At 35.4% G+C, this 48,793-nt stretch carries 44 protein-coding genes; 2 read left to right on the top strand and 42 right to left on the bottom strand.

Translation table 11 applies throughout. The annotated features are described in order from the left end of the window. Nucleotides 1-109 precede the first annotated feature (109 nt). The 40 genes from FA727_RS25460 to FA727_RS20020 all read right to left on the bottom strand — a co-directional run bounded on the left by FA727_RS25460 (nt 110) and on the right by FA727_RS20020 (nt 40,004). Entirely contained in the window at nt 110-616 is a 507-nt protein-coding gene (locus FA727_RS25460; protein ID WP_434801666.1) for a JAB domain-containing protein, read from the bottom strand. Nucleotides 617-665: 49 nt separating this feature from the next. Beyond that, nucleotides 666-809 carry a hypothetical protein gene (locus tag FA727_RS24185; RefSeq protein WP_158318935.1) on the bottom strand — a complete coding sequence of 48 codons (144 nt, stop codon included), beginning with the start codon at nt 807-809 and terminating at the stop codon, nt 666-668. Between the two features lie 88 nt (nt 810-897). Further along, nucleotides 898-2,289: a DUF3854 domain-containing protein gene (locus FA727_RS20205; RefSeq protein WP_136833295.1), complete on the bottom strand. Its 1,392-nt coding sequence runs from the start codon at nt 2,287-2,289 to the stop codon at nt 898-900. 333 nt (nt 2,290-2,622) lie between these two features. Then, nucleotides 2,623-2,895 carry a hypothetical protein gene (locus FA727_RS20200; protein WP_136833293.1) on the bottom strand — a complete coding sequence of 91 codons (273 nt, stop codon included), beginning with the start codon at nt 2,893-2,895 and terminating at the stop codon, nt 2,623-2,625. A gap of 172 nt (nt 2,896-3,067) precedes the next feature. Then, the gene (locus FA727_RS20195) at nt 3,068-4,081 is read right to left on the bottom strand and encodes a hypothetical protein (protein WP_136833291.1); all 1,014 of its coding nucleotides are present in this window, start codon (nt 4,079-4,081) and stop codon (nt 3,068-3,070) included. A 505-nt stretch (nt 4,082-4,586) separates the two neighbouring features. Then, nucleotides 4,587-4,730, bottom strand: a complete 144-nt coding sequence (locus FA727_RS24180; RefSeq protein WP_158318934.1) for a hypothetical protein — start codon at nt 4,728-4,730, stop codon at nt 4,587-4,589. 132 nt (nt 4,731-4,862) lie between these two features. After that, nucleotides 4,863-5,063: a hypothetical protein gene (locus FA727_RS20190; RefSeq protein ID WP_136833289.1), complete on the bottom strand. Its 201-nt coding sequence runs from the start codon at nt 5,061-5,063 to the stop codon at nt 4,863-4,865. Continuing rightward, complete coding sequence (locus tag FA727_RS20185; RefSeq protein ID WP_136833287.1) at nt 5,053-6,219, bottom strand: BAR domain-containing protein; 1,167 nt, start codon at nt 6,217-6,219, stop codon at nt 5,053-5,055. Before FA727_RS20185 ends, FA727_RS20190 begins: the two co-directional genes overlap by 11 nt. A 192-nt stretch (nt 6,220-6,411) precedes the next feature. Further along, on the bottom strand, nt 6,412-6,684 hold the full coding sequence (locus tag FA727_RS20180; RefSeq protein WP_136833285.1) for a hypothetical protein: 273 nt from the start codon (nt 6,682-6,684) through the stop codon (nt 6,412-6,414). A 122-nt stretch (nt 6,685-6,806) separates the two neighbouring features. Next, nucleotides 6,807-7,916, bottom strand: coding sequence for a DNA polymerase III subunit beta (gene dnaN, locus FA727_RS20175; RefSeq protein WP_136833283.1), 1,110 nt, complete (start codon nt 7,914-7,916; stop codon nt 6,807-6,809). Nucleotides 7,917-8,895: 979 nt separating this feature from the next. Further along, nucleotides 8,896-10,260: a toprim domain-containing protein gene (locus FA727_RS20170; RefSeq protein ID WP_136833281.1), complete on the bottom strand. Its 1,365-nt coding sequence runs from the start codon at nt 10,258-10,260 to the stop codon at nt 8,896-8,898. Beyond that, complete coding sequence (locus FA727_RS20165; protein WP_126410087.1) at nt 10,236-10,565, bottom strand: helix-turn-helix domain-containing protein; 330 nt, start codon at nt 10,563-10,565, stop codon at nt 10,236-10,238. The genes FA727_RS20170 and FA727_RS20165 overlap by 25 nt, the downstream gene beginning before the upstream one ends. Nucleotides 10,566-10,759: 194 nt before the next feature. Continuing rightward, on the bottom strand, nt 10,760-11,236 hold the full coding sequence (locus tag FA727_RS20160) for a hypothetical protein (RefSeq protein WP_136833279.1): 477 nt from the start codon (nt 11,234-11,236) through the stop codon (nt 10,760-10,762). 495 nt (nt 11,237-11,731) lie between these two features. Beyond that, on the bottom strand, nt 11,732-12,256 hold the full coding sequence (locus tag FA727_RS20155) for a hypothetical protein (RefSeq protein WP_136833277.1): 525 nt from the start codon (nt 12,254-12,256) through the stop codon (nt 11,732-11,734). Between the two features lie 68 nt (nt 12,257-12,324). After that, nucleotides 12,325-12,543 (bottom strand): hypothetical protein, encoded by a 219-nt coding sequence (locus tag FA727_RS20150; protein WP_136833275.1) that lies wholly within the window; start codon nt 12,541-12,543, stop codon nt 12,325-12,327. Between the two features lie 137 nt (nt 12,544-12,680). After that, nucleotides 12,681-13,070, bottom strand: a complete 390-nt coding sequence (locus tag FA727_RS20145; protein ID WP_136833273.1) for a DUF4320 family protein — start codon at nt 13,068-13,070, stop codon at nt 12,681-12,683. Between the two features lie 80 nt (nt 13,071-13,150). Then, nucleotides 13,151-13,423: a hypothetical protein gene (locus FA727_RS20140; RefSeq protein ID WP_136833271.1), complete on the bottom strand. Its 273-nt coding sequence runs from the start codon at nt 13,421-13,423 to the stop codon at nt 13,151-13,153. 35 nt (nt 13,424-13,458) lie between these two features. Next, a complete protein-coding gene (locus FA727_RS20135) occupies nt 13,459-14,346 on the bottom strand; it encodes a type II secretion system F family protein (RefSeq protein WP_136833269.1) in 888 nt (295 codons plus the stop codon). Nucleotides 14,347-14,364: 18 nt separating this feature from the next. Beyond that, complete coding sequence (locus FA727_RS20130) at nt 14,365-15,327, bottom strand: type II secretion system F family protein (protein WP_136833268.1); 963 nt, start codon at nt 15,325-15,327, stop codon at nt 14,365-14,367. A 10-nt stretch (nt 15,328-15,337) separates the two neighbouring features. Then, complete coding sequence (locus tag FA727_RS20125) at nt 15,338-16,738, bottom strand: ATPase, T2SS/T4P/T4SS family (RefSeq protein ID WP_136833266.1); 1,401 nt, start codon at nt 16,736-16,738, stop codon at nt 15,338-15,340. A 5-nt stretch (nt 16,739-16,743) separates the two neighbouring features. Beyond that, nucleotides 16,744-17,595: a CpsD/CapB family tyrosine-protein kinase gene (locus FA727_RS20120; RefSeq protein ID WP_136833263.1), complete on the bottom strand. Its 852-nt coding sequence runs from the start codon at nt 17,593-17,595 to the stop codon at nt 16,744-16,746. Then, nucleotides 17,595-18,398 carry an SAF domain-containing protein gene (locus FA727_RS20115; RefSeq protein WP_136833262.1) on the bottom strand — a complete coding sequence of 268 codons (804 nt, stop codon included), beginning with the start codon at nt 18,396-18,398 and terminating at the stop codon, nt 17,595-17,597. Before FA727_RS20115 ends, FA727_RS20120 begins: the two co-directional genes overlap by 1 nt. Before the next feature lie 13 nt (nt 18,399-18,411). Beyond that, nucleotides 18,412-18,852, bottom strand: a complete 441-nt coding sequence (locus FA727_RS20110; protein ID WP_126410100.1) for a DUF5411 family protein — start codon at nt 18,850-18,852, stop codon at nt 18,412-18,414. 12 nt (nt 18,853-18,864) lie between these two features. After that, nucleotides 18,865-21,444 (bottom strand): hypothetical protein, encoded by a 2,580-nt coding sequence (locus FA727_RS20105; RefSeq protein ID WP_136833260.1) that lies wholly within the window; start codon nt 21,442-21,444, stop codon nt 18,865-18,867. Then, nucleotides 21,414-22,223: a hypothetical protein gene (locus FA727_RS24175; RefSeq protein WP_158318933.1), complete on the bottom strand. Its 810-nt coding sequence runs from the start codon at nt 22,221-22,223 to the stop codon at nt 21,414-21,416. The genes FA727_RS20105 and FA727_RS24175 overlap by 31 nt, the downstream gene beginning before the upstream one ends. Before the next feature lie 12 nt (nt 22,224-22,235). Further along, complete coding sequence (locus tag FA727_RS20095; RefSeq protein ID WP_126410103.1) at nt 22,236-22,724, bottom strand: hypothetical protein; 489 nt, start codon at nt 22,722-22,724, stop codon at nt 22,236-22,238. A gap of 168 nt (nt 22,725-22,892) precedes the next feature. Beyond that, on the bottom strand, nt 22,893-23,801 hold the full coding sequence (locus tag FA727_RS20090) for a hypothetical protein (protein ID WP_126410104.1): 909 nt from the start codon (nt 23,799-23,801) through the stop codon (nt 22,893-22,895). A gap of 6 nt (nt 23,802-23,807) precedes the next feature. After that, the gene (locus tag FA727_RS20085; RefSeq protein WP_136833256.1) at nt 23,808-24,674 is read right to left on the bottom strand and encodes a S1 RNA-binding domain-containing protein; all 867 of its coding nucleotides are present in this window, start codon (nt 24,672-24,674) and stop codon (nt 23,808-23,810) included. Between the two features lie 226 nt (nt 24,675-24,900). Then, nucleotides 24,901-25,299, bottom strand: a complete 399-nt coding sequence (locus FA727_RS20080) for a WxL domain-containing protein (RefSeq protein WP_158318932.1) — start codon at nt 25,297-25,299, stop codon at nt 24,901-24,903. Between the two features lie 55 nt (nt 25,300-25,354). Further along, nucleotides 25,355-26,677, bottom strand: coding sequence for an ISL3 family transposase (locus tag FA727_RS20075; RefSeq protein ID WP_041846675.1), 1,323 nt, complete (start codon nt 26,675-26,677; stop codon nt 25,355-25,357). A 277-nt stretch (nt 26,678-26,954) separates the two neighbouring features. Continuing rightward, nucleotides 26,955-27,299: an ArsR/SmtB family transcription factor gene (locus tag FA727_RS20065; protein ID WP_041846673.1), complete on the bottom strand. Its 345-nt coding sequence runs from the start codon at nt 27,297-27,299 to the stop codon at nt 26,955-26,957. 254 nt (nt 27,300-27,553) lie between these two features. Next, entirely contained in the window at nt 27,554-29,485 is a 1,932-nt protein-coding gene (locus tag FA727_RS20060) for a LamG domain-containing protein (RefSeq protein WP_136833253.1), read from the bottom strand. A 29-nt stretch (nt 29,486-29,514) separates the two neighbouring features. Next, nucleotides 29,515-31,122 carry a LamG-like jellyroll fold domain-containing protein gene (locus FA727_RS20055; protein WP_136833251.1) on the bottom strand — a complete coding sequence of 536 codons (1,608 nt, stop codon included), beginning with the start codon at nt 31,120-31,122 and terminating at the stop codon, nt 29,515-29,517. Nucleotides 31,123-31,292: 170 nt separating this feature from the next. Then, nucleotides 31,293-31,697 (bottom strand): hypothetical protein, encoded by a 405-nt coding sequence (locus tag FA727_RS20050; RefSeq protein ID WP_136833249.1) that lies wholly within the window; start codon nt 31,695-31,697, stop codon nt 31,293-31,295. Between the two features lie 17 nt (nt 31,698-31,714). After that, nucleotides 31,715-33,139, bottom strand: coding sequence for a LamG-like jellyroll fold domain-containing protein (locus FA727_RS20045; RefSeq protein WP_126410109.1), 1,425 nt, complete (start codon nt 33,137-33,139; stop codon nt 31,715-31,717). 18 nt (nt 33,140-33,157) lie between these two features. Continuing rightward, a complete protein-coding gene (locus FA727_RS20040) occupies nt 33,158-34,546 on the bottom strand; it encodes a LamG-like jellyroll fold domain-containing protein (protein ID WP_136833247.1) in 1,389 nt (462 codons plus the stop codon). A 30-nt stretch (nt 34,547-34,576) separates the two neighbouring features. After that, the gene (locus FA727_RS20035; protein ID WP_136833246.1) at nt 34,577-35,992 is read right to left on the bottom strand and encodes a LamG-like jellyroll fold domain-containing protein; all 1,416 of its coding nucleotides are present in this window, start codon (nt 35,990-35,992) and stop codon (nt 34,577-34,579) included. Then, a complete protein-coding gene (locus FA727_RS20030) occupies nt 35,992-37,005 on the bottom strand; it encodes a WxL protein peptidoglycan domain-containing protein (RefSeq protein ID WP_158318931.1) in 1,014 nt (337 codons plus the stop codon). Before FA727_RS20030 ends, FA727_RS20035 begins: the two co-directional genes overlap by 1 nt. 83 nt (nt 37,006-37,088) lie before the next feature. Beyond that, the gene (locus FA727_RS20025) at nt 37,089-37,727 is read right to left on the bottom strand and encodes a WxL domain-containing protein (protein WP_126410113.1); all 639 of its coding nucleotides are present in this window, start codon (nt 37,725-37,727) and stop codon (nt 37,089-37,091) included. Between the two features lie 1,110 nt (nt 37,728-38,837). Continuing rightward, a complete protein-coding gene (locus FA727_RS20020) occupies nt 38,838-40,004 on the bottom strand; it encodes a hypothetical protein (RefSeq protein WP_126410114.1) in 1,167 nt (388 codons plus the stop codon). A 1,047-nt stretch (nt 40,005-41,051) separates the two neighbouring features. Between FA727_RS20020 and FA727_RS20015 the strand changes: the two genes are divergently transcribed. Beyond that, a complete protein-coding gene (locus tag FA727_RS20015) occupies nt 41,052-42,449 on the top strand; it encodes a hypothetical protein (RefSeq protein WP_126410115.1) in 1,398 nt (465 codons plus the stop codon). 136 nt (nt 42,450-42,585) lie between these two features. Then, nucleotides 42,586-43,314 (top strand): hypothetical protein, encoded by a 729-nt coding sequence (locus FA727_RS20010; RefSeq protein ID WP_126410116.1) that lies wholly within the window; start codon nt 42,586-42,588, stop codon nt 43,312-43,314. 20 nt (nt 43,315-43,334) lie between these two features. Here FA727_RS20010 and FA727_RS20005 read toward each other — a convergent pair whose 3' ends face one another. Together FA727_RS20005 and FA727_RS20000 are read right to left on the bottom strand one after the other, a co-directional pair. Beyond that, nucleotides 43,335-46,220 (bottom strand): type IV secretory system conjugative DNA transfer family protein, encoded by a 2,886-nt coding sequence (locus FA727_RS20005; protein WP_158318930.1) that lies wholly within the window; start codon nt 46,218-46,220, stop codon nt 43,335-43,337. Beyond that, complete coding sequence (locus tag FA727_RS20000; RefSeq protein WP_158318929.1) at nt 46,220-47,671, bottom strand: replication-relaxation family protein; 1,452 nt, start codon at nt 47,669-47,671, stop codon at nt 46,220-46,222. Before FA727_RS20000 ends, FA727_RS20005 begins: the two co-directional genes overlap by 1 nt. Nucleotides 47,672-48,793 lie beyond the last annotated feature (1,122 nt).

Below are 48,793 nucleotides of genomic sequence, written 5' to 3'. Positions count from 1 at the left end.
ACATGCTACACTCCCCGCTCGGTTTCCCTTACGGATAAGTTGGCTGATGATAGGGTAAAGATTGTGATATCTCCCTACTGCTTTGCTAAAGCAGATTTCCTAAATGCCCTTATGGGCGCACAACTTCTCGAGGATGAACAATCGAAGCATTTAAACTTCCGATAAATATGCTTTTCCTAGCGATTACCTGATTTTTCGTGTTTAAATATAACGCCACAAAATGTTCTTGTGTATGAAATCTCATATCCATAAGAATGTTTGCTGCATCCTCTGGACTCCTTATTACTGACCTAACAGCTGTTTCTTGAGCATAAACTCGTTTCCCTAACTCTAAGCCCGCAATAAGAATTTCAGCTTTCCTCTGTGTCAAACCACTTATTTTAGATGTTAGAATTTCAACAGTTAATCCTTTTAAACCGAAGTTACTTTTAAGTTCCAAAATTTCATTCACTACTTCTTGTAATGGATGATTTTTCGCTCCAGCTCCTAAGATAAGTTGAAGTAGCTCTCCTTCATTCAGAGCATTAAGTCCCCCATCTAGCTCATATAACCTAGCTTGAGTTTCCCTAATCATTTCAGTGTCATTTCTTGTTAAAGTAGTTGTCATTTGTAACATAATAATTTCCTCCTAAGTGTGTATGTAATTGAATTAAATTAGATTTTTATTAGTAGTGCATTAAAACATGTCGGTTACCATTGATTACAACAACAAATTTCCAACAAGTTTCATACACTTCGCGAACTATCGTAGCCAGTTGGCCATAATAATTCACGTTTTCTCCTAATACAATCGTCTCTAATGGGTACATAATGTTTCCTCCTCGTATAGTAAAAAAGACAACAAAAAAACCGCCATATAAAAAGCAGCTTCCTTGTTGTCATATTAATTAAAACCTTTTAGGGAATATCAATGATTTTCGGTTTGTACGACAAATGGAAAAGATCATCTAGACCTTTTGCTACATTTGACGGCCACATCGCAATCGCCACTTGAATTCCTAAAGGTTGTAATTCGTTTTTAGCCTCTTTCACCGCATTCATCACATTTAGACCAACCGTATCTTCTTTATTTTGTGCATCAGCATCAAAAGCAAAGATAACTCGTTTGGGCTTTAAATGTTTCGTCGGTTCTAGTAAATATTTCCACTGACCTACTCCCGCTACTTGTAAATGTAGCTTTTTCGTAAAATCAGCAGCAATATCACCCTTTAATGGACCTTCTCCCCACCATACTTCCTCCACTTCCATGTGTTGATGAATGTCACCCTTGTGGAGCGTCCAGTTCAACAATACCTGGATTGGAACAGCTGTGTGATAAGGTACAGGGTTTCCTATTTCAGCACCATTGTAAATACCTTTTTCGGGATTAATAGGTGATGAAAACCAACCGTACTTCGGACCTAATTGAATTTCAATAGTTCCTAGTGGTGAGGTTAAAGGCAATTGCTCCCGATTCGCCTCTCCAAGTACTTCCCCGGTACTCTTTTGAATGATGGTGAAATTATTGTAATCTTTCATTTGGATACGTAAATCTCCATCCGCCTTAATCAGTTCTGGTCTTTCATCGTACATGACTTGAAAGCCTTCAATTTGATTATGGATATTTCGGAATGGGATCATCATACCCGCTCTCCCAACCATGCTCCAATAAAGACCATATTGCCCCTTCATTTCTGCGAATCCTGGAACACCTTCCAAACTTCCAACAGAACGTTTAATGGCCTTGGTTTTTTCATAACGTGTCTTTTTGTCCTGGACAAAAGTACGGTAAGACCTTATCTTTGCATACTGAGAAGATATTTTCCTAACCTCTTTTAAATGTAGAATGTGTTGCTCTTGAAGAGGCAACTCTTTTAACATTTTGCTGTAAACCTCATGTAAACGGTCTGTAGGTGCTTTTTCTGCAGCTCGAACAATAACCTCACGAGGTTTGTACTCAACATTGTTAAATTCACGCAATTTGCCATTATCATATTCAATGGTAATTCCGCAAAGTTCACAAATTTTCTCCACCGTTTCAATAAACTCTGCACCTTTCGGGTAAGTGTCTGATTGATTCACACGGTAATGGTAATAACTAATAGCGTCTCGTCCACCTGCAACACCAGCAAAGTCCTTCCAAATTCCTTTAGTTGGGTTAATGCCGACTGAAGGTGTATTTTCTCCCTCATTACGATAAGTAAAGTGAGTTTGCCCTACTTTTTGAAGTGAGTCTCCTATCTGCTCTGCAAGAAAGAGAAGATCTACTTCTTTTGCCTTTTGAATAGTAACATCCGAAATTCTTCCCATCTTATCCCTCCTAATGTGTGTGCTAAATAGTTTAAAAGAAAACAAAAAAGCCCCCGGGAGAAAAAGACACACGTATCGTGTAATCAATTCCACCCGTAGGGCTTGTAGCTTCAAGGTCAGGCTCAATAGAGCAAATAAAAAATAATATAATTTTATTCTACTAAAGAACCATTGATTTCGCAAGGATATTCAATTCATTTCATTATTAATCCAATCATTTAAACTAGTAATAATCACTTTATAAAATGGTTTGATGAAACTATTTTATAAATAGATCAGCTTTCCTTACCTGTTTCCGATTTTTTTCAGAAGACATGTTTTTAATTATAGAGTTCAATCTTCCAAAGTCTGAGGGTCTACACCAATATTTTTTAATAATTCTAATACACCAGCATGATTCTCAAGTAGACAGACGGAAAAGTCCTGAATTCCTAAAAATAGAATATCATCTTTATAAATATTGTAATGCCAGAGATCATTCACCCCTCCCTCAAATGAGGGAGAAGTGTATTTATATATCAATTTCCTAGCTTCAGAATCTAGACTGCCCGATATAATAATGCTGTTATCCATTCCGTCCCAAGGTTTGATTGTAACATTTCTCAAATTCTTAAATTCCTTTTTTCCTGTTATAAATCGATTATCTTCATCAAGTTATCCTCCGTAAAGATTATATCGAACTTGTTACAATGATTTATACAAACTTCAAATATGTTTTTCCATTCCGACTCCGATGTAATGTCATGAATAACTATAACATCCTTCATTTTTTATCTCCTTAACTAGAAAAATTTGTAATAGTTCGGTTGGTATTAATATAAAACTGTTGTGTTAATTCTGGAAATATCTCAGGAAAAATACTTTTAAACATATAAATTTTTATTCTATAATCACCTGCTGGTAGATCAGATGTACTAATGTTCACTGTATTTCTATATTCATATTCATATATGTTATTAACTGAAAGTCTTCTGATAAAGGTTCCCATAGTGCCTGTTTTTACAATGGTACCTACACTATTTTCAATAGTAAATCGAGGTACTTCATTCAAAATGTCCAAATCTAAATCACTATTGTTTCCACCTACATCTAATGTTACCTTAAGCGTATCGTTTGCAGGACTAACATATAGGGTGTTTATATTCTCTACATTGTCAATACTGGTTTCAGTTAAAGTTGGTAGGTCAGAAATCGGAACGTCTTCCTGAATTGAATCATACAGCCCATCAGCTGTCTCTTCAATATACCCAGTCAAATCATTACTAGGTTGAGCCTCCGTTATATAGTCAGCTTCGGTATATACTATTTCTCCATCTGGTATCGCATCACTTGGGTACACAGGTATAAAGCTAGTGATGAGCTTATAGATCATTACAGCAGCTGCAGAAAAAACAGCAATCAACGTAAAGTTATCATTAGGTGAGATTGCCTGAGCAAATGATTTCATAGCACTAGTTGCTTTAGAAACAAGGGTGTTCCATGAGGTGGCACATTGATCCATTACAGTCTTATTTTTCTTGCTCTCATAAATATAAATACATGATTTATTCTGTTTTTTATATTTTACAACATGATAATTTGCTATTTCTTTAGCAACTCGATTATTATATGAATTTAGTTTATCCACGTGCACATTTACATGGGGAGTATTATTACGTGGGAATTTTGGCCCTGCCCACCCTTTATGAACATTAGTTATGGAGACTACCAAATTATCTCCAAATCGCTTAGATTTCCAAAGTAGACCTGCATTTTCTGCTGAAGTAAGGTTTGGAGCTACTAGACTAAACATTAGTATTACATATATACTATGGGGTAAATTTAACTAATCAGTGTTGTCCTGAATAAAAACCCTGCATTTTGAAAAAAGATTGATTAAAACCACCTGATTTTTATCGCTCCTAATGTCACGGCATATCTAGTGGTATAAATTCTTTAATGCAATGTGACTTATTTCGATATAATTCAGGCCCGAGCTGCTAGAAAGCATTCAGATATTCATTCCATATCTATTATCGGTGCCGTCATTCGGGAATAGTACAACTGTTTAAAAAATGTAATAACTTTCTTCAAAACGGTAAGATTTTTTTTACAAATAGTACATTATTATTTCAAATATACAATACCAACACAAGTACCTCGACACTCTCTTACCCAAATCTTTATTCTAGTGATTCTTTTTCGTTACAATATTAAAAAAACCCTTTGGCTGAATAGTAACTAAAGGGATTAAGTATGTCGTTTTCAAAGCTTAAACGACTATATTATTTGTTAAATAATTTCTTTATTCATAGATATCATCTTTTTTTAAATAGCTGTTTTACTTCTTCAATTTTCGTTTTCCGTTTTTTTCTTCTTTCCGCAAATATTTCTTGCTGATCTCTCACTCGTACTGGCTGTGCTCGATTCTTTAACTCCACAATTTTGTTGTTCTGATTCATTTCGATCACCACTCCAACGTTTTGTTAGACATAGGTTTCCCATTTTTTGAGTAGAAAATACAAAAAAAGAGCATAATTAGTAGATATTACTAATCATGCTCTATATTTATTACGGTTTTATAGATTAATTGTTTAATTTTGTCTTGCGTTGTTTGATATGTGACCAGCTCTCGGTGGGTGAGTAGTGCCATAATAGGATCCGCTACCTTTTAAGATGGTTCTTACCTCTGCATGGACAGAATTTATTTGAGCTCTCCTTCGTTTACGACGGCTTTCAAATATCTCCGATTGTTCCCTAACTGGTACAGCTACAGCACCTCTGCTATTTGCCATGAGTTCCATCTCCCTTCCCTAGACGACTAGTATTATTATAAACTATTTGGCACAAGCCATGAAGCATACTATATATTACTCTTTGATCAATTATATCATCTGTTAACGCCAATAGATAACCTTTTTTATTAACAGAAGGTACAATTTGCAAAGAAATAATCCATGTTTCACTATTATTATACCCTACATTAATTCGGTATGAAACAATATGATATCCTTCTTTTGGCTCGATTTTAAATAGATTATTCTGCTTAGTAGCAGCAGCGACAGTCGATTGTACCCAAGGGTTGTGATGATTTCTGGTTAGGTCAATTGTCAGAGGGTTCTGCCCCGTAGTTCCTTCATCTGCAATACGAGTTAATACATTGCCATTTTTCTTATAGAGTGAGTACCCAGCAATTATTTTCAAATCTGAAAAATTGCATTTACCTCTACCTATACGATGTAAAATGATATGTAAGTCATGAAAGAGTTCAACTAAATATTGAATTCCATCCTCGTACCATTTTATTTCATCTTCCAGACCTTCAATAAGTTCGTTATACTTCTCGATCGCTAACTCCTCTTTAGATCGGAGCTCGTTAATTTCATCTCGAAGTCGTTCTTTCTCCTCTTTGTACTCTGTGGTAATAACATTAACAATTTCTAGTTCGTTTTCTTGCTTGGTCAATACTCCATTCACATATTCAGCTAACCCTTGATAAGAAATGTTTTTATCGTGAACTGAATGATTAAGCAAATCAAATTCATGTTTCCTTAAAGCTTTATACGCTTTTAAGTAAAAATGAGGGTGAGTTAAGTTTAGCATCCTAGTTAAAGATATTGGAATCATAAGAGATAGTAGTATTACAACCGCTCCCACTAGTATTAACAAGCACCAATACCATTCCATCCCTTGAAAAAAGGACACCGCACTTGCAACAACTCCTCCAATTAGAGGAAATGTTGATAAATTAACAATATTAACTTCATTTACCTTCATAATAGGTTTGTAAAAAGTCTTCAAATCTTTTAATAAAAGAATGATAGCTTGTCCAATCCAATGAGGTGAAACGTCTGCCCTAGATTCTTGATTCTTAAATTTTTCAAGAATTTTATCCATACTAGGAGCAACTCTGAACAGGAAGCTATGATAATTAGGTTTGTTGTCACTCATAAAATTTACCTCCTTAATGTGTAATTTAAAAACAAATTCATCCTGCTATCTCATAGCAGCGTAATAAAGATTGTATTTCATCAGACAAATTAGGCTCGTCCATTCAAATCCAATCAATCGCCTTTTTTAAGGATACCATTTCATGATATGGATATTCTCCTTTTTTTAATGCGTTTTGTACCTTAATGTCATTTAGCAAATGCATACATTTTCTCCTCCGTCAGTAAAAAATCCCCATGCAATCGTAGCAACAACTGGCGATACATATTTCTCTAATTCTTTCTTCGTATAGCAAACAAATAATTCATGTTTTTCTTCAGCAACTTTAAATGAAGATGTTGAATATCCGACTATAGATTCCTGAGAAACACATATCATTTTCACATCTCCACCGTTTTCGACATGTAATTCTTCCACGGATATATCACTACCCGCTTCAACTGTTTTCATTAATGAAATAAACATAATCTTTCCTCCTTGTTAGTAAGAAATAAAAAGAGAAGATAGCTTAAAGCTTCCTTCTCTTTCAAAACTATTTATTAAGTAAAATGGAGATTTTTTCTTATGGAATATCAAATCCCCCTGGTTTATCGCACTGGCAAAAGTAACCCAAATTGTGTTGCGCCCTCAACTTCCGGACGAACCAGCATCGGCTTAGCTACTCCACCAAATTGCAATCTAACCTTTTTACTACTCATTGAATTTAATGAGTTCATTAGATAATGAACATTTAGCTTGAGCGATATTCCAACTCCCGCTTCATCAACGAATAATTCCTCAAATATCTTTGTAATGTCCGTTTTCCCTTCAATCGTTAAGGTAGGTAAAGTACCTTCTACTACGGAAAACCTAGCTATCTTTTCCTTAGGACCTAGAGCCGTTTTTGAACGGTCAAGAGCCTTTAATAGTTCATCTTTATGTAGAACTACCTCACTCTCAAATTCTGACGGAATCAGTTTTGTTACATCAGGAAAGGTACCATCTAGTAGACGAGTTGTAAACGTGATTCCTTCAGTTTTTAAAGATAGTTGATTTTGAGAAATAGAGAATTCTACTTTTTTTTGATCTGCGATCAATGTAACTAATTCATTAACTGAAGTTTTTGGTACCACCACATTTTTAAATTCCTCTGTTGGAGCAATAATAGGTACTGCATTAGCAGCTAAACGAACGGAATCCGTCGCAATTAACGTAAGGTACTTACCATTTGATAGGATATGTACTCCTGTTAAAATTGGACGTGCTTCGCTTTCCGAGCAAGCATATACTACAGCTGAAAGTGACTCAGCAAAAGTCGGCCCCTCTACTTGAAAAATTGTTCCTTCTTCATAAGCAACAGCTTGTGGAAATTCGTCCACTGCATAAGTGCTAATACCATATGAACTTTTCCCCACTACAATATCCATTTTCTTATCTTCAATGACAAGTTCAACATCCCCTTTAGGAAGTTTCTTTATCATATCTAAGAAAAGTTTCGCGGGTACAACAAAATCAATTTCTCCTTCGGTTTCTGTAATATCAATTGCGTCTACTTGAACAGATACCGATTCGTTCATAGCACGAACCGCAATTTTATTTTCCTTTGCATTTACCATTATACCGGACCTAATTGAATCAGGCTTTTTAGATGCGACATTAGCAGCTCTTCCCACTAAATCAATAAATGCTTGTGTTTCCTTAATTTTAATGTTTGTCATTTTAAATTCCTCCTAAGTGTGTGTAAAAAATAGTATTGTTTTTTAATAGCTTCATAGAACGCAAAAAACCCTATTAGGGGCATAATCCTTCCAAGGATAAATAAATGCCACCCAATAGGGTTTAAAATTTCAACGTCAGGCTCTAAAGAGCAATTAAAAAACAATATAAGGCTATTATACTATATGAATAAAAAAAGAAAAATAGTGTTTTTACAAAAGGAATGCTTCTTCCCTTAATGGACTATTTTTCTCCTTATTTCTAATTTTATATGTAGTGTTGTGCACGTTTGTCAAGTTAGTTTATGACAATCCTAAAATCCTATGATATCCTTTCTGAAATGAATAAGATCCAACAATGGAATTATAGAACGATCATGATACTCACCAATTAATTTTTCTTCTTTAAGAAGCTTTTCGAGGTTTAATGTAAAACGAAAGAATCCAACCAGATAAAATGATAAGTCTCTAGCATTGTGTAAGTGATTAGGAATGTTTTCTAACTCATCTAGGATTTTAAAAGTAATAGTTCTATGTAAGACTGGATTTATCTCACTTAGATTGCTGTGGCTAAATGTCCTCAACTTAGTTAAGGAGCTTCCTAGTAAATTTAAACCTACATTTTGTAAATACTTTAAATCTTTATCTTTAAAAAAATCATCATTTATTATTGTGTCTATTTGGCCATTACTTAGTTTATTATGGTAATCCGGTTCAAGGTATTAAATATTATCCTATAAAACGGCCTCTACATTAACTTTCTTTTGTGAATCTCCTAATAGAAAATCCATCTCCTCAATTTATCTATCAACATCCTCTTTGGTTATTACAGATCTAATACTTGAACAATCCAATTTCTTTTACTCCTTACCATACTTACATTTCAAAACTTTTACCCAAACGTACCGAACGTTTAAGCTATTTTCCCTCTTTTTCTATTATTTTACTCTACTCTTCCCTTGCTTTCAAAGATTCTTAAAGTTTATTTTTTCAAAAAAGAAAGGAGCTTACGCTTACGTTTCGGCTGCAACTTCTCAAATAATTCTTTACCAAGAGCCAATTTTGCCATTTCGGAGAAGATAGCATATAAACCTTCAACTTCTTCTTCGTCTAAGTATTTCCAAACACTTTTACCGTCCATTAACGCTAATTTCACTTCCTCCAAGTGAGGAAAATGAAACGGAGATTCACTTACATGATAAGCCTCTTTTAAGTCTTTGTTATACTTCTTCTCAAGTGAATCATTAGAGTGATTACAAAGAAGGATAACTTTTTCATTTAATTTTTGGTCAAATAAATATCGAACAACTCTATGCTGACTAGCTTTTATTCGAGCTGGATCAAATTGGGTGGAGATAAATATTCGGTCGGCTTGACGTAATATTAGCTTTTCATGTTCTTCAGTAATACCAGTCGATAAATCATAAATTAGAATAGGAATTTGTCTAGCATATCCTACAAGGTAAGCCGACTTCATTAAATCCCATTTTTTTAATTCTGTTTTAGGGTTCTGAACGATATATGTAACCCCTTCAAGATTAATACTCATCCCCTTTACAATTTCTTGTTCAGAATGAATAAGTTCATGCCAACTTTTCCAGGATTCATCGGTATGCATTTCTCCATTAATTTGTTCAAACCATGTAGATTCTGCATATGGACTTTCCAATATTCCGACTTGTAGCTGAAGATTGGCCAGATATTCTGCAAACATTTTAGCAATAGTTGATGATCCACTACCTTTAATCCCGCTACTGAATACAAAAAGTTTAGGTTTTACTATCAATTGTTGATAAACAGGAACTTCTACCTCAACAACTTTACCTTCTTGTGGGATAGCCCCTTTTTGTATAATTGTTTCTGCTTGCTTTTCTTCTTCTTCACGTTTTTTCTCTTTTAATGTTTGTGAAACCGATTCAATTTTCCCTCTAAACTTTTCAATATGCTTATAAGAGGGTTCTCCTAAGATTTGATTTATATAACCTTCTGGGAGTTTCCCCTCATGAAAAATATCCGTAATATTATAAGTTGTTAATTTGGTTAAGAAAATATCATCAATACGACGATCACATATGAAAACGATGCGAAGGTTATAACTAAAACGTCTGATTTCCTCTATTACCGCTTCCCATTCTTCATCTGAGTCCTCTTTATTTTCACTTTCTCCGATTAAATCCTCACCAATTATTACAATTTGGGGAGCCAATTCATTTACTTTATTGATTAATGTACGCCTGGTCGTTACCTTTGCAACTACTTTCGCGCGTTCACCTTTTTCGAGGTCATCTTTAATAAACTCATCTAAATGCTCGTCACCACTTGCTAAGATAACTTCCTTTCTTTCCACTCTTCAACCCCCCCATTCGTCACATTTTCCTCATCGATAAAGATTTCTAATGTACTTCGAAATTGTTTAAATTGTACCCTTTTTTCTAGATCAAACCCATCATAAACTAAACGCAATATGTGGCTCCAAACGTTCTCTGAAACATTAATATCGCCATTCTCCATTTTAGATATGCTGCTTCGATTAATCCCAATCTCAACTGATATGTCACTTTGTGTTAAACAGAGCATATTTCTAAAATGTGCAATACACGCACCCTTGGTCCTTGGTAGGAACATATTTAATAAAATTCCTTCTAACTCCACGTTGATGTTTCCTCCTCTATGATAATACGAAAAAAAGACACAACTCTCCCGTCATTAAGAGAATTGCGTCTTCCGCCAAATTTCTTATTATAAAATCAATAAAATGTAATTTTGAATGTAATTATTATACAATAATGCACCATAAATTTGAATAGTATTTATGATGTTCGTGTGGCTTGAATAGGAGATAAAGACTATTCATGATATGAATACAAGGCTTGCAATATTAACTTATATATATCGTCCTCACAAGACACAATATAATTAGCGATAGCAAGCTCAATTACGTCACCAAGAGTCTTATGCTTTAGAGCTGCTATCGTATTAACGACTTCCTCTTCTACCCGAAAAGTGATATGTGTTAATACTGAGCTAGGCCCGTGAAGGTCTGTGAATTCCTTTAAGATCGTTTTAAATCGGTCTTGATTAAAGACATTATCTTTTACTTCCGGATAGGAGGAGCGGTCGAGATTTCCTTTTAAGTCATGCACCATTTTAGTGATAAGCTGATTAAAGCTAAAGAGACTTAATTCTTGTGTACGATCAACACCTAATTGTTGAATCAGTAGAGATTTTAATAAAATATTTTTCTTATCACTTAGCAGTTCAGAACACACTTGATAAAGTACACTATACAACGGGCGAACTTTATAGGTTTTAGATGGATACATAGTTATTACCCCTATCATCTTGATTCAATGTTTATTGATTGCTAGTATAGCCAATATTCCAATTTTTACGATCCATTTGGTAAGATGCCCTCCATAGTTATCATTCTTGCAAAAAAATCGTTATTATCGAAAAGGCTCATTTTTCACTATTAAATTTTATTATTTTTTATCGTTAATCATATGTACGTCTGTATTAGTCTCTTTATTGTCACCGAATATAAGAACTAGTGTTATAGCTAGTAAGCAAGGAATCATAAATAATGGCGCTATAGTTCTTACAAAAGAAAACTTTGAAAACAACAGACCGAAAATGAGGGTAAATACAGTAAAAAAAAACACTGCCATTAATACTGATGATAACCTTGTGTGTTTAAATTATTTATTTTTCATAAAATTACCTCACTAAGGAGTACATTATTATAACTGAATAACACCTAAATCATCCTCCTCTTCGTTGCTGCTTTCTTTTGCACACTTAACTAAAGGGAATGTAACCTATAAGGGAAACTTAATCATTAGATAATTTTTTTTATTTCCATCAATTCCATAGTTCACAAATCCACGGTTTTCGTAATATCCCACTAATTTTTCTTTTTCTGCATATAAAACTAATGGAATTTCTAATTGAATCATAAGATTATCTAATTCCCTTAAAATGTTGGAGCCTTCTCCTTTCTTATATGAATGCAAATATACAACTTCTACTGCATGGACATATTTTCCGTTAAAGATCCTTCTCGTTGTCGGTGTTAAGTTATCACAAAACCTTAATCCAACCCAACTATTAAAATCATGCTTTACTAGAGTAATAATTCCATCATAGGACATTGACTTTAGAAAAAATTGCGAAGAGGTTTTATTAAGTATCCAATTAAGATATATTTTTTCTGATTTATTCTTGCACAAAGAGGTTGCTAAGAAGCTTCTAATCTTAGGTGAATTTATTTTCAAATTGGAGATAAATTTTGGTATTTTAAATAATAGTTTATAACCCTTATGCTCAATATCTGTTAGATTCATAATCACAGGCTCCTAATATATTTTTTTAGGTGATTTTGTTTCACTAAATTTTCGTTCAAGTGAAAACACTATCTTCTTGGAGGAGAAGTAACCTTAATGGCTAAAGTTATCATTGCAATTAAAATGACCGCTCCAAATATTATTGTTAGCATCGTTCCTGCAGTAGTATCACTAGCTGCTTGCCAAAGTTCCGATGGTGTTTCTCCAGTAATTATGTAATAAGCTAAAAGACCTGCGATGATTAAAACAATACAAATACCCCAAAATGAATATAAAAACACTCCCATCAAAGTTCCTCCTATTAACTATCCAAATTCGTAGTATTTTAACCAAGACATGTTTTATACTATCCAATGAAACATTTAGCTTATAGAGTTGGCCCCCTACTCTTCTATCAATAAGTTATCCTGGATTAATTTCTTGATTACCGATACCAAACTTCACTTCTTCCTGAATCATTTGCCTTAATTGGTAATGTAAAATTCCCGATACCGGTTCCTAATAAGTTGAATGAACGGAAGGTGTATGCTCCTTCAAATTCTACCGTAAATCTTCCCTGATGTTGAATCTGACCTTTCTGACTATATTTAACGGTAAACCCTTTATCTTCCATTCCATAGTCTTTGATGATTTGATTATAATGTGCTTCAACGCTAGGGGTCACTCCACCTTGAATTTCCGCCTCTTTCGTTACTTTCTCAACGATTGAATTAGCTTTATACGTCCATGTTCCGTATACAATTATATCTGGAATAAAAACCATAATGCTAAAGGATATTAATAAGAAAAAGGCAATCCCCACGGCACCTCTCATACTCTCAACCTCCTATACTACCACTGTCTAATATGATAAAGAGATTGGATAAGAACAGTCCTTATCCAATCTCTTTAATATTAGTTACTTCCCCAGCCTGCTGGATTCGTATTCGTACCGTTTACCCCATCATTAAAGAAAGTACCGATATCGCTAAAACCATCTTTCATGAATACTACAGCAATCCCTAGGACAATAATACCGATTACGATACCACCGTAAACTAAATACCCTTCCTCTGAAGAACCCTTCGCAGAAGTTTCCTCTTTTAAAAACCCTTTAACCTTTGATACTACATTCGATTTTGTTCCTTCTACTACTGCACCCATTTTTAATAATAATGTTGTTTTCATTTTCATTTCCTCCAATTTTTTGTTTGATTTTATATTTAAATTTTTGAAAACGCATCGCTAATCATGACAAATAAGAATGTCAAGATAATCGCCACCATCGGAAAGAGCATAGGTGTTATATAGTTTTGAACTTCATCTGGACGAACTTCTATCATTTCGTTATAAGCCTCTTCTTGAAGATCGTCCATAATTTTAATTTGCGAACTAATAATTTGATTCCCTGCAGCGGCATCCACTTTCATAATCTGTTGTAACGCTACAACAAATTCCTTCGCTTCACGTATACCTATTGTTTCAGCAAAGTCTTGATACGGTTTGTGACTAGATGGATAAAGCTCTATCTGTGTCACCATGTGATCGACAAATGGCCGTAATAAAGGACCTGCGTATTCCACTGATCTTCTTGTAGCATCAAACGCATTGTAACTTTGTAGTAATACCGCAAATGCCGATAGATACTCAGGCAACTCAATTTTCATTTGTCTTTCAAAATGTAATTTATGTTTTTTTAAATTACGTTTTGGCAAGATATATGCAAGGACTCCGAGCGGAATCGCTAAATAAAGATATAAATTCATATCACTTACCTTGTACAGAACTAGAGCAGCACCCACCATTAAAAGGGTAAGTATAAATCTCCTTACAATAAACCTGGTAACTGTTACATCCAGTCTAGCGTCTGCCAATTCACCTTCTAAATGCTCCTTATACTTGGTAAGGGAAGTCATTCTTTCTAAGAATGTAATTTGTTCCCTGACCCCTTTATTTACTTGTACCTTCTCCTCTTTAAGAAAGCCTTTTAAAACATAACGCTTGGATGTTCGGGTTTCCATAATAAGAAGAATGGTCTTATAAGCAAGAATGACGATGGAGAGTAGAAAGAGAACTTGTACACCTTGGGTGAAATAAATAAAGATACCCATTTTTCTTCCCCCTTTCCTCTAAACCTCAACTCGTTCATCTGAAGTTGGATCATAGATTTCCAATTTCTCTAGTTGTCTGTATGTAACAAAAATTAAGAGAAACGTAATAGCAAATACAATACTTGATGCAATATGATTCATGACTAGTTTATAGTTGTCCATTGATACGAAGATAAAAAGAAAAGGTGCTGACAAAATCAAAATAACAAAGGTACGCCATATCTTGTAATTTTGTCTATGAGCTGTCTGAAGACGACGACGATATTTTTCTTTATCTTTCATCTTAATGGCAACTGAACGAAGGGTACTGTTATCAGATGCACCATTCTCCATTACTACTGCTAATTGGTCATGAAATAATCTAACGTGTTTATGTTTATAACGTTTATTCATATTCTCAAATGCCTGTTTTACATTCTTACCATCTTGCAATTTAAGAATAGCCTCTTCTACATCATTTCTAATTGGATATTCCAATGAAGGTAAAATGGATTGAAGAGCGTCCTTAATATTATTGAACGTGCCAATCGAGGTAGTTAGAGCGGACATATAAATGGCCAATTTAGAATCTAACTCTTGAACATACTCTTTTTTTATTTTATGCAAGCGTATATTAGTTGCAATAACGCCCCCACCTGCTGCCAATGGCATAAGAAAAAGCAACGGTTGGAAATAAACTAATATAATGATTGCTCCCAATCCTGTACCTACAACGAATGTTGAGATAAACGATTGCTTTGTCATATTTACTCCATGCAACTTCGCTTCTTCAATAATGTAAGAGGGACTAACATATTCTCTAATTCTCGATTTCTCTAACCATTCCAGAAGAAAATTTGATGTTCCTTCATCTTCAACACGTAGAATACTGGACAGTCTTTTTCGCCTTCTTGAAAAAGAAACTTGCGATAATTGCATAATCGCTAAATACGCTAACACCCCAATGGCAATTAAACCAATAATCGGAATGACCTGTGACACAAGCAATCACCTACCTTAATAAAGATTCAGCTGGTGCCAAATGCTGAAGTTCTTCAAAGTCCTTATACGAATCACGTATCTTATTCCATAATTTTGGAGACATTTTGTCTACTTGAATATGGACCTGTGAAAGCTCATCAAATTGAAATAGAACATTTTCTATGATGTTTCCATCTACATAATCCACATATTCAGTAATTTGACTTATTCTACGAACTGTCCCGTACCTTTTCACGTGAACACCAATACCAAAACCTCTTATAATCCTTCTTCCGTAATATTCTGCAGGATGATTATAGGCTTCTTGACACAAATCAATAAAACGTAATATTGCGTCAGCTGTGGAATCAGAGTGAACAGTAGTATCAACAATGTGACCTGTTGTAGCGGCCTTCATTACATCAAAAGATTCCTCACCACGAGACTCTTGCAACATGATATAGATTGGATTTTGTCTCATAGCATTTCGAATATGATATCTATAACCAAATGTTCTTTTTTCATCATCAGATGCTTCACGATTCTTCCACATTTTGATAGGCTTATCAGGGTACAGTTCATCTAAATAAGTTTCGGGTACATCTTCAATCATGATGATATTAGAATTTCCACGTGTATACTTAGAAAAGTAACGTAACAACTCCGTTTTTCCCGTTCCAGTTGCCCCACTTATTAGATGGCTTTCAAAAGCAAATGTTGCTTTCAAAAACTCTATCATTGATTTATTGGCATAGCCGGATTTAATCATGTAATCCTCAGATAGACGCAATTTCTTTGAAATGATACGAATACTCATACTCGTTTTAGTATCCAAATCTTGACCTACTATATTTACACGCATATATGGAAATTGTGCATCTACTGAAGGCTTTGCCATTGAATAAGGTTTTCCAGAAGCAAACGCAAATCTATTACATAGATCTAAGTAATCTTGTTCACTATCAAACGTAAAATTAGTCTTATACTGCCCTTTATAAATATCATCCACCCAAATATTGTCCCACCCGATACATTGAATGTCCGTAATGGTATCTAATTCAGTTAGTGGTTGCAATACGTCCAATCCTGCTATTTTTTCAACAAGATAGTCCGTAACTTGGTCTAATGAATATTCAGTAATAAGAGTCGAATAATCAGTTAAAAAACCTTTACTTGAAACATAACTATAAATAACTTCTCTTAATTGCCCTTGTTTTCTTCGATTACCAAAGGAATCTCTTAGTAATTCACGGTATTGTTCTTGTGAAAGATATTCTTTGATATGGTCTGTAATTTGTTGGTTAATGCTATTGGACATTTTAATTTTAGGTTTTAATTGGTTTTGTTGAACCTTTTGGAATAACAACCTTTCCAGGTTGATAACGTTTCGCTCCTCTGTTACCAACCCATCATATCGAATGCTGTTTTTCATAGGATTTACCCCATCCTTCCAAAGAAACCACTGCGCTTTTTCGGTATAGCTGATTCAAACGGAATATTCAATCTAGCAGCTAACTTCTCTAAACGTTCACGAATTTCTACGGAGCTTAACTGAAGAGCAAATTCAGATTGTTGTCTCGCCGGATCATAAGGCACTAAAATGGCTTCTTCACTTATCAGCTGGAAATACTCATTCGGGGTTAACTCTGGGCTTGTCATATTTAAAATCGTTGACCATTTATCTTCTAAGTGTGAAATGTTAGGAGAAAGGAACTTATATGCGTTCTTATTTTCAAATAATCTTGTAGCATTCGGTGTAACAACATTGATAATTTGTTCACTGTTTGCAATAACTTCGAATCCAAAGATAGAATGAAGTTCTATCGGTAGATTCAAAATAATATACGTATATTTGGTTGTTTTCAAACTGTACAAAAACTTATCAATATACTCTTGGGCTTCCTTTTCATTGTCTTCCCCTTCATTTATTAGGGAGGGAAAACTACTTTCTTGGAAATTCATCGGAAGCGTTAGATAGTCTAATTTATCCGGTAATTCGGCATACACTCTTCTTAAGTCTCGATTCTCACTACTTAGGAGAATCTCTTTCGTCAAAATGTATGGCTCTAAGTCAAATGAACGTTTAAGAATTGTATCTTGAAAGAATTCACGCGCATTTCTTGTTACGTCTGTAATTTGAGTAGAAATCGCAACTGAAGGCTTTTTATAATCTAATTCAACGTACAACACCTTATGTTCATTCATGGCGAGCAATTCAGCAAACCCTAATGACAATGTTCGTTTTCCTTGTGAATGAGCTACTGAGTAAAAACTTAAAATTTCAGCCATTATTCTTCACCTTCATTTTGATTGGTTTCTTTTTCAAAGGACGATTCATTAATAAATGTCATAACATCACTTTGCTCTGTTACTTCTTCATTATTTGCTTGTCCTGTCGCAATCGGTACTACATCACCCAAGAGCTTTGCCTTATTTACTAATTCGTTTAACTCTACAGGAATTGCAAAAATATAAATTTTAGCAAGGGCATTCTTCTTTTCATTTGTATTCTCCTGGATTACACCTTTTTGGTAACCCTCTGGATCAAAAACGTTAGAAGCATCAGCGTCCTTTACCGATAACACTCGAACTTGCGACGCCAATTTTCCATACACCGCTTTTTTAGACTGACTTCCCGTTTCAATGAGCGAACGGAAATATAAATCAACTTCCGAATTCGGAATAATGCTGTTACCTAAACTCGTTTCTAAATCAACAAGTAATGGAAACGCAACTTCATTTTCTTTTAGTGAAAGGACCCCAGCGTCGGGCATTTCACTTTTTGGAATAATCTTATTGTCGTAAATAAAACTATTAGCTGGGGTTCCATACCCCGCTACCGTCCACTTTCCTACAACATCTTTCATATTCCTTACAGCATTCGTCGGTATTCCTTGTGTCGGAACTGTAATTACTTCTAACATTTCTTTTGTAATTTCAGTTCTTGGTGGAATATCAACTTTTGTCACAACAACATTCGCTTCATTGATTTCAGCTTTTATCGTGAAATTTGTATAAACCAATATCGAGACGATTAAAGCTGCAACCATTAACATTGATACCAATCGTTTTCTCCATAAAGTTTTCTTCATATTAGCCTCCGTATTATTTTGTTAATGCTTTCGATTCATAAATGACAATTTCTCTACTTCTTGTAATGGATTCATTAGGGGCTTGCTTTTTAGTAATTCTTGAAGCCATATCATTAAAAGGAGTATTAATAACCGTATATGAATCTACCGCAATCATTGGAGCTCGTTCAGATATTCGATAAATATTCACGTAACGCTCTCCTTCAAAAAAATCTGAGCTGTCTGCATACTGTCTTACGATTGCTTCAACAGCAATATCTTCATTGATTGTAATTTCTTCATTCACTCTTGCATTCCCTAAATTGATGGCCTGAGTCATTGCATTTCTTGTAGCATTTTCCACGCTTGTTTCATTATCGCTATCTGCAATACTGATATATTCAAATGATGATGTGAAAATAGCGAAGAACAATAACACCAGGAAAAAGAATGCACCTAATGTAAGCTTTGACATTCTTTCACCTCTTTACTTACTTGGTATTTGTACAGATTTGAATAATGAATCTCCAAGGATAATTTTATAATCTCGTTCCTTACTAAATTGACGAATCTCCTCTAACTTTTCAGGACTTAGATAAAACGTTTTAAAATAGTTGTTTACACTTACTTGTTTTGGATCACTTATCCAATTGTTATACCAATCTGCTAAACTCGTTATTTTAGTAGTTTGATTCAACCAATTCCATCCTGTTCCCTGTGGGAAAGGATTTTCCGGTGAAACTGAACGCTTTATAAAATCATCATTTCCGTTCGGATCTCCGACAATCGAACCTTCTACATCAATTACTCCTTGTACACAAGTGTTCATTTTATTCACTCCCACATTCGGTACCAGTGAATTAAAAATGTAATCACCATCAGGCTGTTCAAAACTTAAATACCACTTGCGTCCCCCGTCTAATATCGTTTCATTTGAATTTCGCTTAGGATGACTAAGGGAAGTGAATACATTTCCACTAAATTCTTCCACATACTTTTGCGGCTGCTTCCATGTCTTCCAACTATCCTTCGTATTTCCGCTAGTAGAGGTCGTTTCAATCGGCACCTCATATCCCGTTAGTTTCAAATTATTCGTTGTACTCGACCATGTTTTTTTTGTATATGGCATGTAATTCACCAAATCAGGCATGTAGCTTACTACTTTACTCGGCCCCTGCCCATTCGATACACTGTCTTGATTTATGTAGTGTGTCAAAATTGTATAATCAAAACCAAAGCCAGCCCTTCTCTTTAAATGTTCATCGGGAATTATAAGATCGGTAGTAACATATTCTCTAAAAATTTGTTGCCCTGATTCTTTGGAATTAACCGTCCTTACAATCCCTTCTGCTGACGAACTCTCCCCAGGACGAGCACAAGCATTAGGTGTATATTTCGAATTCACATAAATAGGTGTTGCTCTTACGTTGTTACTGAAAGTAACCTCTGATTTATTATGAAATGGAGTTCGATTTGGATTAATGTCTGCCTCAACATTTCCGCTATCTGTCAAAATCCAATCAAAAGTTAAAGATTGTGATTGTCCTTCAGACAATACAACCGATTGAGTCCCTTTCACTTTATTACCAAACTTCAAATTAACAGTAGTAGATAAATCTGAATTTACTCCTTCAAGAGAACTCAATCTGTCTAATTCACGTTGGTAATGATCAATCTCAGTTTGGAGAGTATTTATATGACATTCTGTATTGGCAATTTCCTGTCTCTTAGCAGTTAGCGCATTCAATAACGTATTAGCACTTTCAAAGTCATGATTATTCTGTGCGTTTTCTAAATCCTTAGTAATTTGCGTTTCTTGATTTCTCATCGTTGCTAATTGAGAAATAAGGGTATTTTTTTTGGTAGAACGTGTATTGATATCGTTTTGAATAGCTTGTCTTGCTTTCTGTCTTTCATTTGTAAAACTATTTCTTCTTACATCAACCTTTGTTTGGGTTTGTGCTCCTTTATCCACTGTTTTACCATCAATTCTTGTCACTTCTAAATCAACTTGATATGAATATCTATCAGCTGGTAGAACAGGAGCGGGGCAAGAACTATTAGCTGGTGGTCGGTAATTACTTCTATAGGAAAGCAAGGCTTGTTTTCCTGTAAAATCAAAGTATGCCGTATTTCCCCACCTTGTTTCATTACCATCCTCAGGAGTTTGTACACCATACCATATAGCCGTTTCACTTTCATCAACCGTCAAAGACCTATATAACTGATACGGAGTAAAATACTTGGTAGCAATTGTATCCACTGGTTGTCGGGGATACAATCTACGAATTACACTATCAGCAATCATTTTTAGCCAAGAAGGATCAATTCCACTATCGAGCGATATATATCCTTTCGAATATTGGGAATTATCGAATTGGAATGGTAAAATTAAAGGAGTCCAAACAATTTGATTATCAACTCTTTTAACCAAGAATAATACCCATGAAGCGGACTCATTAGGATTAGGGAATAATTCATTTACTGGCAAATATGCGTTAAAGCCCACATCGTCATATCGCATATTACAATCTAATTGATTGTCCTTTTTAACAGCATCAGCGGGACATTCATTATAAATACCACTACCAAGATTGTTATATTCAAGGTCTTCTGACGCTGACAAATTCCCATATGAATCAGCTCTGTATATTTTTACTGTGCCTAATCCACTCGTTCCAATTACTTTACGAGCAACTATATAGGTTGCATTGTTACTACTCGTATGACGTTTATAACCTTGAAGAACAGCCCAACCTTGAAAATTAGCATATCCTTGTTGTCCATTCCCAAAATTTCGAGAAGCAATACTAAAACCGCCCCGTGTAAACTTATTATGATACACATCGTATACCAATTTTTGACCTGTTCTCTGTTCCTGTAACTTATTACCAAATTTACTTGACCAATTCGACTGGACATTAGACTCAACATTATTGGGTGAGTAGGCTGCGTAAACTTCATCTGTATTAAGTGAAAAAATACTGGTTAGGACTACAATTAGACCTAACCAAGAAATGACTGCTCTTTTCACACCTAAACCTTCTTTCTTCTTAAAAACCTCCAATAAGCAAGAGCTCCTACAATCAATACAATTAGAATGACAGAAATTACATGCCAAATTACATTAGAACTCTTTTCACCCTTTTGAGATTTTATTTCCTTTTTTGGTTGCTCTTTTTCTTTATTTTGTTTTTCTTGTGTCTCTTCTTTTTTTACTTCCTCTGAACTTAATTCAGTATTTGACTCAGCCTTGTTTTCTTCAACCTTAGGCTCCTCTTTTTCTTGCGTCGTTTGTTTATCAACTACCGCCACAGAAGAAGAATCATTTTTTCCTGTATTGCTTTTCTTTGGAATCGTTGTAGACTGTTTTGAATCAGCAGGCTTTGTAGAAGGTGCCGGTGTAGTCTGCGATGGTGCAGGCTTAGTTTCTACTGGCTTTGATGGTGTAGGCTTAGTTTCCACTGGCTTTGATTGTTCAGGCTTCGGTGTTGGAGCTGGTTTCGGCGCATCTTTCTTCACTGTATTAACCGTTAGAGTTAGCGAAATAAATTCACCACTCGGTGGATAAATCGTATATTGTTGCCCATTAGAAACGATACCACTAACTAAACCACTAATATTAAATTGTCCTGTTGTTTGTGCATAGAATCCAGTTACTAAACCGTTACAAGCACCACTAGCTTGTGCTGGACTACCAGGTACATGTTGATCAGAAACGATAGTCATTGAACATTCTCCATGAGTTGGATCGTGATTCGCATCCGCAACTGTTGGCAATGCAATAACACCAAAGGTGAATGTTGCCGCTGTTATAAATTTTACGATTTTACTAGAAAGCTTCATTTGTATTTCCCCCTATGTAAATAAAATTGCTACAAATACTGAAAGAGATATCGGTATCGCTTCAGGAGTGATAATCATTTTTTTCGTAACCCTGTAAGATAAAAACGATATTTCTCTTTTCACCCTCTTCTTTATAAGAAGAAGTATTGTATGAATCAAGAACGAAAGTGTCATATACACACTTACTAATATAAGAACTATCAAGAACGGGGCAACTGTTGGTTTCATAAATTGCAAATACATAGATAACACCATTAACATTTTTATATCTCCTGCTCCTAGTTGAACATTCGGTATATTCATTAGTAAGATTCCTACTAATAAGATGATAATAAGAGCTACCAACATAAACGTTGCCATATCGTTAAAGATACCAACTATAAGAATCAATAACCCAAAAACTAGATGCCACACATTCTTTGTTTTCAATGTTCGTATATCTGTCCATATATTCACAACTAAATAAATGAAAAGAAGATATATTATCGAATCGGTAGTCATGACTACCACCTACTTTAATTATACTTGTTTTCCTTGTAACTATCAAGGTAATTCGGTCAAATTCAGAGGGAAATTTACAAATTTTTCAAGCGTAAGAGAGTCCGATTTTCCTTCTTATGAACTCTCAATCTTTTAAAAACATATACCTTACCTTTACTCTTCCTGGAATTACTCTTTTATAAAGTCCATATCAAACTTTTGAATCTCCGCCTTATACTCCTCAATTGGTTTAGCAACTCTCCACGCATGACGTAGATTATCAAGTAACTCATCCACCAAGAACAATTGCATAAACTCTTGTTCATATTTCGGATAAGATGAAACAAGTTGATCAATACCTTCCTCAGTGGAAATACTCCATACGACTACACTCTGAACGGAATCATTAAACACTTTCGGTAATGATCCATGTTGAGCTATATACTTACGGTAATAAGATTGTTTCTTTTTCATAAAGCGTAAAGGGTTTTGACCTTGTGTTAATCGTTCTACGATAAAGTCCATCTTCCCCGCTGGTGTATCTAATTGGAATACCGCGTGAGGCGGTTCAATTTCATTTGATAGGAATGGATGAAACGCAAACTTCTCTTTCTGAACAAGTCCCTTAATCAATAATTGAATTCTAATTTCATTAAGCGTTGGATAAAAAAGCTGTTCCTTAATCGCAGAAGCCATATGCATTGGATTAGGTACTTCAGTAATACCTAAGCAAAAACTTAAAAAGTTTTTCGCTGCAATCCCAATCGACCATACGTACTCCGTATCGTGAAAGTCACTCTTAATCTTCCATCCTTCCAACCAACCATTTTGCTGTAACACTCGCAATCTCGTTCCTAACTTATGGCCAATCATCGCTTTACTATATAAAAAGCGGAGTTGCTTTTCAGTTAGAAGTTTTGCGTTTGCCAATGTTACGGCAATATCAAGGTCAAGTTGTGATATCTGACCTGTCTGTACCCGATGCTGAATAACATCAAGATGAAGGTCTGGACGCCTACTCCATCGAAACATTTCAATTTTCGCAGTTGGATCATCAAGAAGCGGGACAACTCCTTGAGACGTTCTCCATATACTCATCGTTTATTAGAACATTCCAAAGCTACGTTGGTTTAGTAGATTCGCATAATTTGCCTCAACTTGCTGAATCGTAACTTTTCCACGTTTCTTATTCTTATCTAGGAATTTAATTGTCCCTTTACAAAGAGTACCAAGAGGAAGATAATCGTTATGCTTGTTGCGTAAGTTAGTTGTTAGATTTCCAATTAAGGAAACACCTTTAGGAAATTCGCAATAATAAGAGTTGAACCCTTTCGCTTGACCTGTTACTTTAAATGAAACATAGTCACCTACTCTAAAATGGTCTTCAATATTGACCCATACAGTATCTATTTCATCTTGAAGAACAGCTTTACGACTTAAACGGATACGATAATCCACTTTTTCTTCCGGCTTCTCCAACTTATCAATGGAGATGATGTTTGCTTCTACTACAGTTCCGAGTTGTAATAATTCACGTAAATTCTGCACTCGTTTGAAATCCCATTCTTCTGGAGGGACGATACATGGATAGCCTTGTACTTCCACAAAGACTAAGCCATTTTCATTAACACCTGTAACCGTACCCTTTACCTTGTCACCAATCTTTGCTGAATCCACAAATTGCTTGGCTACTTTTTCTAAGGCCTCGATTCGGCTGACCGAAACAATACCATCTTTAATTTCTTTGACGATGAACGGAATTGTTGTAGAAACAAACCCATTTAGACTCGAAATATTTCTCTCAACAAAATCTTCTTTACGAGCGTATACACTCTCACCTTGATATCCAATTACAACTAATTCTTCTTGTTTTCCTTTTACGTCCACCTTACGTATTGTTTCCACAACACCGTATTGTACCCATTTCCGGTCTCTACTTTCCTGTAGAATTTCTTGTAACATCGAATTCATTAATAATGCCCTCCTAAATGTAATAGAACGAATTTCTGAGAACAAAACAAAAAGCACGCATACCTCTCCCGTCAAAGGAAGAAATATGCGTGCTCCGCACTATTTCTACAAAATGTAAAAATACTTATTTATTTATGTTCACAATTGTTCTAAAAAAATAATAGTATATTTTTCACTAGATTTCAACAAAAACATTCTAAAGACCCATTTATTTTTTTGAGGGCTACTAATTCGGTATAACTCTCCAATTTATATCTGTTTGATACTTTAAAGGAGTTCCATCTTGACGGACATAGGCGAATGCTGGATTTAATTCTAGTTGCAGCGCATTTGAAGGGAACGTCATTTCGTATATTCCATATCCTGTTTCTTCACTAGCTGATACGAGCGTTATAAATTGTTGTCCATCAATAAATTGTTCTGAATTTACTATTGTTGGAGCAATCCCTTTTAAGCCACTTATCTGCGACACATCTGAAATAGACTTTAGTTTGATAGTGTTTTCCGGGAATAACCGAAAGGTATCTTCGCTTATTAATGGTGAAGCAATTACTTGAAGTTTCCACCCATTCCGTTCCTTACGGGTATCTTTTATAATGACTTTGTTTAAAAATGATTCCGACACCTTCTGTGTAGTTCCATTTAATTTCGGGTATTCGGATTTTATGGTGGAAAAGGGCTTATATTCCACCCTTCTCCAATTTCTTAATTAGTGTGGAAAAATCAACACCATAGTTGTCTGTTATGTTGTGGTCTGTCACTTCATACCAATTGAGAGTTTCGTATAATATAGCTTTGCTGAACGCACTCGAATTAAAACGTGGCTTACGTCTCTTATGTAGTTTTTCATTAAAAAGTATTTTGGCTCGTAAGGCTTCAAAGGAGTAACCTCTACCCATTCGTTCTACTTGCCTAATAATACTATTAATGGACTCTGTATAAGCGTTAGTGAGCCTTTTATCGAAGTAGTTGAAGATTTCATCCTGCCAGTTGTCTACAGCTCTAACAAGGTCTTTATATGCGTCTTTAGAGTTACTGGATAAACAACGTTGTCTCCAATATCTATAACGATCCATCCCCTCGTCAGAATCATCTGTATCCCATATCATGTAGAACTCTTCTTTAATTTCATAGGCTTCTTTTAGGTCAGAGCTATTACTTAACCAAGTATCTAAAAGAAATGAGTCTCTTTCATTCAAGTCATGCTTTCGTTTAAGAAGGATATACCTTTCACGCATAAGGGTACGCCTTTCTTTGGCTGTCATATTGGCTCTGAGAGACTTCCTAACATTATCTAATGCTTGATTAGCCATTCGGACTACATGAAACTTATCTACAACTACTTTAGCGTGTGGCAAAACAGTATTTACTGCATCTTTGTAAGGCTTCCACATATCCATTGTGACGTATTCAATGTAATGCCTATCACCAATCTCTGAAAGCCTTTGTATAACAGTATTCTTATTACGATTAGGCTTAATATCAAAGATGGTTTTACGTTCAACATTAGTCAATACAAGACGAGGTTTACGGATAATATGTATTTCATCTATTCCAAGCCATTTAGGAGTCTCAAATTGGTATTCTTGTTCTTTAAATGCTACATAGTCCTTAAAGACGTTTCTTACGGTCTTTTCGTCTACACCGACGCTTTCAGCGACATCCACAAAGGTCTTGGACATAGACTGCTCTTCAATGGACTTTAACAACCTTTTAGTCATGCTACGTTTTTCGTCAATAGAAATAAGACGTTCCCAAAAGGTAGAACCACATTCACGACATTTATAACGTCTACGCTTTAGTTGTAAGCCCACTCGCTTCAAACGAATGGGCAAGTCCATAATTAGTTGCTTTCGTGAGTCATGCCTATACAACTTATCAAAACCACATTCAGGACAACGTTCAGGCGGTTCGATTGCTTCCACTTTAAACATCATATCGCTTTCATTTTCTTGTGGTGGTTCTGTTGTTTTAAGATCTGGTAGTAATAATAAGTCTGACATACTGTTCATCCTTTACTACTCGTAGTGTTACGATATTAATTATCTTTCATTGAATATCCTACGTAAAAAAGGTTATCCCATTGATGCAGGGATAACCTTTTCATTATTCATTTATGCAGTAGCACAGCTACAATCTTTGCACTCACAGACTTCATCAGTACAGTTATCTACACATTCTTGACTGCAATAAACTTTTCCTTCTACTTCTACTTTGTTTTCACCAAGAAGACAATTACAGCTTGGTCTCGCACATTTTTCCATACCAAACTCCTCCTTATTATTTTGGTAAATCCTCGGTTAAACACCAACCTTGGTCTAAAAGACTAACGACACAATTATCAACAATTCGGTACCGAATAAAATTGCCTTCACGATTATTGCGAACGATGCCTTTATCGACCAATCGTTGAAGTTGGTTGGAAATGGCTTGAGGTTTCATTTCAAGCTGTTCTGCTACCTCACTAACAGATAAATTTGGTGTTCGAATTAAAGTGTGCAATATTCTGAGTCGAGTCCCATTAGAAAGTATTTTAAAGGTCTCACTTAAACCCTCAGCGTTATCTGTATCTAACAAGGGGCGTTCCGTTAGTTTTGGTTTTGGTGTACACCAGTTTTCAGCCATTATTTCCTCCTCCATTTCACAATTACATTATATAGTGTAATAGTTTTTGTGTCAAGACGTTTATACAGTGAAATTCATAATATAAGCATCTTTTTTATCAGTACGTTATGACACCTTTACAATATAGTAATTTATTTCCCTTGCACTGACTATTTAAATTTTTTTCAACCTATAATCACCTGTGTTTGTGTTTGATTGGAACTATTATTTTCCTTAGTATTCCACTAAATAATCCGATTTAACACTAACTGTTTTTAAATTATTAAAATAGTAATTCCACTATATATTCCGAAGACCCTTAATTTCATAGGAGCGAAAGTCAGATTATTAGGTACTTGTAACAATTCAAGACTACCTGGAGCGGTCTTGAAAGTTTCAGAAGTTGCAACCCCTTCTCCTTTTTCGCTGAGTGGAGTTATGGTATACCTATAATCTGTATCAGAAACCAGCGGGCGGTCCGAATAGGTATCACTGTTTCCTTCGTAGAGTATATTTTTTCCTCTCTTTAATTCATATGATATAGCTTGAGAGTGTTTTGACCATTTCAATGTCAATCCTATGTCGCTTACTTCTTGTGAACTTAATACAATGAGTGGAGAAAAATAAAAACCTTCTGCGTGATTCTTATTTACGCTTTGATCGTAACTTACCCTATTCGTAACGCTAGTAAACTTCCAGGTTCCGATCCCGCTATTTTGGAAATTTCCGCTAGAAACAAGCGCGATCTCATCATTGGATAAAGCCTTATCCCAAATACTAAATTGGCTGATTTCACCATTAAAATAGGAAGCGTTAGAGGATGGACTTTTCCCGATTACAATATCTAAATTCTCATCATACTGAAGAGAACCTGTAATCGATTTAACCGCTACTAGTTGATTGTTAAAAAAGAGCTTTGCGTTGTTTCCGTCATAAGATAATGCAAGTAGATTCCACTTATTTAAGTGTAGGTTACTGGCTTCAAATCCAAGATTGACTTCTTCACCATTAATTTCAAGGATACCGTAGACTTTCTGATTACCAATCTTTAATTCAATGTCTCCATTCGAAACTAAGGTTTGGTCGGATAAACTTTTTGGTTTGATCCATATCCCCCAAGTCACATTTTTATCTTTCTGATAGAGAGCCAAATTCGGTATTTGAAAATATTGAGTAACTCCATCCAGAGGTATACCTTCCAAAACAATAGAATTAGGGTCTACTGACCAGTCTTTATATTCAAACGTCACTTGGTAAGAATAAACCGTTTGGTACGTTCTTGTATCGATTGCTGGCTTAGTCGCGTTTCCACGATAACGATAAACTCTCGTATCTACCGCCGGTTTAACAACCGTTCCCGAATAAATTTGTTTCCATACCCTTGTGTCAGGCTTGCTGACATTCCCTTCGTACTTGTAATAATTGATATATTGTTTATATATATGTGTTTGCCCATTTACTGGATTAGCTGGTACTGGAAACTCAGTGATTGCACTTCTTGATGTATAAACTGCGTCTAAAGGACCTGTGAATTCATCTAAATTATAGTTATAAGTTTGAGTAATCCACGGTGCTATCGTAACAGAATGACTGTACGTCCACTTCTTAGTAGACGAATTATACTTATAAATTTCTTGTTTTCCTTGTGATGTATTCCCGATTCCCGACACAAATTTACTAGCAGCTGGTGAACCACTTATAACAGTTGAGCTACCACTCTTGTTTAGTGGTCCTGTAAATCCACCGCTATTAAAAGTAATGGAATTAGGAAAGCTGTTAGTGGAGCTTGTTCTTGACTCCGTTTGTGTTTTGCGCTGTTCTGTTGTATAACTCCCGCTATAAACATATTTTTCTAGATTATTCGCTACATATCCATCTTGATTATAGGAAGGTGAGGTATGCCCTTCTATGTACTTTGTATCCGAAGGGATATATTCACCGCCAGTCTGAACCTTAATTGGAGTTCCGTTCGAAACCGTTATTTCAACACTGTCACCATTTACTGAGTAATCGACTTCCCCATTATCTACACTTATGCTCTCTATTCCGAGTAAATTTGGTATGTTAATGGTTTGAGTTTGATTAGCAAGAGTGCTTTCAGGAAAAATGACATTCTTCGTTTTCACTAATTCTTTTCCATATCCAATGTTACCTGTGGAGCCGAAGAATAATATACACAAAAGAAATATAGAAACTCCTTTTTTCATTAAGAATTCTCACCTCCTTATTAGATATTTTAATAACCAGGCAGCAATATCCAGTTTAAATCTGTTTCGTACTCATTAGCATAAGTACTAGGGTCTATGGTTAGTTCTAAAGCGTTATTCGGTAGATTAATCTCATATATCCCTTGTCCTGTTGAAGAAGAAGCATTTACTAATATGTGCTCTCCTGGTTCATCAATGAATTGTGTGAGGGTATTAATATTGGGTGAATCAGCTATTTTACCTTTGGTTTGTGTTACAGATAAGAGCGGTTGTAGTTTGAGCGATTTATTTGGAAAAGACTTATCAGAAGAACTGCTTTTCACATTTGATGCCTGTACCGTTAACCGCCATCCATCACGATTTTTCCGAGTATCTTTTACAATAATTTTATCCATTGAAGATACATAGGATCTTTGCATTTTCCCATTCAATGTAATCGGGTTAAAAGAAATAGCAGAAGGTACAGAAAGAATTTCTAGACTTCCTGGATTTGTAGTAAAACTAGCTTTAGCGGGTACACTTTTACCATTCCTATTTTTAGCTGTAATCGCATACTCATAAGCTGTTTCAGATTGAAGAGCTTCTTCGCGATAGTTTAATTCTTCTCCGTCATAAACTATTTCTTCTCCTCTTTTTAATTCGTATCCAGTAGCTTCGTTTAAAGCATTCCATTTAATCTTCATTCCTAAATCGCTTATATCTTCAACAGTCAACTCATTCAACGGTGAGAAATTATAGCCTTTAGCATGATTCTTATTTGAACTCTGGTCATAACTTAAAGCATTCGTTAAAGTAGAGAATGTCCACTCCCCTAACCCGCTATTTTGATAGTTTCCATTAGATGCAAGATTAATCTCGTCTTGAGATAATTCCTTATCCCAAATGCTGAATTGACTTACATCACCATTAAAATAAGAAGTGTCAGTGGCTGGGTTTTTGCCTATAGCAATATTCAAATTCTTTTCATACTGAAGAGAACCTATAATTGTTTTGCTATCCACTAATTGATTATTGTAGTAGAATTTAGCCTGTTCGCCATCATAAGAAAGTGCAAGGTGAGTCCATTTGTTTAAGTGTAGGTTACTAGCTTCAAATCCTAGAACAACCTGTTCTCCATTTATCTTTAACCATCCTTGTACCTTATGATTGTCTATCTTAAACTCAATGTCCCCATTAGAAACTATTGTTTGATCGATTAAACTTTTCGGTCTAATCATAATGCCCCATGTGACATTTTTGCTAACATTGTAAGATTGTAGATTCTGAATACTAAAATATTGTGATGTGCCATTGAAAGTTAAGCCATCTAACTCAATTTGATTAGGTGGAACTTGCCATACCTTATATTTAAGAGTGACATTGTAAGTATAGACTGATTCATATGTACGGGTGTCAACGGCTGGCTTAGTAACATTGCCCCTGTATCGATACACGCGAGTGTCCACGGCGGGTTTTGTTACATTTCCCTTATAACGATATACACGGGTGTCACTTGCTGGTTTTGTTACATTGCCACCATATTTTTGGTAACGGGTCCAACTAAACCCCCCATTATCAGCCCATGAATCATATACATAATCTATTTCATTGAGCGTTCCTGTATATCCGTCTTGATTATAGGAATACGATGAGTACATACCACTTTCAGCTTTTGTCTTACAAGCTTCCCCGTTCGCACACCATCCAGATGCTCTTTTTTCACCGGATTCATATTTAGTATGAGCTGGTGTGTAACTTCCGCTATATACATATTGTGTTAGTGTTCCTGAATATCCACCTTGATTGTAAGATGCTGCTGTTTGGCCTTCTACATATTTGGTATCGGAGGGTGTGTAACTTCCTGAGTATAAGTATTTTTCAAGAGTTCCAACATAACCGTTTTGATTATAATTTGGTTTGTTTGGCCTTCTACATACTTTGTTTCTGCAGGAATATATTCGCCACCTGTTTGTACTTGAACAGGTGTCCCATTAGTGGCTGTGACTATTACGTTATCTCCATTAATCTCATAATTTACATTCCCGTTATCTACATCTATATTCGTTACTTCTAATAGATTAGGAACGTGAATAGTTTGAGATTGAGTAATTTCATTCTTTTGAGGAAAGTTTAAATTAATAGTTTGAGTAACTTCTTCAGCGTAGGCAAAATTACTAACAACCCCAAACAACACCATGATACAAAGTAGTGAATAAAGAGTTCTTTTAATCATATTTAATCACCTCCTTTTTAAGCTCCTTCCTCTATCGACCATGTTAGATCGGTAAAATAAGATAACGCACTACCATTTGAATTCACATAAGAATTCTCTGGATTAAGGGTTAATTCTAGAGCTTGTGATGGTAAATTTATTTCAAATACACCATAACCTGTATTTGTGTTTGCGCTAACAAGTTTCTTTGCTGTTGAATCGATTATCTGCGTATTATTAATTACTGTCGGTTTTGTAGCAACTAATCCACTCTTTTGAGAAATAGTAGCAACAGGCTTCATGGCAATCTTTTCTTTTGGGAAAGTCTTTAGCCCGTCTGAACTTTTTAAAGAAGTTGCACTCACCATTAACTTCCATCCATTACGAGTTTTCCTAGTATCCTTAATGATGATAGATTGAGAAAAGGTCCCGAATGATTTCTGAATCTCTCCATTTAATGTGATTGGATTAAAGGAAATATTCGTTGGAACTTGCAATATCGCTAGTTCTCCCTTTGCAGTCGTAAAAGATTTTGTAAGGGGAAGACTTTCTCCGTTGTCATTTTTAGCAATCACTTTGTAACTATAATTGGTTTCAGATTGAAGGTTTTGATCATGGAAGGATAAGTTTGGACCCTCATAGACTTTTTGTTCCCCATTTACTAATTCATAATTTGTTGCCCTACTTACAGCATTCCAATTTAAATTCATTCCCATATCTGTAATAGCTGTTGCAGTTAAAGAAAGAGGGGTTGCATAATTCCCGTTCACTACTGCATTATTTTGATAAGAGGTTTGATCATAGCTATATTTGGTCGTGAGGTTATCAAATATCCAATATCCTAATAAATTGGCTTCATTCCCATTTAACACAGAATTTGCTAAATCAGTAATTTTTTTTTGGGTTCTCTCCCCATTCCAAAACCTTACTTGACTTATTTGACCGTTGAAGGGATAGGCATAATTGGGATTATGATTTTCTCCAATAAAGAGATTTTTTGATACAGATCGTTGAATAGAATCTCTACCATCACTTTTATATAAATTGAGAGTTTGGAGTACTCCGTTTATATAGATTTTTGCATTTTGTGCGGTTGGTTTTGCGTTAGGTAATACCACTGCGATATGCAACCATCTTCCAGCTAGATTACTAGAAGGGACACCTATAATTTCTCCTTGCCCTGTATTAATGCCAAAATATCCGGTTTTATGAAAAATTACTCCATAGCTCGTGTCAAAGCCGAACACAAGATAAGTTGCATTCCCTCCATTCCATTTCACCCATGCTTCAATTGTTGATTTAGCGCCTGTTGTTTGATTGCTATTTATATTATTAACCGTTACTCCTTCATTTCCGCTAAATTGCAAAGAAGAGGCTGGTGGTGTTATCTCCGCAGCCTGGGCAATATGAAAATTAGGGACGAGAATGGAAAATAGCAAAACTAAAACAGAGAGTTTCTTCACTTTGTTTTTTTCCTCCTTTTATGCTCCCTCTTCAATAGTCCATGTAAGGTCTGTAAAGTAAGATAAAGCACTTCCATTTGAGTTCACATAGGTATTTGCCGGGCTTAAAGTTAATTCCAACGCTTGAGACGGTAGAGTTATTTCATACACCCCGTAGCCCGTATTTGTACCTGCGCTGACGAGTTTTTTCTTTTCTTCATCAATAAACTGTGTAGAGTTCGTAATCGTTGGTTTAGTAGCTACCAATCCACTTGTCTGTGTTATGGAGGATACAGGCTTTAAAGAAATTTTATTCGTTGGAAAAGTTCTCATGCTATTTGTGCTTTTTAGTGGAGTTGCTTTGACCACAAGTTTCCAACCATTTCTATTTTTCCGTGTATCTTTTACGATAATTTTTTGATTAAAAGAACCATATGATTTTTGTTCCAATCCATTAAGCGTAATAGCATTAAAGTTGAGAGCGGATGGAACTTGTAATATGGACAATTCTCCTGGTTTTGTAGCGAAAGTTTTGGTAATAGGAATACTTTCACCGTTTGCACTCTTCCCCTTTAGCGTGTAACTATATAAAGTGTCAGAGATCAAGTTTTGGTGAGTGTATTGTGCATTGGGACCGCTATAAATGGTTCTCCCATTCTGAATAAGCTCATAATTCGCATTCGTGAAATTTCCCCATGACATGCCTATCGCCATATCAGTAAGATTGCTTGCTGATAGCCCAAGATTTGATAAAAAATTAAATGCTTGTCCATGATTATTATTTATACTTTGGTCATAAACAGTACTTGTTGTCAGTCCATCTAACACCCAATATCCAACTAGATTAGTTGTATTATTGTTATTGGTGACTTCTGCCTGTGTTAATGCCTTATTCCATAGTTTTACTTCGCCTAATTCCCCTTTAAACGGTTCTGTGTAGCTTGTTCCAGTTCCAATCGGTCTAGCTCCAAAGAAAACAGGAGGAATTCCTTTTTGAGAAACACCACTTAAAACTTCTGTTTGTTGTAAAACGCCATCTATGTACAGCTTTAAATCCGTACCGTTATATACTCCAGTCACTCGATACCATTTATTTGCTTGTATATTGTTAGAAGAGTTTGCGGATTGAGTTGCACTATCACCGTTATAAGAAACAAATGTTAATCGGTTGTCAGATGTTCTATAAGATATCGCAAACCCTTTTCGCGCATCCAAATTTGATACAATATGCATGTTATTAGCGGTATTTATTTGATTGAGTTTTAGTTCGGCCTGTACAGTAAATGGTTTTGAGTTGTCAAAAGCCAACTTTGGATTTATGTAATTATTTTGACCGTTGAAATTTAGACCACTAACCGCCGCCTTACTTGCTGAAGGTGATACCGCTAAGCTTACAATTAAAAGAATAAATAATAGGAATTTCCTCAAATAATCTCCCCTCCTTTATAAGAACTATTATCAAGCTCCTGGTTCAACCGTCCATGTGAGATCCGTATAATAATTTAGTGAACTACCATTTGGGTTTACGTAGGCATTTGACGGATTGACGCTTAATTCCAATGCTTGTGATGGTAAAGTGATTTCGTATACCCCCTGTCCCGTATTCGTACCGGCACTAACAATTTTTTTTACGGAAGAGGTATCAATTAGTTGTGTTGAATTCGTAATACTCGGCTTCGTAGCAACCGCTCCGCTTGTTTGAGTAATTGCAGAAACAGGTTTTAAAGCAATTTTGTTAGATGGAAAGGTTCTTACACCATTTGAACTTTTCAAAGGAGCTGCTTTCACAACTAACTTCCAACCATTTCTACTTTTCCTGGTATCTTTAACGATAATTTTTTGATTAAAAGTACCATAAGACTTCTGATCAGCTCCATTTAATGTGATGGGATTAAAGTTAATTGCAGATGGGACTTGTAAAATAGCCAATTCTCCTACCGCCGTTTTAAATGTCTTGCTGTCAATAGACTCTCCATTTGTACTTATGGCTGTCAAGGTGTAATCATAATTGGTATCTGAGACTAAAGCTTTTTCCGAGTAACTATTACCTGTTCCAGAGTATAGAGAACTTGATCCGCGAACAAGTTTATAAGAGGATATTTCGGATGATTTAGTCCAACTTAAATTCATGCCTAAGTCCGATATGCTCGATGCTATTAATGGGAAGGCTTGAGAAAAGCGGTACCCTATCCCATCCATGTTTTTTGTGGTTAAATCATAGACTTTTCCAGTAGTTAGACTGTTGGGTTTCCATGCCCCTACTAAGCCTGATTCGTATCCTTTAACCCCGTTACTTCTTATGCTGTTTACTTCTGTTTGTGTTAATGCCTTATTCCAAACGCTGACTTCTCTTATATAACCATGAAATTTAGTATATGTACTCCCTCCGCCCGCTTTCGGATTTTGTCCGATTGCAAAAGGGGTAGTAGGTGTCTTTGTGGCTTGCCCTGGTGCACTTTGTACATCATCTTGTAACACACCATTAATATAGAGCCTAATATTGGTACCGTCATATGTACCGACAATGTGATACCACGTGTTGAGCGTTGGTGAGCTGTTAGCATTTGCAATTCGATATACACCATCAATATAAAGGGAAAGCTGAACCGTTTTATCATTAACGTCGTATTCAAGACAAAATCCTCCGCCCTCTGCTTTACATGCGATCGCTTGAGGTACATCTAGTGAGGTGAATTTTACTAAAGCTTGTACAGAAATCTTTGGAGTCGAATCAATTTGACTTCCGTTACCTATTTCAAAGTAGGCATTGTTATTAAAATTCAGGTCTGAGGCAGCATAAGCCGATTCTTTATTAATTCCGATTAAGAAAAAAAGAAGGGCCAACGTTGTGAGGACCCTTATAGTAGACTTCATTAAGCCACATCCTTCTCACTTTTCTTGCTTTTCTTTCGTCCAATTCGATAAGAAACATAAACAGAGCCTACAATTATGACTGCAATTACTATCCAAAATAAGAGTGGCATATTTAAAATGGGATTCGGAACTTCCAAACCAGATTCTGTTATGAACGATTTCACATCGTCTCTTTTAATGGAAAACTCTTTTGTTACTTCTTCTCCAATTTGATCACTTGTTAATTTGATTTGATACTTTCCAGCTTCGTAGTTTCCTGCTTGCCACGGTATATGAAATAATACTTTAGATTTTGGTGCTGCATTAAACGGAGTTGCTTCTCCGTCAAACAAGACTTCTCCTTTTTTATTGAAAACCTTGTATTTAAAAGAAATCTCCTTAATTTCGGCATTAGGATTTTCTAATTCTAAGCCAATAAAGCTTTTATTAGGAGCGATGATATTTTTTATATCTAATAATTTGATGTTCTCTGAAGAATTAGGTTTTTCTTCGGTATTAATTTGAATAGGAACTGCAAACATAAATCTATTTTTGGCTGATAACTCCACATTCTCATTTTCTTTAATCGTTTCAAAATCGGCTTCGTCTTGAGAAATAAGGACAGAACCTAGAGAAGTTCCCTTTTCAAGGGCCTTCACTTTAACCGATACGACTTTTTCTTCATGTGGAGCTAATTCAACCTTTTCTGGAACAGTAATGTTTTGATCCATGTAAAAATTTTCTTCGGTCAGAGTGGTGTACTCGTTCCCGCGATTTTCAATATAGATAATTCCACCTTGCGTCGACGTTAAAGCATTCCCGGGCCTCATCGTTAGATGAATGGTGTTATCGCTTATATTTTGTAAAGTCATATTTAAGGTTTGTTCTTCACCTTCAGACAGCGAAAGATTGTAATAACCTTTAATTCCTTTTTGTTGGTTATCGGGTAGTTCTAGTATGACTTTGTAGGGTAAAGCTTCTACTGGATTCGTGTTGGCATATGTACTTTGAGGAATAATAAATGCTGATATCATAGCTATAAGAATTACAATTTTTTTCATTATTAAGCAGAGAAGGTGTAACCATTAAGCCTACACCCTCTCTCTCCTTTCTTGTTTTATGGACCTGTCACGATGGTATATGTGATAGTAGATTCATATGGTGTAGAACCATTAGGATAGTTGACAGAATCAATAAACGTAGTGTTAGGCGCTAATGTTAACGACAAACCATTAGCTCCAAATGCAACCGTATATTTTCCCATACCTGCGTTTTTAGCTGCAGATAAAATATTTACAGCACTTCCGTTGTCGAGAATCCATTCATTTGCAACCCATGTAGGTGAAGCTGATGTTGTTCCAACAGCTGAAATAGTACTTCCACTATTAGATAAACTTAATGAGCCTTGCGGTAATTTCTTAGCAGTTGTTCCGGCCGCAAATCCACCACTTGGTGTTTTTTCGGTAAATTGAGATGCAGAAACTTGAATTCTCCATCCTTCACCTGTTCCTGAAGCATCTGTGACGTTTAACTGTCCAGGATTAGCATTAGTTGTTTGTACTTCCCCATTCAATACGATAGGGTCAAAGGTTGTAGTAGAATTAATCGATACGTCCTTCTCTCCCCCTTGAATCGCCTGTGTTGCTTTAGTTGTCATGGAAGTTTCAGCTAAGGCAGAACCACTTACTAAGATTGCTGAAAATAGCCCAATCCCTAAAGTAAGTGTGAAAATCTTCTTTTTTAATCCGTTTTTCATTAATCTTTCCTCCTAAAAATAATTTAAAACTATGAGCCTACTAAGTTACCCCATCACCTCCTAAAAGTAGTGTTGTCTTGATCAATACAAACGCTTGCGAAAACTCATGGTTAATTCAGAATTGCTCCTACGAGGATTAAAAACACTATAAGAGCAAAAAAGATGCCTGTTAAATTTGAAATCATACTATCTTTTACCATGCAGACCTCACCTACTTTTTTCCTTTTTCTGAGGATTTATAGAGAATCTCTCATATGAACAATTCATAGGAGTTATTCGTATATAGGAAATTCCCTACATTTTTGCAATGGATCTATTCATCAATCACCCTTTTTTATAAAGACAAAAAAAACGCATACTTCCCCTAATTAGGAGAGGTATGCGTCTTCCGCCATACTTCTTGTTCATTTATGTTTACAATAGTTATAAGGTTTAAAAATCTCTATACAAAATAATAGTCGATTTTTCCTATAATTTCAATACTGAATTCTAGATTCTCACGAATATATTGGTAAAAGGATAAATAGTATAATAGAAATTAGGAATTTACAAAGAATAACTCATTAGATACTCCAAGTACTTGTTAAATATATTAGTAACATAAAAAATCATTACAATAAAAAATATCAAAGTAATAAAAACCTCAAAATAATAAAAAACCCAACTAAATAAAGAATAATCAACTATATAAGCAACTTTTGAAAAACGACCTCAATCCCTTACAGTTCTAGTGTTCAACCCACCTTACTACATGCTATATAATCCATAATTCACACTATCCACAAGTAAAGATTTCAACAATTCACAACTCTAAGAGGCATACATTTGATTAAAAATATTGCTAGAAGCAAACATATGATTAATTTTTCGTAAAGTGACAAACATTTAAAATGATTCTCTATATAGTTACAAACATTTGAAAATCTAGCAAAAACAGAAGCAAACATTTAAAAAATCATGTTTTCAGTACCCTGGATGAACAGAAATATGAATGATTTTCATGCTAGCCTCGAAAAATAGACAAAAAAAATACACCCCAAGCGGGTGTATTTGCGTTTTTATCCACGACTGAAAGCCCTGCGAATTATATATTTTTTTCGCAAGGCTAACTTATTTAGCTGTATTAAAATTTGGAAGTCTTTTCATTATGACTGGAACCTTACCGGTTTCCACGTATTCTTTCCAATTGGCCTCAATGATCACATCAGAAGAAATGTTTTTTTCAATAAAGTTTTGGATATGATTACGGAAAATCGTTCTAAAGTATCCCCCAATACTCTTACTGAAGTGGAACTTTTGTTTTTGGTACTTCATTTTATTGATATGGTCATTAAACCATCCTAAACAACGATAGTAAAAACTTTGGATATGCGCATCTCTCTCTGAAAAATCTCTATATTCTCCGTCGTCTTTAGAAACGTACTTCAAAACCTCGATAACTTCATACTTGAAGGAAACCATAATATCGAATAGATCACGAGGTTTATAGGAGATTCCATTTTCATCAAAGAATACTTCCGTTTCTCCCTGTAACTCATTCATTAATGGGTGAACGTCGAATGCGTCAGTATTCTCAATGACCGTATGCGGTTTTAAACTGAACTCAATTTTTGTAATCCACTTTTGCTCTTTTCTATACGTTAAACCCACATATGTAATATTAAATAAAGGTTCTAGTAATGAAATTGCATCACGAACCCCTTTTGAACGCTTCCCAAGATCCTTTTTTAACGTACTCATTGTACGAGAATAGACAACTTCTTCTACTTTCCCCATGTCAGTTACATTGGCAATCCCATTTCGGAATTGATTCATTAATAAGAAAAATAATTCAAAGACTCTAGCGTTCGCTGTACGAACTAGCTGTTGCATGATGTTTGTTGTGAAAAGGGAATGAGGAATTGTGAAATAGTTAAACTTTTCAGCATTCGCACCATGATAGATAGAATAGTTATGAAGTTTAATAACAGACTTACCAGATGTATTGATTGATTCATAGACGAACCCGTGCATTTCTAAAAACTTCAAACCTGTATATAAGGTTGAATATGGGATATCCAACTCTTGACTGTATTCAGCAATTTTAAACTCATGAACTTCTCCTATCTTGGTCTTCTCTTTATGTATTTGTTTTAAAACACAAAGAAGCGCTGCATAGGCACTCGCTGGGAATAACACATTATGTTTAGTTTGGTAAGCTTCTAGATCATCAAGTAGCTGTTGCGGAAATGGAAATCCGTAGATTTTAATTTCCTGTCTTTTTTTCCTTCTTTTCATTCCTCATTCACCTCCTCATTACAAGATTTATAGTCACTAGGAAAGATAACTCTTTCCTCAATTACTAAATTTCGACATTTTTTATTTTCAAATGGATTATATCAAACCAAATGATTCATAAAGAATTTTGAATCGCATAATATTCACCACATCCCATGAGTGACAAGGGATATAAAAAAAGTGAAAAAAATTTAGCATCCATCAAGTTGTCCCAAATGATTCATAACGAAAGATTAAAAAAATACCTATAAGCACTTGATATATATAGACTTGTCGAATATTAGTGAAAGTTCTTACATCCATCAAGTTGTCCCAAATGATTCATAAAGCATCCATCAAGTTGTCCCAAATTGCGAAGTGATTCATAAGAGGTCATTGAAAAAAGACTGTACTTTCCCCTTTAAATCCTTGCTATACATGGATATTCCGTGATTTAAACCAAACTTATAGTAAAAATGAACATCCATCAAGTTGTCCCAAATCTTAGAGTGATTCATTACTAATAATCCAAAGTGATTCATAACTATTTCTTGGAAATAGCGTTGAAACCATTGGTGTTATTGGACTTTTGTCGTTTTTGATAAAAAATGAGCATCCATTAGTTTGTCCCAAATCAAAAAGTGATTCACAAATGTGACTTGGAAAATAAGAATTGATTCATTTCTAAAATTAATAAAACGATGAAAACCCTTGATACTACTGTGTATATCTGGTTTTTAAAAATCAAATGCATCCATCAAGTTGTCCCAAATTGCAAAGTGATTCATAAGTTATGTTTCAAAGTGATTCATAACTATTTCTTGAAAATAGCGTTCAAACCGTTGGTATTTCAGGGTTTGTAAGAGTTATAACAAAAAATGAGCATCCATTAAGTTGTCCCAAATCGCAAAGTGATTCACAAATGTTCCTTCGAAACTTATATCGATCATTTGTTTTAGATTAGTAGAGGGAAATCACTCCAATTCATAGAATGATTCATACATACATATGTAAAACATGATAAAATAGAGACAAGAGAGAGTAGTTAAATTGAGGTGATATATAAGCATGGCAGTTCGTTCTAATAATAAAGTGTTAATCGAGGAGATCTTGTCTGAAGATTTCATTTTAGATAACAACTATGTATTTAATTATCGATTACAAGAAGCGATTGCTAGAGATAGTTTTATCGAAACTGATGAGTACCCTTACCCTCAATCGACCATTAGTAATCCAGAAGAAGGAACGGTTAATGTGATTGAAAAGAGAAAATTAACGCCTTTTCTCGAAAATGTGGAGAAGAAGAATTTTGAATGGAATCTTCTCATGAGTAAAACTATCATGGATTTAGATGAGTATACTGGAGATCTATTCGATATTATACGAATTTTATGGACAGAGCAAAAACAAAAAGATAGCTCAGATATGATTTCATTGACCGTTGATGATATTCTTCAATTTCGAGAGGAGACACCAAGAAAATTTAGAACTGATGGGTCCCCTGTTTACCACAAAGAAAAGAGAATTAAAGCAGCAAAAGAATTAACCAAGCTCTTTGGTCTTACATTAAGTCTTGGAAAGAAACTAGACGATGTTGAAGTTGACGAGAAAACGGGAATTGTTCTTAATGTGTATGAAACAGAAGAGATCAGAAGTCTTTTCTATATTGGGGACTACACATTACTGAGAGAAAACGGTGAACCAATCGGATTTGAACAAGTTTACGTTAGACCAGGTAACATTCTTATGGAAAACCTAGGCATTGAAAATCCTGAGAATATGCGATTAATGTCACAACAAGCCCTTAAATATCATTATCGACACCAAAAGTACCATAAACGGCTTACAAGGTATTTGAATCTTGTGTGGGAACTAAATGAAAAACTAAAACAAATTTCCCTATACGCCTACCCTATTAATGGTGAAAAAGGCCTTCTAAATGTAATGGGATTTAAAATTACAGAAAACGTAAGGAAGAAACCTAGCCTTTTACTAGATGAATTTACACGGGTACTTGATGATCTAACGAATGATGGTGTAATTGGTTCATGGAGATATGCTGCTAAAGGTGGACTTGATTGGGAAAGGCTAGAACAGCGCGGTTGGTTAGAAGACTATTTCTTAAAACAACGAGTCATTATTGTTCCACCTAATAAGTACGCCCCTTACTTTAAGGTAGGCGAAAAAGAACTCGAAGCTTTACAAAATTATTTATCGGTTGCGAATGAAGTGAAAATGGTAGTTAAGAAAGAGATAAAGCTACGACCGGATATTATACGGAACATAAAAGACAAACTCAATTTAAGTGACCGTCAAATTTCGAAAGAAGCGGGTGTCGGACAAGCTACTATCTCCCGCTTTGTAGCAGCTGAAGATATAAGTGAAACGAATTTAAGACCTACGACAGAAGAAAAGATATTAGCATGGTTAGAGAAGATTTTACCTGAACTAGAGAGAACTTATTAATGTGGTTTTAAGAAAAGTTCGTTCACTAAAAACAAAGTTTGTTCAAAAATCCTGTTTAGATACAGGATTTTTTTGTTCCACATTCGAGACATTATGTGGAATAGTCCGCTATTTAGAATGAAACAGGGGAAATGTAATGCACGAATCTAAAATTAAAATTCTTATTGGTGACAAATATACGGATAATCCCATAATTAATTACTTGAACTACTGGATACTAGGCAAAGAAAATAGACAGAGATATAACCAGGACAAGTGGAGAAAGAAATATGATTTAGATGTTATTTGGTTAGAAGGAGATTTGAACGCTGATACTATTTTTTCTTTATGGATGCCACTTAAAATGTGCTTACAATGCTTAAATCCAGATATCTTTGAGAAAAGTGGACCTATGAGAAAACCACTCAAAAACCAATATTGGTTTAAAAAAATCATTGAAGAAATCGATACCTATTTACCGCCTAGTGATGATCTGGTCAAAGAGTTATATAAATTTGCTGAATTAGCTTCAACAAAGGCAAATGTAATGAGACTACCAGCTAGAAGAATGCAGGTGCGTGGGATAAAATACTTCGATCAAATGCCTAAAACACTGTATGAATGCTTTAAGGATGGGAATTTTACTAAGTATTTCAATTACAACGATGAAGAGGTAATGGAGTGGATTAAAGAAGAAAAATTGAAGGTGTTCTTTGAAGGAAATACTATATCAAACCATACTATTAAACCATTAATAGGCAATTTACATCCTTCCCAATGCAAATGGCTAAAAGAAAAAGAGAATATCCTACAAATGCTTAAAACGTTTAATGAAGTTTTAACCTACAGGTCTCGATTAATAAAAACAAGCCCTCCTCTCAGTTGAGAAAAGGGCTTATTTTATACTCATTTATCTTGGTGAACATTTTTCTTTAAATCATTGAAAAAGCTTAAAGCATTATTATCTAGTTCCACTTCTTTCAACTGACCCGCTTCTTCTTCTCTAATAGGAATAGAGTCACTTTCTGCAAGTGGTAGTGCATTCTTGTCCTCATTGTTTGTAGAGAATGAATTTGTAAAAGACTGTTCCTGCTTGGGTTGTTCCTTTTTAGGAGCAATCACTTGATTAATCTTCTCCTTACCAGCCGTTCCAAACGCTGCAGAAAAGCTCATTGTTGCTTGTTGTACTTTTTCTTCAACCTTTGGTGCATGGAAAGGTGACTCAACAACAGGTGGAGGTGTCGGTGCACTTGGAGCAGCTTCGACTTTGATTGGCTCTACTGGTCGCACATCCACTTTTACGGGTTGTTCCGTTTGGACAGATTGAGCGTCTTCAACCGTAACGGCCGCTTCTTCATTTGTACTTGCCATAAAGTATTTACTACGGTCAGGAGCGGGTTTCCCTTCTTCCTGAGTAAAGGGCTTGAATCGGTTTACTTTCCCCACTTCTTCCGCACTTACTTCTTTTTCTATATTGCGGATTTCATCCTGCGCCTGGTCGATACTCGCAAGCTCCTTACGTAACTTATCGATTGGAGTTTCTTCATCATCAGACTCCATCACTACTACATTCGATTCGTCCTCTTCTCTCCAATATTTCAAGAAAAGCTCCGTCGCTCTCTTATCCAATGCCTTTTTCCATTTCTTCGCATTCGAAGGATCAACAAAATCCCCTACTGCACGAATTGCCTTTTTCGGTGATTTCTCATCTACCATTCGGATGTAAGAATAACGGAACTCTTGGAACATAATATCATCTGAAGTAGCAATTTCTTTTTCTTTTAATGCTATTGATTCAGATACAGAGAATGATGGTGAATCCATGTAAGTAGGTGTATAACTTTCTCGAATTTGTAATTCCTCTACGATTTCAGTACCCAAGTATTTTGACAGAAGTTCAGTGTCGTACACACTCGTTCCACCATAAACGATAGTATTACGAATTGTACCTAGCATTGACTCTGTAAATCGGTCACCAAATTTAACCCCGAACTGTGTAAGGGACTGACAAGCTACCAATGGAGCAAACTTAAATTTACGACCTTGTGAAGTCAGCTGTAAGAAAGCTTCATTCATGTAATCATAGAATTCATCCGCATATAAAGATATCAATGAACGTGTTTTTTCTGTTCCCGGACGACGGAATACAGCATTTTGCACACAAAGTAAAACCAACTTACCGAAAATAGCTGATAAAGCCTTTAAGTTTGCTAAATCTGTATTTACTAATAAAATTCCGCCTTTAGTAAATAGTTTTGTTAAATCAACACCATTTTCTGCATAAAGAATACGTGCTAGATATGGGTTTTTTGTAATATCGGATAGTAAGTTACGGGTTTGACGAGTAAATTCAAACTGTAAATCAATAACTTTAGGTTTATGTGCATGTTCGTGTCCAGCGGGATACTTTTCAACCATTCCTTCTCTATCGGATTGTACTGATAATCCTTCATTTCTAAACCAACGAACGACCTTTTGAACAATAATCCAATGAATGCGACCATCTTGGTCTAATGAATCTATGGTGTCTTTTGAAGGTATTTTACTTTCCAACTCTTCTAATAAATCCATTGCCTTACGAGGGTCTTGGTATAAATCATCAAGGTCAAGAATTGTACAATTATCACCTTTAACAAACTTTAATAAATAGACATAGTGCTTTAAAACCGCACGAGCTGCTTGTTTAAAGAATTCATCTTTTGTTTCGGCTATCGATTCTAATACCGCCGTTATAGTTTCCACTACTTCAGCTGTTGGACCGATCATCATATTAAAACCTGGTGTATTTTTGTTACTAGGGTCAAGATAAACAATTAACTCTTTTGGAATATCATGTTCAATTGCCAATTCATAAGCATCATCACATAAATCTTTTGCAGGCTCGATAATAATAGAGCCGATTAGATGATTAGCCATCGCCTTTTGAAATTCGGGAGTACCATACCCAAACTTCTTAACATATCTAGGATACGCATTAATCGTCCGTTGCAAATGCCCCAAATCTGTTCGATAAGCCGTTTTAATTTTTATAGACGTCTTACCAGAACCAGGTGGACCGATAAGCATTGTACCTGTCTGCCTTGCTTCCCCTTCCAGAATAACAGGAGCATTCGTCTCTGCGTTACGAGCTAATTGAATGTCGGGGAGTTCGTTAACATCCGATTCTCCAAAACGACCAATCCAACTGGATTCATATTTATATGTTCTAAACCATTCTTGAATACGCTTGTCCTCTTTGTATTGGCCGTATAACCATGAAGAAAAACTAATCATTACTCCGATAGGTAAAATCATGAGTAAGTAGCCCACCATTTGTAAAGCTCCAATGTGCATCATGGCTTGATATTGAACGTCAATAGTATAGTGATATGCGACCACTTTTTCATAACCGATATCCAGGATCTGTCTCATTGAATATAAGATAATGATTAAACAAAAACTAATCCACGTTACTAGAAAACTTATAGCACGTCTTCTTACTGTCTCATTGGTTACTTTCACACGAGTACCGAATAACCAAGTACCCCACACCCACGCCATTGCTATTACTCCCGCTATATACGAAAGCTCATTAGGGGTTGTGTAAAAGGAGAATGGGGCTAAATATCCGATAATCGGTAGCGTCTTCTGTACAGCCTTATCCGTCCATTCAGGATGAAGAAGAAAAACAGACAAACTCATCAGAAAATATGAATTTAGAATGTTAAGGCTAATAACATGTAAGACAATACTCGCCCACATCGGAACCTTTTTATTTTCAAGTACAAAACGAATAACAGGATTACTGGACATTATAACAACACCTCCACCCATTTTACTTGTCGATGTTTCCGTTGTTCATGTCTAGCCTTGCCCCATTTCCCGCTCCCTTTAATTTCTTCATAGGACACATAGAAAATATCATCATCCATTGTTCGTACATCTTGGTAGAATGAATCATTTGGGTATATTAGAATGTATTGAATTTCGGAGAACATAGACAAATGTCCTTCCTTTAACCATCGCTTAATCGCTTGAATCTTAATAATAGGATTGACCCACCCGTACATACCGTAGAATACGATCTGTAAGATAGGACTTTCCTGCTGCTTCATGATAATTGCGTCTGGTTGAACCGGTAATTTGAACCGTTCTATCGTTTTATCAACATCAAGTATAGAGGCTTCCCCTACATTAGACGATTCCACGTACCCTTTAAACAAAGTAGTAAACTGCTCTTCGTCGATCATTTCTTCTCCACGTAACAATTCTTTATCTCGTTCAAAATAAAGCATGCTGATATCATGTGTCAGTTGAGGATCACCTTGAAAAAGTTGAATATGATTCTGAATTACCTCTAACTCAAACGCGTGAGATAACGTATCACGAATCATTCTATGTCTCATATCTCCCGCTTTCTTCGGTGTATAAAACACGGAAATTGCTTTCGGTTTGTAAGATTCAGGTAGCTTCTTGTACCCTTCCCACTTATCCACTAGCTCTGTACGGCTCATATTTCCACGGTCACATTCCACACACAATATCGGCTGTAAGCTAATATCAGGAAAGGCATCCTTCCGGTAGAAGTAAGGGTACAGTAGAGGATTGTTAGCTACATTTTGTTTCGTACGTTCCTTTGTTGCCTCATCCGCTTCAAGGAATAACCAATCGGGCTTAACACGAACGGTGTCCTCCTCTTCTTCTACGAACGGAAACCTTTTCCACTCACAATGAAACAGTTCGGGCCGTTTGGCTCGAATGTTCATCACCCATTCTTGTAGTTCGTAATGATGATTGTGTTGACTACGCACCTTTAGATCATCAATGGTGTAATGCTCCTTCTTTTCATCATACTGAGGGACATACTCCATTACTTCCAGTACGTTTTCTGTTAAAATCCGTAAGCCGAAGGCTGACAAACTATAGAGTTTGACGGGACTTGTTTTGATTCCCGCTTTCACATTGACTGTAAGAACTCTTCTTTCCGCAAGTGTTTTCAAGCGATTCCGAATGGAGTTCTCATGTAAGTGTGGGAACCATCCCCTCTTCAGCTGAGCGGACGTGAGTGCTCGATGTTCATAAAGAGCTAACAGAATCTTGTAGTCAATGTCACTGTTCCGCTCGGTAAATTGCCGAACGTCGGCCGCGTCGTACGCTTTGTTGCGATGGGTAGCTTTTGTCTCAATAGTTGTTTCGATCAAAGTTGCTGCCACTCCTTTGTTTTCGTGTTGCTCTTGTGTTTCTTGTGGCTCCATCGTTTCCATGTATGACCTCCTTTTACGCAAAAAGACGCAACGAAACAAACCTGTGTACCAGGAATGCCTCATTGCGTCTTCCGCCTCTGAAACTATGAATTAGTTTAATTCAATTGTATCAATACAGTACAACGGAAACAGCCATTTTGTCAATGAATCGTACGCCCGCTTTTCGTTCAAGTAAGTTCAACCAAAATATACGAAAGTTCTCCAATAGTAAAAAGGAACAAGAAAACAGGTAAAGCCAACTAGCGAAGAAACAGCCCCAAGAAAATCGACAACCGACGAAACATAGATTGTCTAGCTCCGCGTATAAAAATTTAGGGGAATTCTAATTTCGATAGAATACTTGAGAGTGAATAAAAAATTACTAGATGTACCAATAGATACACTGAAGATTTCCATTGATGAATTACCATATGAAAGTGACTATTAGTTGGAAATTAAGGTTATGAACTTATTCATTATCTATTTCGTAGCATGATTCAGATAGAATACTCATAATTAAAATTCATAATTAAGTTTCATAGGCAAATTCATAATAAAATCACATATCTATTCATAAGGTGATTCATTATAAAAAGGGTTAGAAGTTCATATCCAAATACATAGAAAAATATCTCGAAATAATTGGTTGTAATTAGTGTATAAGGGAATATCAATTTTAAGGAAGTTATTAAGAGCAAGTTGCTGGATCGCTGAGTCCAAAATGGGTTAATCATGATTAGATAAGGTTCGTAGAAGGAATAAGTAGATACTTCAACCTAGTACAACGAAATGCTACGAAAAACTTCGTTGAATTGATAGAGAACGATGTAAACCAAGGAATGTATAGGAATCTCTCAAAGTCTCATAATAAACACCAGGCTTCTTGTGAAAAGCTGTAAGTAATTGAAGCGAGTAGACTGTCACACGGAATGAAAAATAGAGAACAGCATATGGATTGTAGAAACGAACTCATAGAATCTTATATGAGAGTCTATGAGTGAAAAATGAAATATTAAATATTTCAAGTATGAAGTTAAACCATTGATAATAAAGGGTATACCAATAGAATCTGAATGTAGAGTCTATATCGATTTTTAGATGTATAAATTCCTTAGAATAAGAGCGGTTTTCTAAAAAAATACC

Origin of the sequence: Robertmurraya kyonggiensis (assembly GCF_005116465.1) — a bacterium.
Classification (GTDB): Bacteria; Bacillota; Bacilli; order Bacillales; family Cytobacillaceae; genus Robertmurraya; species Robertmurraya kyonggiensis.
This window is presented reverse-complemented; position numbering and strand designations above follow the sequence as displayed.

Excerpts from the sequence above, each read along its gene's own strand:
- FA727_RS25460 (WP_434801666.1), bottom strand. The coding sequence starts at position 616 with ATGTTACAAATGACAACTACTTTAACAAGAAATGACACTGAAATGATT.
- FA727_RS24185 (WP_158318935.1), bottom strand. The coding sequence starts at position 809 with ATGTACCCATTAGAGACGATTGTATTAGGAGAAAACGTGAATTATTAT.
- FA727_RS20205 (WP_136833295.1), bottom strand. The coding sequence starts at position 2,289 with ATGGGAAGAATTTCGGATGTTACTATTCAAAAGGCAAAAGAAGTAGAT.
- FA727_RS20195 (WP_136833291.1), bottom strand. The coding sequence starts at position 4,081 with ATGTTTAGTCTAGTAGCTCCAAACCTTACTTCAGCAGAAAATGCAGGT.
- FA727_RS24180 (WP_158318934.1), bottom strand. The coding sequence starts at position 4,730 with ATGAATCAGAACAACAAAATTGTGGAGTTAAAGAATCGAGCACAGCCA.
- FA727_RS20190 (WP_136833289.1), bottom strand. The coding sequence starts at position 5,063 with ATGGCAAATAGCAGAGGTGCTGTAGCTGTACCAGTTAGGGAACAATCG.
- FA727_RS20185 (WP_136833287.1), bottom strand. The coding sequence starts at position 6,219 with ATGAGTGACAACAAACCTAATTATCATAGCTTCCTGTTCAGAGTTGCT.
- FA727_RS20180 (WP_136833285.1), bottom strand. The coding sequence starts at position 6,684 with ATGTTTATTTCATTAATGAAAACAGTTGAAGCGGGTAGTGATATATCC.
- dnaN (WP_136833283.1), bottom strand. The coding sequence starts at position 7,916 with ATGACAAACATTAAAATTAAGGAAACACAAGCATTTATTGATTTAGTG.
- FA727_RS20160 (WP_136833279.1), bottom strand. The coding sequence starts at position 11,236 with ATGTATCCATCTAAAACCTATAAAGTTCGCCCGTTGTATAGTGTACTT.
- FA727_RS20155 (WP_136833277.1), bottom strand. The coding sequence starts at position 12,256 with ATGAATCTAACAGATATTGAGCATAAGGGTTATAAACTATTATTTAAA.
- FA727_RS20150 (WP_136833275.1), bottom strand. The coding sequence starts at position 12,543 with ATGGGAGTGTTTTTATATTCATTTTGGGGTATTTGTATTGTTTTAATC.
- FA727_RS20145 (WP_136833273.1), bottom strand. The coding sequence starts at position 13,070 with ATGAGAGGTGCCGTGGGGATTGCCTTTTTCTTATTAATATCCTTTAGC.
- FA727_RS20140 (WP_136833271.1), bottom strand. The coding sequence starts at position 13,423 with ATGAAAACAACATTATTATTAAAAATGGGTGCAGTAGTAGAAGGAACA.
- FA727_RS20135 (WP_136833269.1), bottom strand. The coding sequence starts at position 14,346 with ATGGGTATCTTTATTTATTTCACCCAAGGTGTACAAGTTCTCTTTCTA.
- FA727_RS20125 (WP_136833266.1), bottom strand. The coding sequence starts at position 16,738 with ATGAAAAACAGCATTCGATATGATGGGTTGGTAACAGAGGAGCGAAAC.
- FA727_RS20120 (WP_136833263.1), bottom strand. The coding sequence starts at position 17,595 with ATGGCTGAAATTTTAAGTTTTTACTCAGTAGCTCATTCACAAGGAAAA.
- FA727_RS20115 (WP_136833262.1), bottom strand. The coding sequence starts at position 18,398 with ATGAAGAAAACTTTATGGAGAAAACGATTGGTATCAATGTTAATGGTT.
- FA727_RS20110 (WP_126410100.1), bottom strand. The coding sequence starts at position 18,852 with ATGTCAAAGCTTACATTAGGTGCATTCTTTTTCCTGGTGTTATTGTTC.
- FA727_RS24175 (WP_158318933.1), bottom strand. The coding sequence starts at position 22,223 with ATGAAGCTTTCTAGTAAAATCGTAAAATTTATAACAGCGGCAACATTC.
- FA727_RS20095 (WP_126410103.1), bottom strand. The coding sequence starts at position 22,724 with ATGACTACCGATTCGATAATATATCTTCTTTTCATTTATTTAGTTGTG.
- FA727_RS20090 (WP_126410104.1), bottom strand. The coding sequence starts at position 23,801 with ATGAGTATATGGAGAACGTCTCAAGGAGTTGTCCCGCTTCTTGATGAT.
- FA727_RS20085 (WP_136833256.1), bottom strand. The coding sequence starts at position 24,674 with ATGAATTCGATGTTACAAGAAATTCTACAGGAAAGTAGAGACCGGAAA.
- FA727_RS20075 (WP_041846675.1), bottom strand. The coding sequence starts at position 26,677 with ATGTCAGACTTATTATTACTACCAGATCTTAAAACAACAGAACCACCA.
- FA727_RS20065 (WP_041846673.1), bottom strand. The coding sequence starts at position 27,299 with ATGGCTGAAAACTGGTGTACACCAAAACCAAAACTAACGGAACGCCCC.
- FA727_RS20060 (WP_136833253.1), bottom strand. The coding sequence starts at position 29,485 with ATGAAAAAAGGAGTTTCTATATTTCTTTTGTGTATATTATTCTTCGGC.
- FA727_RS20055 (WP_136833251.1), bottom strand. The coding sequence starts at position 31,122 with ATGTACTCATCGTATTCCTATAATCAAGACGGATATACAGGAACGCTC.
- FA727_RS20050 (WP_136833249.1), bottom strand. The coding sequence starts at position 31,697 with ATGATTAAAAGAACTCTTTATTCACTACTTTGTATCATGGTGTTGTTT.
- FA727_RS20035 (WP_136833246.1), bottom strand. The coding sequence starts at position 35,992 with ATGAAGTCTACTATAAGGGTCCTCACAACGTTGGCCCTTCTTTTTTTC.
- FA727_RS20030 (WP_158318931.1), bottom strand. The coding sequence starts at position 37,005 with ATGATATCAGCATTTATTATTCCTCAAAGTACATATGCCAACACGAAT.
- FA727_RS20025 (WP_126410113.1), bottom strand. The coding sequence starts at position 37,727 with ATGAAAAACGGATTAAAAAAGAAGATTTTCACACTTACTTTAGGGATT.
- FA727_RS20020 (WP_126410114.1), bottom strand. The coding sequence starts at position 40,004 with ATGAAAAGAAGGAAAAAAAGACAGGAAATTAAAATCTACGGATTTCCA.
- FA727_RS20015 (WP_126410115.1), top strand. The coding sequence starts at position 41,052 with ATGGCAGTTCGTTCTAATAATAAAGTGTTAATCGAGGAGATCTTGTCT.
- FA727_RS20010 (WP_126410116.1), top strand. The coding sequence starts at position 42,586 with ATGCACGAATCTAAAATTAAAATTCTTATTGGTGACAAATATACGGAT.
- FA727_RS20005 (WP_158318930.1), bottom strand. The coding sequence starts at position 46,220 with ATGTCCAGTAATCCTGTTATTCGTTTTGTACTTGAAAATAAAAAGGTT.
- FA727_RS20000 (WP_158318929.1), bottom strand. The coding sequence starts at position 47,671 with ATGGAAACGATGGAGCCACAAGAAACACAAGAGCAACACGAAAACAAA.